The 57671-nt window shown below is 74.9% G+C and carries 46 protein-coding genes, 1 pseudogene and 1 riboswitch (1 of these 48 only partly in view); of the genes and pseudogenes, 37 read left to right on the forward strand and 10 right to left on the reverse strand.

Annotated features, from left to right (window positions below; translation table 11 throughout):
- Positions 1–964 carry the end of an ABC transporter permease gene (locus tag AC5K6T_RS17450; protein ID WP_493210067.1) on the forward strand. It extends 1505 nt beyond the left edge of the window, so only the last 964 of its 2469 coding nucleotides appear in the window; the start codon falls outside the window, past its left edge; the stop codon is at positions 962–964.
- A 93-nt stretch (positions 965–1057) separates the two neighbouring features.
- On the opposite strand, the pseudogene AC5K6T_RS17455 reads toward AC5K6T_RS17450, so the two are convergent.
- Positions 1058–1237: pseudogene (locus AC5K6T_RS17455) on the reverse strand (TetR/AcrR family transcriptional regulator C-terminal domain-containing protein); the annotation flags it as partial.
- Between the two features lie 318 nt (positions 1238–1555).
- Here AC5K6T_RS17455 and AC5K6T_RS17460 point away from each other — a divergent pair.
- Entirely contained in the window at positions 1556–1885 is a 330-nt protein-coding gene (locus AC5K6T_RS17460) for an antibiotic biosynthesis monooxygenase family protein (protein WP_493210069.1), read from the forward strand.
- A gap of 121 nt (positions 1886–2006) precedes the next feature.
- Here AC5K6T_RS17460 and AC5K6T_RS17465 read toward each other — a convergent pair whose 3' ends face one another.
- Positions 2007–4466: a collagenase gene (locus tag AC5K6T_RS17465; RefSeq protein ID WP_493210820.1), complete on the reverse strand. Its 2460-nt coding sequence runs from the start codon at positions 4464–4466 to the stop codon at positions 2007–2009.
- A 340-nt stretch (positions 4467–4806) separates the two neighbouring features.
- Between AC5K6T_RS17465 and AC5K6T_RS17470 the strand changes: the two genes are divergently transcribed.
- The 12 genes from AC5K6T_RS17470 to AC5K6T_RS17525 all read left to right on the forward strand — a co-directional run bounded on the left by AC5K6T_RS17470 (position 4807) and on the right by AC5K6T_RS17525 (position 16956).
- Entirely contained in the window at positions 4807–6183 is a 1377-nt protein-coding gene (locus tag AC5K6T_RS17470; RefSeq protein ID WP_493210071.1) for an aminopeptidase P family protein, read from the forward strand.
- An 88-nt stretch (positions 6184–6271) separates the two neighbouring features.
- Positions 6272–7417, forward strand: coding sequence for an NAD(P)/FAD-dependent oxidoreductase (locus AC5K6T_RS17475; RefSeq protein WP_493210073.1), 1146 nt, complete (start codon positions 6272–6274; stop codon positions 7415–7417).
- 218 nt (positions 7418–7635) lie between these two features.
- On the forward strand, positions 7636–7956 hold the full coding sequence (locus AC5K6T_RS17480; RefSeq protein WP_493210074.1) for a (2Fe-2S)-binding protein: 321 nt from the start codon (positions 7636–7638) through the stop codon (positions 7954–7956).
- Entirely contained in the window at positions 7937–9505 is a 1569-nt protein-coding gene (locus AC5K6T_RS17485; protein WP_493210075.1) for an FAD/NAD(P)-dependent oxidoreductase, read from the forward strand. Before AC5K6T_RS17480 ends, AC5K6T_RS17485 begins: the two co-directional genes overlap by 20 nt.
- Entirely contained in the window at positions 9502–10413 is a 912-nt protein-coding gene (locus AC5K6T_RS17490) for a dihydrodipicolinate synthase family protein (RefSeq protein WP_493210077.1), read from the forward strand. Before AC5K6T_RS17485 ends, AC5K6T_RS17490 begins: the two co-directional genes overlap by 4 nt.
- Positions 10414–10607: 194 nt before the next feature.
- A complete protein-coding gene (locus AC5K6T_RS17495; RefSeq protein WP_493210079.1) occupies positions 10608–11612 on the forward strand; it encodes a proline racemase family protein in 1005 nt (334 codons plus the stop codon).
- A gap of 134 nt (positions 11613–11746) precedes the next feature.
- Positions 11747–12496 (forward strand): GntR family transcriptional regulator, encoded by a 750-nt coding sequence (locus AC5K6T_RS17500; protein ID WP_493210821.1) that lies wholly within the window; start codon positions 11747–11749, stop codon positions 12494–12496.
- Between the two features lie 434 nt (positions 12497–12930).
- Positions 12931–13116, forward strand: a riboswitch (cobalamin riboswitch).
- A 30-nt stretch (positions 13117–13146) separates the two neighbouring features.
- On the forward strand, positions 13147–13836 hold the full coding sequence (locus AC5K6T_RS17505) for an energy-coupling factor ABC transporter permease (RefSeq protein WP_493210823.1): 690 nt from the start codon (positions 13147–13149) through the stop codon (positions 13834–13836).
- The gene (locus tag AC5K6T_RS17510) at positions 13833–14294 is read left to right on the forward strand and encodes an energy-coupling factor ABC transporter substrate-binding protein (RefSeq protein WP_493210081.1); all 462 of its coding nucleotides are present in this window, start codon (positions 13833–13835) and stop codon (positions 14292–14294) included. The genes AC5K6T_RS17505 and AC5K6T_RS17510 overlap by 4 nt, the downstream gene beginning before the upstream one ends.
- A gap of 6 nt (positions 14295–14300) precedes the next feature.
- On the forward strand, positions 14301–15050 hold the full coding sequence (gene cbiQ / locus AC5K6T_RS17515) for a cobalt ECF transporter T component CbiQ (protein ID WP_493210083.1): 750 nt from the start codon (positions 14301–14303) through the stop codon (positions 15048–15050).
- Positions 15047–15895: an energy-coupling factor ABC transporter ATP-binding protein gene (locus tag AC5K6T_RS17520; RefSeq protein ID WP_493210085.1), complete on the forward strand. Its 849-nt coding sequence runs from the start codon at positions 15047–15049 to the stop codon at positions 15893–15895. Before cbiQ ends, AC5K6T_RS17520 begins: the two co-directional genes overlap by 4 nt.
- A 164-nt stretch (positions 15896–16059) precedes the next feature.
- Positions 16060–16956, forward strand: a complete 897-nt coding sequence (locus AC5K6T_RS17525; protein ID WP_493210087.1) for a S1 family peptidase — start codon at positions 16060–16062, stop codon at positions 16954–16956.
- A gap of 299 nt (positions 16957–17255) precedes the next feature.
- Here the strand turns inward: AC5K6T_RS17525 and AC5K6T_RS17530 are convergent, their stop codons facing one another.
- Positions 17256–18236 carry a pirin family protein gene (locus AC5K6T_RS17530; protein WP_493210089.1) on the reverse strand — a complete coding sequence of 327 codons (981 nt, stop codon included), beginning with the start codon at positions 18234–18236 and terminating at the stop codon, positions 17256–17258.
- A gap of 122 nt (positions 18237–18358) precedes the next feature.
- On the opposite strand from AC5K6T_RS17530, the gene AC5K6T_RS17535 reads away from it, so the two are divergent.
- The 7 genes from AC5K6T_RS17535 (at position 18359) to AC5K6T_RS17565 (ending at position 25992) form a co-directional block, all read left to right on the forward strand.
- Complete coding sequence (locus AC5K6T_RS17535; protein WP_493210090.1) at positions 18359–18814, forward strand: carboxymuconolactone decarboxylase family protein; 456 nt, start codon at positions 18359–18361, stop codon at positions 18812–18814.
- A 321-nt stretch (positions 18815–19135) separates the two neighbouring features.
- Positions 19136–19573, forward strand: a complete 438-nt coding sequence (locus AC5K6T_RS17540; RefSeq protein ID WP_493210092.1) for a Fur family transcriptional regulator — start codon at positions 19136–19138, stop codon at positions 19571–19573.
- Positions 19574–19605: 32 nt separating this feature from the next.
- Positions 19606–21825 carry a catalase/peroxidase HPI gene (katG, locus tag AC5K6T_RS17545; protein ID WP_493210094.1) on the forward strand — a complete coding sequence of 740 codons (2220 nt, stop codon included), beginning with the start codon at positions 19606–19608 and terminating at the stop codon, positions 21823–21825.
- A gap of 416 nt (positions 21826–22241) precedes the next feature.
- Entirely contained in the window at positions 22242–23285 is a 1044-nt protein-coding gene (gene mgrA / locus AC5K6T_RS17550) for an L-glyceraldehyde 3-phosphate reductase (RefSeq protein ID WP_493210095.1), read from the forward strand.
- A gap of 230 nt (positions 23286–23515) precedes the next feature.
- Positions 23516–23881, forward strand: a complete 366-nt coding sequence (locus AC5K6T_RS17555; protein ID WP_493210825.1) for a MerR family transcriptional regulator — start codon at positions 23516–23518, stop codon at positions 23879–23881.
- A gap of 406 nt (positions 23882–24287) precedes the next feature.
- Entirely contained in the window at positions 24288–24851 is a 564-nt protein-coding gene (locus AC5K6T_RS17560) for a TetR/AcrR family transcriptional regulator (RefSeq protein WP_493210097.1), read from the forward strand.
- Positions 24852–24948: 97 nt separating this feature from the next.
- On the forward strand, positions 24949–25992 hold the full coding sequence (locus AC5K6T_RS17565; protein WP_493210099.1) for a medium chain dehydrogenase/reductase family protein: 1044 nt from the start codon (positions 24949–24951) through the stop codon (positions 25990–25992).
- 139 nt (positions 25993–26131) lie between these two features.
- On the opposite strand, the gene AC5K6T_RS17570 is transcribed toward AC5K6T_RS17565, so the two are convergent.
- Both AC5K6T_RS17570 and AC5K6T_RS17575 read right to left on the reverse strand, forming a co-directional pair.
- Positions 26132–26584: a flavodoxin family protein gene (locus AC5K6T_RS17570; RefSeq protein WP_493210101.1), complete on the reverse strand. Its 453-nt coding sequence runs from the start codon at positions 26582–26584 to the stop codon at positions 26132–26134.
- A gap of 128 nt (positions 26585–26712) precedes the next feature.
- The gene (locus AC5K6T_RS17575; protein WP_493210826.1) at positions 26713–27534 is read right to left on the reverse strand and encodes an SGNH/GDSL hydrolase family protein; all 822 of its coding nucleotides are present in this window, start codon (positions 27532–27534) and stop codon (positions 26713–26715) included.
- A gap of 304 nt (positions 27535–27838) precedes the next feature.
- On the opposite strand from AC5K6T_RS17575, the gene AC5K6T_RS17580 reads away from it, so the two are divergent.
- From AC5K6T_RS17580 to AC5K6T_RS17600, 5 genes are all read left to right on the forward strand, one after another.
- Positions 27839–28723, forward strand: coding sequence for a fructosamine kinase family protein (locus AC5K6T_RS17580; RefSeq protein ID WP_493210103.1), 885 nt, complete (start codon positions 27839–27841; stop codon positions 28721–28723).
- 177 nt (positions 28724–28900) lie between these two features.
- Positions 28901–31711, forward strand: coding sequence for a PP2C family protein-serine/threonine phosphatase (locus AC5K6T_RS17585; RefSeq protein WP_493210105.1), 2811 nt, complete (start codon positions 28901–28903; stop codon positions 31709–31711).
- Positions 31712–32320: 609 nt separating this feature from the next.
- A complete protein-coding gene (locus tag AC5K6T_RS17590) occupies positions 32321–34933 on the forward strand; it encodes a SpoIIE family protein phosphatase (RefSeq protein ID WP_493210828.1) in 2613 nt (870 codons plus the stop codon).
- Between the two features lie 213 nt (positions 34934–35146).
- Positions 35147–36373 carry a cytochrome P450 family protein gene (locus tag AC5K6T_RS17595; RefSeq protein WP_493210107.1) on the forward strand — a complete coding sequence of 409 codons (1227 nt, stop codon included), beginning with the start codon at positions 35147–35149 and terminating at the stop codon, positions 36371–36373.
- A gap of 91 nt (positions 36374–36464) precedes the next feature.
- A complete protein-coding gene (locus AC5K6T_RS17600) occupies positions 36465–37088 on the forward strand; it encodes an L-threonylcarbamoyladenylate synthase (protein ID WP_493210109.1) in 624 nt (207 codons plus the stop codon).
- A 408-nt stretch (positions 37089–37496) separates the two neighbouring features.
- Here AC5K6T_RS17600 and AC5K6T_RS17605 read toward each other — a convergent pair whose 3' ends face one another.
- Positions 37497–37964, reverse strand: coding sequence for a peroxiredoxin (locus tag AC5K6T_RS17605; RefSeq protein WP_493210111.1), 468 nt, complete (start codon positions 37962–37964; stop codon positions 37497–37499).
- A gap of 494 nt (positions 37965–38458) precedes the next feature.
- On the opposite strand from AC5K6T_RS17605, the gene ligD reads away from it, so the two are divergent.
- From ligD to AC5K6T_RS17625, 4 genes are all read left to right on the forward strand, one after another.
- Complete coding sequence (gene ligD, locus AC5K6T_RS17610; protein WP_493210113.1) at positions 38459–39439, forward strand: non-homologous end-joining DNA ligase; 981 nt, start codon at positions 38459–38461, stop codon at positions 39437–39439.
- Positions 39440–39573: 134 nt separating this feature from the next.
- Positions 39574–40350 carry an NPP1 family protein gene (locus tag AC5K6T_RS17615; RefSeq protein WP_493210115.1) on the forward strand — a complete coding sequence of 259 codons (777 nt, stop codon included), beginning with the start codon at positions 39574–39576 and terminating at the stop codon, positions 40348–40350.
- Positions 40351–40565: 215 nt separating this feature from the next.
- The gene (gene hemC, locus AC5K6T_RS17620) at positions 40566–41501 is read left to right on the forward strand and encodes a hydroxymethylbilane synthase (RefSeq protein ID WP_493210117.1); all 936 of its coding nucleotides are present in this window, start codon (positions 40566–40568) and stop codon (positions 41499–41501) included.
- A 214-nt stretch (positions 41502–41715) separates the two neighbouring features.
- On the forward strand, positions 41716–42993 hold the full coding sequence (locus tag AC5K6T_RS17625) for an ATP-binding protein (RefSeq protein ID WP_493210119.1): 1278 nt from the start codon (positions 41716–41718) through the stop codon (positions 42991–42993).
- Between the two features lie 332 nt (positions 42994–43325).
- On the opposite strand, the gene AC5K6T_RS17630 is transcribed toward AC5K6T_RS17625, so the two are convergent.
- Positions 43326–43844 (reverse strand): hypothetical protein, encoded by a 519-nt coding sequence (locus tag AC5K6T_RS17630; RefSeq protein ID WP_493210121.1) that lies wholly within the window; start codon positions 43842–43844, stop codon positions 43326–43328.
- A gap of 476 nt (positions 43845–44320) precedes the next feature.
- Here AC5K6T_RS17630 and AC5K6T_RS17635 point away from each other — a divergent pair, with 476 nt between their 5' ends.
- Positions 44321–45112 carry an RNA polymerase sigma factor SigF gene (locus tag AC5K6T_RS17635; RefSeq protein ID WP_493210123.1) on the forward strand — a complete coding sequence of 264 codons (792 nt, stop codon included), beginning with the start codon at positions 44321–44323 and terminating at the stop codon, positions 45110–45112.
- Between the two features lie 55 nt (positions 45113–45167).
- Here the strand turns inward: AC5K6T_RS17635 and AC5K6T_RS17640 are convergent, their stop codons facing one another.
- Positions 45168–45500 carry an ANTAR domain-containing protein gene (locus AC5K6T_RS17640; RefSeq protein WP_493210125.1) on the reverse strand — a complete coding sequence of 111 codons (333 nt, stop codon included), beginning with the start codon at positions 45498–45500 and terminating at the stop codon, positions 45168–45170.
- A 126-nt stretch (positions 45501–45626) separates the two neighbouring features.
- Between AC5K6T_RS17640 and AC5K6T_RS17645 the strand changes: the two genes are divergently transcribed.
- Positions 45627–46433 (forward strand): VOC family protein, encoded by an 807-nt coding sequence (locus tag AC5K6T_RS17645; RefSeq protein ID WP_493210127.1) that lies wholly within the window; start codon positions 45627–45629, stop codon positions 46431–46433.
- A gap of 104 nt (positions 46434–46537) precedes the next feature.
- Here the strand turns inward: AC5K6T_RS17645 and glgX are convergent, their stop codons facing one another.
- Positions 46538–48685, reverse strand: a complete 2148-nt coding sequence (gene glgX / locus AC5K6T_RS17650) for a glycogen debranching protein GlgX (protein WP_493210128.1) — start codon at positions 48683–48685, stop codon at positions 46538–46540.
- Entirely contained in the window at positions 48682–49194 is a 513-nt protein-coding gene (locus AC5K6T_RS17655) for a pep a2 (protein WP_493210130.1), read from the reverse strand. The genes glgX and AC5K6T_RS17655 overlap by 4 nt, the downstream gene beginning before the upstream one ends.
- A gap of 261 nt (positions 49195–49455) precedes the next feature.
- Here AC5K6T_RS17655 and AC5K6T_RS17660 point away from each other — a divergent pair, with 261 nt between their 5' ends.
- From AC5K6T_RS17660 to glgB, 5 genes are all read left to right on the forward strand, one after another.
- Positions 49456–49758 (forward strand): DUF5133 domain-containing protein, encoded by a 303-nt coding sequence (locus AC5K6T_RS17660; protein WP_493210132.1) that lies wholly within the window; start codon positions 49456–49458, stop codon positions 49756–49758.
- A 381-nt stretch (positions 49759–50139) separates the two neighbouring features.
- Positions 50140–52125, forward strand: a complete 1986-nt coding sequence (locus AC5K6T_RS17665; protein ID WP_493210133.1) for an alpha-1,4-glucan--maltose-1-phosphate maltosyltransferase — start codon at positions 50140–50142, stop codon at positions 52123–52125.
- On the forward strand, positions 52122–53840 hold the full coding sequence (gene treS / locus AC5K6T_RS17670) for a maltose alpha-D-glucosyltransferase (RefSeq protein WP_493210135.1): 1719 nt from the start codon (positions 52122–52124) through the stop codon (positions 53838–53840). The genes AC5K6T_RS17665 and treS overlap by 4 nt, the downstream gene beginning before the upstream one ends.
- A 27-nt stretch (positions 53841–53867) precedes the next feature.
- Positions 53868–55250 (forward strand): maltokinase N-terminal cap-like domain-containing protein, encoded by a 1383-nt coding sequence (locus AC5K6T_RS17675; RefSeq protein ID WP_493210137.1) that lies wholly within the window; start codon positions 53868–53870, stop codon positions 55248–55250.
- Positions 55251–55255: 5 nt separating this feature from the next.
- Positions 55256–57493 (forward strand): 1,4-alpha-glucan branching enzyme, encoded by a 2238-nt coding sequence (glgB, locus tag AC5K6T_RS17680; RefSeq protein ID WP_493210138.1) that lies wholly within the window; start codon positions 55256–55258, stop codon positions 57491–57493.
- The last annotated feature ends 178 nt before the right edge of the window (positions 57494–57671 follow it).

Below are 57671 nucleotides of genomic sequence, written 5' to 3' on the forward strand. Positions count from 1 at the left end.
GCCGGAGGAGTTCGGCCTGCCCGCCGCGCTCACCGTGCACCCGGACGGTTCCCTCGGCGAGCGGCGCACCGAGGCCCTGCTGCGGCGGGACCCGCAGGTGGCCGCCGCGTATCCGGGGGTGGAGGTGGCCGCCCTGGTGCCGGGCCAGACCCAGACCATCGCGCTGCGCGGCCTCGGCACGGGGCCGGACCCCTATCCGTACGCCCTGGCGGAGGGCCGTGCGGCCCGCGGGCCCGACGAGGCGGTGGCCGGGCAGGGCCTGCTGGACCTGCTGGACGTCCGGGTCGGCGACTGGGTGCGGATGACGGTCGGCGACCAGCCGCAGATCCTGCACATCGTCGGCCGGGGCATCGAGCCGGACAACGCGGGCCGGGTCATCTCCACCACGCTGGACACGCTGCGCGAGGACGATCCCGGCCTGCGCCCCTCCCTCTACCAGATCCGCCTGGAACCGGGGGCCGACCCGCACACGGTGGCGGGGCGGCTGGCCGAGGCGGGCGGCGGACACCTGGACGTGCACGCGGTGGCCAACCCGGCCGACGGGCTGTCCCCGCTGCGGGGCGTCGTCATGGGGCTGATCGCCGTCCTGGCGCTGATCGGGCTGGTGGAGCTGCTGACGGCGATCGGCGGCACGGTCCGCGAGTCCGAGCGCGATCTGCTCGCGCTGAAGGCCATCGGGCTGTCGCCCCGCCAGATCACCGCGATCACGGTCAGCGCGACCGGCTGCACGGCGCTCGCGGCGGTGGGTCTGGCCATGGCGCTGGGTCTGCCGCTGGCGCACTGGCTGATCGACGCGCAGGGCAGGTCCAGCGGCATCGGTGCGGGGATCGCGCAGGGGCCCTCCCCGGTCCTGTTGCTGCTCCTCGGCGGGGGCGCGGTCCTCGGCGCGGTCGCCCTCGCGGTGCTCCCGGCGGCCCGTGCGGCGCGGCGCCGCCTCGCCGACACCCTCGGCGCGGTTGCCTGAGGGGGCCGGTGCAGCCCGTCGGCGGTCGAGGGACCGGCCGGCCGGCGGGGCGGCCATCGGGCCTACGGCACCGGTCGGGTCAGCAGGCGGCGGTCAGCCGGCGGCAGGGCGCGCGGCGATACCGTCGATCACGAGTTCCAGCCCTTCGGTGAAGTGCTGGTCGCAGTCGGCGAAGATCTCGGTGCCCGCGGCCGCGGGCAGCGGGAAGTCGGCCAGGGTCCGGGCGCGTTCGGCGAGGTCGAAGCCCTCGCGGCGCTCGCCGGGCGGCGGCTCCCCCGGACGCGCGCGCCGACGCGGACGCGGCACGGGTCTACGGCGCGGGAGCGTTCCTGATCCGCCCCGACGGATACGTGGGCTGGGCGGGCGGGACCACCGGGGGCGTGGCCGCGTACCCGGCGCGGGTGGGGACGGGTGCCGCGCACCGCACCCTGTGGAAGCGCAGCCACGGACGCCCCGGAGGCGGGGGCGCTGCGCGGCCGGCGCGGCCGGAGAGCGGCCCTGACGGCACGTCGGCCGGCCGGTGTAGGAGACTGCAGTCACGTCGTCAAGGCCGGGCGCGGTGCCCGGCCCGTGCTACCCGAGAGGTGCCCCGTGCCCAGTGTGGTGAAGATCAACGTGCTGACCGTGCCGGCCGAGCAGCGCGAGACGCTGGAGCGGCGTTTCGCCTCCCGCGCCCACGCCGTGGAGAACTCCGACGGGTTCGAGTGGTTCGAGCTCCTGCGGCCCGTCGACGGCACCGACAACTACCTCGTCTACACCCGCTGGCGCGACGAGGAGTCGTTCCAGGCCTGGATGAACGGCCCCATGCAGGCCGCCCACCGGGGCGGCGGCGAGGGTGGCGAGCGCCCCGGCCCCGCGGCCTCGGGCTCGACGCTCTGGTCGTTCGACGTCGTCCAGCAGGCCGCCCCCAGGAGCGCCTGATCCGCGGGGCCGGAGCGCCGTGGACGTGTTGCGCTCCGCCGGGCCGCGCGGGCGGCCGGGTGCGCCGGGGCACGGCCGCCCGGTCCGGGACGCGACCGGACCGGGCGGCCGACGGGGCCCGTCAGGGGCGCAGCGGGCCCTCGCAGCGGAAGTCCGCGGTGCCGGCGCGGCCCGTGGACCAGACGGCCACGTCGCCGAAGGAGCAGTTCATGTCGGCGAGGTTGGTCACGCCGTCGAGGGCGCGTTCGAGGATGAAGTAGTCGACCGTGTCCGCCATGTCGGTGAACACCCGGCCCGCGTCGCCCGCGTCCGCCAGGTTCGCGGTGATCCTTCCGGTGCAGACGAACCGCGGCCGGTCGGCGGCGCCGCCGGACGAGCACGCGGGCGTCATGTAGGTGGCGGTGGCGAAGGAGGAGCGCACCTCTGCGGCGGTCGCCGGGTCCAGCTCCGGCAGCGCGACGTGCCGGGTGTCCGGCACGAACAGGTCGTCGACGTGTGCGGTCTGCTCGTCCAGGAACGCGTCGTAGCCGCGCTGGAGTGAGGTGTCCCGGCCCAGCCGGTCGCGCCAGGCGTCGAAGGCCGCGGGGTCGTCGGCGCGCAGGTGCCGGTACATCTCCCGCAGCAGGTCGGGGTGTTCGGACCACAGGAAGCTGAAGAAGGTGCCCGCGTAGGGGTAGAAGCGGAAGCCGTCGCCGTCGTAGGTGGCGTGCAGCAGCTGGTCGACGGTCATGCGGGGGCCGCCGCCCGCGGTGTCCGTGACGATGCTGCGGACCAGGGACCGGCGGACCCGCACCCCGTCGCCGCGGGTCGCGCCCGCGAAGAACTCCGCGGTGCCCTCGTCCATGGCGGTCGTGCGGTCGCCCTCGTACCAGGGGCCCTCACCGAACAGGCCGGGCACGGCCCAGCGGCCGTTGAGGTAGTGGGTGTACTCGTGGCGGAACAGTTCCTCCAGGGTGAGTGAGGAGTCCTGCGGGACGCGCCGCTGGTAGGTGTAGAAGGTGGCGCCGCGTTCGATGTAGATGCCGCCGTTGTCGGTGCCCATGCCGGTGAGCAGCGGATGGAAGACCTCGTAGTCCGCGCGTGAGGCGTACAGCACGGTGGTCAGGGTGCTGTTGGTGCCGCCGGCCAGCGGCTCCCGGGTGCCCAGCACCCGGTGGAACTGCGCCCTGACCTGTTTGCTCGCGTAGTACAGCTGGTCGACGACGGACCGGTCCAGGGCGGTGCGCACGGTGAGGGCCTCGTCGCTGCCGCCGCCGTCGTAGGCGAACGTCTCGGGGAACAGGCGGCGTTCGAGGTCGGCGCGGCACACGCGGTGGGGTGTGCAGGCGTCGAAGGTGATCAGCCAGCCCACCACCTTGGCCCAGGGGGCGCTGGGGTCGCCGAAGGTGCGGGCGGTGGTGTCCAGGAGCCCGCCGAGACCGGCGACCGTCTCGTCGCGCAGCCGGTCGATCTGGCCGAAGCGCCCGTACTCGCTGACGGCGTCGCGGGCGGCCCAGGCGTTGGGGCCGTCCTTGAGATGGGCGTGTCCGCCGAAGGCGCGGAACGCGGCGCGATAGGTGCCGTCGGCGGCCACGGCGTCGTGGAAGGCGGTGTCGCGGTTGCCCGGGTAGACGCCCAGGTAGTTGAGGACGAGCGCGGCGAGGGCGGCGCCGCCCCAGGACGCGTCCCGGGCGGTGGCGCTGCCGGGGCCCATGGTGTCCAGGACCCGCTGGACCAGCGGGAGCTGGTACTGGCGCAGGCCCGGCGCGCCGGCCGCGTAGAGGGCTTCGCGGAGGGTCTCGGCGTTGCTGCGGGTGGCGTCGAAGGTGTGGGGCGCGCCGGCGAGGGCGTCGATGCCCCGGCGCATCGCGGCGAGTGTGGGGGCGTCGGTGATGTCGATCTCGGGGCGGGAGAAGTCGTGGTAGGCCACGGCGTGCAGGTAGGTGAACAGTTCCGGCAGGTGGCTGGTGCCCCGGCCGTCGTGGGACGGGGCCAGGGCGGCGGCCCGCCGGGACACCGCCTGGACGTGCGCGTCGGACATCACGGGGGCGAGGCGGGCGTCCCAGGTCCACACCAGTGCGTTCAGGCAGCCCCCGACGGTGACGGCGGGGTCGGTGAGGAAGTCCGCGAACTCCTTGGGGGGCAGCCCCGTCACACCGTCGAGGGTGCAGGGAGCCGTGGTGGCTGCCGTGGTGGCCGCGGCGGACGTGCGGGCGCCGGAGGTGCGGGGGGCAGCCGTGGACGCGCCGGCTGCGGGGGCCGGACCGGGGACGGTCGCGGGTCCCGGGACCCGGCCGTCGGCCCGGTGACCGCCGGGGGCCGGGGTGGCCCGGGCCGCGGTCCGGCTCGGCGCCGTCGGCAGGTGCTCGGCGTGGTCGCGGTCGGCGGCCGCGCCCGGGGCCGCTCCGGCCGGTCCGCCGGCGGGAGCGGCCGGGGCGGGGCGGCCCTGCGCGGCCGCCGCGGCGGGAGCGGAGACGGCGCGGGGCGCCGCGGCGGGGGCGGCGTGGGGCGCCGCGGCGGGGGCGGCGTGGGGCGCCGCGTGGCCGCTCGGTACGCCCGTCAGGCCGACGGCGAGCGCGGTCGTGGCCGCCAGCAGGGACATGCGCCGCCAGCCGAGCGCGCGGGAGTGGTGCGGGGTTCTCGATGGGAACACCGGTGACTCCTGGGGAGTGGGGTGGATGAGGGAGAGCAAGGGGGAGCGCCGTGGCGCGGGCGCGGCGGGAGACCGCCGCAGGAACAGGCCTGCACCATGTGATGCGTAACGTAGTAATGTGAAATTGCACTGACAACCCCCGTGCACCGACCGGTCGTTGGCGCCGTTCCGTCACATCCGGACCGGACATCCGCCCGCAGACCGCCACAGTCGTCCCTAAGCGCACCGCTCCGGCGTCCGGGCACGGACCAGGACCGGCGTACGGACGCAGACCGCCGAGGAGGCCCCCGTGAACGAACCGGCAGCACCCGCCGCCCCCGCCCGCACCGTCAGCCATGACCTGTCCGTCTCCGCGGACCTGGAGAGGTTCATGGCGTCCGGCTGGGCGGCCAGTCCGCTGGGCGGCGACCTCCGCCTGTCCGCCGCCGACGTCACCCCGGCCCGCCGCGCCCGGCTGTCCGCCCGCTTCCCCGGCGAGCGGCTCCTCATCCCGGCCGGGGAGCTGCGGGTGCGCTCCAACGACTGCGACCACCGCTTCCGTCCGCACAGCGCCTACGCCTGGCTGACCGGCCTGACCGGAGAGGAGCAGGCCGGTCACGTCCTGGTCCTGGAGCCGGACGGGTCGCACGCCCACGAGCCGGTCCTGTATGTGCGCCCCCGCTCGCCCCGTACCGACCAGGGCTTCTACCGGGACCGGCGGTACGGCGAGTTCTGGGTCGGCCGGCGCCCGGACCTGGCCGAGGCCGAGCGCATGACCGGCATCCGCTGCACCCCCCTCGACGACCTCCGGCCGCTCCCGCCCGGCCGCGACGCCGCCACCGACGCCGAACTGGCTTCCGTGCTCAGTGAGTTGCGGCTGGTGAAAGACGCCTGGGAGGTCGCCGAGCTGCAGCGGGCGGTCGACCACACCGCGACCGGCTTCGAGGACGTGGTGCGCGCCCTGCCGCGCGCCCTCGCCCATCCGCGCGGAGAGCGGTGGATCGAGGGCGTGTTCGGACTGCGCGCCCGCGCCGAGGGCAACGGCACCGGGTACGAGACCATCGCGGCCTCCGGCGCCCACGCCTGCGTGCTGCACTGGATCCGCAACGACGGCCCCCTGGACGCGCGGGAGCTGCTGCTGCTGGACGCGGGGGTGGAGACCGACAGCCTCTACACGTCCGACATCACCCGCACCCTGCCGCTGTCCGGCCGCTTCACCCCCGTGCAACGCCAGGTGTACGAGCTGGTGCTGGCCGCCCAGGAGGCGGGGATCGCCGCACTGCGGCCGGGCGCGCTCTTCCGTGACTTCCACCGGGCCGCCATGCGGGTGATCGCCGAGGGCCTCACCGAGTGGGGCGTGCTGAAGAGCCCGGACGGCGAGTTCCACCGGCGCTACACCCTGTGCAGCAGCGGGCACATGCTCGGCCTCGACGTGCACGACTGCGCCCAGGCCCGTGCGGAGGCCTACCTGGACGGCGTCCTGGCGGAGGGTCAGGTGCTGACCGTCGAGCCCGGCCTGTACCTCCAGCCCGACGACGAGACCCTGCCCCCCGAACTGCGCGGCATCGGGGTACGCATCGAGGACGACCTGGTCGTCACCGCCGAGGGGGCCCGGCTGATGTCGGGAGCCCTGCCCCGCACCCCGGACGCCGTCGAGGCCTGGATGGGGGCGCTGCTGGAGGAGTGAGGGGCACGCCGGGGTCCGCACCGGGCCGCGGGTGACAGGGCCGGGCCAGTCCCTTGGCAAGCGCAGTGCAATGTGAAATATTACTGACGTGCCCACGAGACACTCCCCGGATCTCATCGTGGTCGGCGCGGGCGTGGTCGGCGCAGCCTGCGCCCACTACGCCGCCCGCGCCGGCCTGTCCGTCACCGTCGTCGACCGCGGCCCCGTCGCCGGCGGCACCACCGGAGCGGGTGAGGGAAACCTCCTGGTCTCCGACAAGGAGCCCGGCCCCGAGCTCGAACTGGCCCTGCTGTCCTGCCGGTTGTGGCGCGACCTGGCCCGCGAACTGCCCGCCGCCGTCGAGTACGAGGCCAAAGGGGGCCTGGTGGTCGCGGACAGCGAGCGGACGCTGAACGCCCTGCGGGACCTCGCCGCCCGCCAGCGCGCCGCGGGAGTCGACGCGTGCGAGGTCCCCGCCGACGGCCTCGCGGAGCGGGAACCGCACCTGGCGCCCGGACTCGCGGGCGCCGTGCACTACCCGCAGGACGCCCAGGTCCAGCCCGCCCTGGCCGCGGCACACCTGCTGCGCGCGGCCGGGGAGCGGGTGCGGCTCCGGCTCGGCGAGCCGGTCACCGCCGTCCTGACCCGCCCCGGCGGCGCGGTGCGCGGCGTACGGACCCCCGCCGGGGACCTGCTCGCGCCGCACGTGGTGAACGCGGCGGGCAGCTGGGGCGGTGAGGTCGCCGCGCTGGCCGGGGTGGACCTGCCGGTACGCCCCCGGCGGGGCTTCGTCCTGGTCACCGAGCCGCTGCCGCGCGTGGTCCGGCACAAGGTGTACGCGGCGGACTACGTCGCGGACGTGGCGAGCGACTCGGCGGCGCTGCAGACCTCCGCCGTCGTCGAGGGCACCCCGTCCGGTCCGGTGCTGATCGGCGCCAGCCGGGAGCGGGTCGGCTTCGACCGCACCCCGTCCGTACCGGCCCTCACCCGCCTCGCCGCCCAGGCGGTACGGCTGTTCCCGGTGCTCGGCACGGTACGCGCCATCCGCACCTACGCCGGGTTCCGCCCCTACCTCCCCGACCATCTGCCCGCCATCGGCACCGACCCGCGGCGGCCCGGCCTGCTGCACGCCTGCGGCCACGAGGGAGCGGGCATCGGCCTGGCCCCGGCCACCGGACAGGTGATCGCCGCACTGGCCACCGGAGGGCAACTCCCGCTGGACATCAGTGCGTTCGGTCCGGAGCGGTTCGCATGAGACCGGCCGGACCGACCACCCCGGTCCACCGGCAGCCCCCTGCGCCGGACCGGACCGGCCGACGGACCGACCGGCCCCGCCGGCCCGACCAGCCGGCCGATCCGCCGGTCCGCCCCTCCGAAGGGTCCCACCGTGCCGTCCGGACGGACCGGCCGGAACCCCACCCCGCCGGACCGAGAGCCGAACCGAGAGCCGAACCCTCCGAGAGGAGCCGCACCATGAGGCGCGACCGCAGCCCGGCCGAACGCGTCGGCGCGTCACCCGACGCCGCGTTCGAGATCACCTTCGACGGCCGCCCCCTCACCGCGCTGCCCGGCCGGTCCGTGGCCGCCGTGCTGTGGGCGGCCGGGGTGCTCGCCTGGCGGACCACCCGGCGCGAGGGCCGTCCGCGCGGCGCGTTCTGCGGCATCGGGCACTGCTTCGACTGCCTGGTGACGGTCAACGGCCGCGCCAACCGCCGCGCCTGCCTCACCCCGGCCCGCCCCGGCGACACCGTCACCAGCCAGGAAGGACACGGCCGTGCCGACCTCGCCGTCTGAGCCCGAGTGCTACGACCTGGCGGTGATCGGCGCGGGCCCCGCGGGCCTGGCCGCGGCGGTCACCGCGGCCGGACTCGGGCTGACCGTCGGCCTGCTGGACACGGCCGAGCAGACCGGGGGCCAGTACTACCGCCACCCCTCCCCCGGCCTCGGCGCCGCCCGCCCCGAGGCCCTCCACCACGGCTGGGCCTCGTACGCCCGGCTCCGCGACCGCCTCGCCGGCAGCGGGGTCACCCATCTGCCCGGACACCACGTCTGGACGGTGGCCCGCCCGGCGCGGGAGGGGGCCCCGTTCGCGGTGCACGCGGTCACGGGCGAGGAGGGCGAGCATCCGGCCACCGTGCACGCCCGCGCCGTGCTCCTCGCCACCGGCGCCCACGAGCGCCAACTTCCCTTCCCCGGCTGGACCCTGCCCGGTGTCGTCGGGGCCGGCGGGGCACAGGCCATGCTCAAGTCGGGCCTCGTGCTGCCGGGCCGGCGGATCGTCGTCGCCGGCAGCGGCCCGCTGCTGCTCGCGGTGGCCGCCTCACTCGCCGCGGCCGGCGCCCGGGTCCCGGCCCTGGTGGAGGCCGGCGGCTACCTCGCCTACGCCCGCCGCCCGGACGTCCTCGCCGCACTGCCCGGCAAACTGGCCGAGGCCGCGGTGCACGGCACCGCCCTGCTCCGCCACCGGGTGGCGGTGCACCCGCGCAGCGCGGTCACCGAGGTGCACGGTACCGACCGGGTGGAGGCCGTCACGGTGTCCCGGCTCGACCGTGACTGGCGTCCGGCCGGCCGGACGCGGCGCATCGACTGCGACGCGCTCGCCGTGGGCCACGGCCTGGTCCCGCACATCGACCTGGCGACCGCGCTGGGCTGCGCCGTCCGGCGCGCCCCGGACGGCACCCACGCCCTGGTCCTCGACGACCTCCAGCGCACCAGTGTCCCCGGCCTGTTCGCGGCCGGCGAGACGGGCGGCGTGGGCGGGGTCCGACTGGCCCTGCTGGAGGGCGAGGTCGCCGGACACGCGGTGGCCGCCCGGCTGGCCGGGCGCACCCCGCCCGCGGCCCGGCTGCGGCGGCTGCGGCGTGGCCGCGCCCGGCTGCGCGCCTTCGCCGCACTGATGGCCCGCGTCCACGCGCCGGGCCCCGGCTGGACCGCGTGGCTCGACGACACGACGGACGTCTGCCGCTGCGAGGAGGTCAGCGCCGGCCGGATCCGCGAGGCCGTGACGGCGTACGGCGCCACCGACGCCCGCACGGTCAAACTGCTGACCCGTGCGGGCATGGGCTGGTGCCAGGGCCGGATGTGCGGCGCGGCGGTGACCTGCCTGGCCGCCGCACCCTGGCCCGGCACGGCTCGGACACCCGGCCGCACCCCGGCATCCGTCCCGCCCGGCCGCCACCCGGGCCCCGGCCCCACGCCGACCGCACCCGCCGCGCAGAGCGGCCCGCCACCCACCGCACCGGAGCGCCGCCCGCTGGCGGTCCCGGTACCGCTCGCCGCGCTCGCCGAGACGGCCGGCCCGGACGAGCAGACCCCTCCCATCACAGAAGGGCTTCCCCGATGAGCACCACCGGCTCCTGGCACCCCGACCGGCCCTGGCGCGGGATCATGGTCGCCACGGCACTGCCGCTGCGCGACGACCTGTCCGTCGACCACGACGCCTACGCCGGGCACGTGCGCCGGCTGCTCGCGAGCGGCTGCGACGGCGTCGTGCCCAACGGCTCGCTCGGCGAGTACCAGACCCTCACCGCCAGCGAGCGCGCCCGGGTGGTCCGTACGGCCGTGGAGGCGGCGGGCGACGGGGCCCGGGTGATGCCCGGTGTCTCCGCGTACGGCAGCGCGGAGGCGCTGCGCTGGGCGGAGCAGGCCGCCGAGGCGGGCTGCGGCAGCGTGCTGCTGCTCCCGCCGAACGCCTACCGGGCCGACGAGCGCGCGGTCCTCGCCCACTACGCCGAGGTCGCCCGCGCCGGGCTGCCCGTGGTCGCCTACAACAACCCGGTCGACACCAAGGTCGACCTCACACCCGAGCTGCTGGCCCGGCTGCACACCGAGACCGGCATCGCGGCCGTGAAGGAGTTCTCCGGCGATGTGCGCCGGGCCTACCGGATCGCCGAACTCGCCCCCGAACTGGACCTGCTGGCCGGCGCGGACGACGTGCTGCTGGAGCTGGCCGTGGCCGGCGCGGTCGGCTGGATCGCCGGCTATCCCAACGCGTTCCCCGAGGCCTGCGCCCAGCTGTACGACGCGGCCGTCGCCCGCGACCTCGCCACCGCGCTGCCGCTGTACCGGGCCCTGCACCCGCTGCTGCGCTGGGACTCCCGCACCGAGTTCGTGCAGGCCATCAAGCTGTCCATGGACGTGGTGGGGGTGCGCGGCGGGCCCTGCCGTCCCCCGCGTGCGGCACTGAGCGGCGCGCAGGAGGCCGAGATCCGCGCCGCCACCGAGAAGGCCGTCGCCGACGGGCACCGCTGACCGGCGGCCCGGCCCACCCGGGCGGGCGGCCGCCCGCAGACCGCTCCGCAAGGCCGCTCCGCAAGGCCGCCCCGCAAGGCCGCTGGGCACGACGGCCCCGGACCGTCGTCCCGGACCGTCGTCCCGGGCGGCCGCTCCGGACGGCCGGTACCCGCCACCGCACACGACAGGAACACCTAACGAAAGGGACGTCCGTGCGCACTCGTCGCGTCCTGCACGCCGTGGACTCGCACACCGAGGGCATGCCCACCCGGGTCGTCACCGGCGGCGTCGGAGTCGTGCCCGGGGCCACCATGGCCGAGCGGCGCCGCCACTTCGCCGAGCACCTGGACCACCTCCGCACCCTGCTGATGTACGAGCCGCGCGGCCACGCCGCGATGAGCGGCGCGATCCTCCAGCCGCCCACCCGCCCCGACGCCGACCACGGGGTGCTGTTCGTCGAGGTCTCCGGGCTGCTGCCGATGTGCGGCCACGGCACCATCGGCGTCGCCACCGTCCTGGTGGAGACCGGCATGGTGCCGGTGACCGAGCCGGTCACCACCGTCCGCCTCGACACCCCGGCGGGGCTGGTCGTGGCCGACGTGACGGTGGCGGACGGCGCGGCCAAGCGGGTCACCCTGACCAATGTGCCGTCCTTCTGCGCCGCGCTCGACCGCACCGTGGACGTACCCGGCCTCGGCACGGTCGTCTACGACCTGGCCTACGGCGGCAACTTCTACGCCTTCGTCGAACTCGACGCCCTGGGACTGCCGTTCGACCGGGACCGCAAGGACGAGCTGCTCGCCGCAGGGCTGGCGGTCATGGACGCGGTGAACGCCTCGCCCGACCGGCCGGTGCACCCCGAGCAGCCGGAGATCTCCGGGCTGAAGCACGTGTACCTCATCGCCCCCGGCTCCGACGCCCACCGCTCGCGGCACGCGATGGCCATCCACCCGGGCTGGTTCGACCGCTCACCGTGCGGCACCGGCACCTCGGCGCGGATGGCGCAGCTCCACGCCCGCAAGGAGCTCGGCCTGCACCAGGACTTCGTCAACGAATCGTTCATCGGCACCGAGTTCACCGGCCGGCTGCTGGCGGAGACCGAGGTCGGCGGAGTGCCGGCGGTGGTGCCCCGGGTCACCGGCCGGGCCTGGATCACGGGCACCGCCCAGTACTTCCTCGACCCGGACGACCCGTTCCCCGCGGGGTTCCTGCTGTGAGCCCGCGCCCCCGCGCGCGCTGAACGGCGACCGGCCGTGAACGCGGTGCGCGGATGCGGCAACTTCCCTGCGGCGCCGAAGGAAACAACGTGACATTGTACTCTGGTGCTCCGCAGCGGCACGAAGGGAAGACCATGGGCCACCTCAAGCAGCGCACCCTCGTCACCGCGCGCGAGCGGCTGCGCGACCAGGTCGCCCACGCGCTGCGTGCCGCACTGATCTCGGGCGAACTCGAGCCGGGCGAGGTGTACTCGGCTCCCGGCCTCGCGGAGGACTTCGGCATCTCCGCGACACCCGTGCGCGAGGCCATGCTCGACCTGGCCCGGGAGGGCCTCGTCGAGCCGGTCCGCAACAAGGGCTTCCGGGTGACCGAGGTCGACGAGCGCGACCTCGACCAGTACAGCGAGATCCGCATGCTGATCGAGGTCCCGACCGTCGGCCGGATCACCCGCGGCGCGCCCCGGGAGGAACTGGAGGCGCTGCGGCCGGTCGCCCAGGAGATCGTGGCCGCCGCCCGGGCCCACGACCTCATCGGCTATCTGGAGGCCGACCGGCGCTTCCACCTGTCCCTGCTGGCGCTGGCCGGCAACGACCGGCTCGTCGAGACGGTCGGCGACCTGCGCAAGCGGTCCCGGCTGTACGGTCTGACCGCGCTGGACGAGCGCGACCGGCTGATCCCGTCGGCCGAGGAGCACCTCGAACTGCTCGACCTGATGATCGCCGGGGACGCCGAGGGCGCGGAGGCCTGCATCGGCCGCCACCTCGGGCACGTCCGGTCGCTGTGGGCGAGGAACGTCCCGGAGGGGCGGGCTCAGGACGCGGCGGCGAGGCAGGGGCACGGTCCGGACCGCGGACCCGGCGGACGGCTGGGCGCGGTGTCCTGAGCGGCGGGCCGGCGCACCGGCCCCCTGTCACCCGGGACGTACCGGGACCACCCGCGGCGGACGGTGCCGGCCCGCACGGCACACGCCCGCCGGCCCGGCCCCGCGCCCACCGTCCCGGGCCCGCCGTCCCGGGCCCGCCGTCCCGGGCCCGCCGTCCCGGGCCCACCGTCCCGGGCCCACCGTCCCGGGCCCACCGTCCCGGGCCCGCCCTTTTGCCTGTGCGGACCCCCTGCACCCGGTTCTCTGTGCGGACCCCCTGTACCCGGCGACCGGCCGCACCGGCACACCCGGCCCGACGAGCAGCCCGGACGGGGGCGCGGGAAGGGTGGCGTCGGGGCGCGCACCGGCACGCATGCGGCCCCCGCACGGTTCGAGCGCCCCCCAGTCCTCCGTCTCGGAGGACGAGCCCGCTTGTCACCGCCTACCACCGCGGACTAGGGTCGCCACGCCTTGGTGAACGGGAAATCCGGTGTGGAACCGGTGCGGCCCTCGCCACTGTGATCGGGAAGTCCGGCTCCGGCCCGCAAGGGCAGCCACTGGGTCCCTCAAGGACCCGGGAAGGCGGAGACCGGGCGGTGTCACCCGTCAGCCAGGAGACCGGCCAGGGCGCGTCAACCATCCACGAGGTGCTGGAGAGGGTTCGCTCAAGCATGCACATAGCCGAGGGATTTCTGCCTCCGGCGCACGCGATCGCCTGGGGCGTCGCGTCCGCGCCGTTCGTCGTCCACGGAGTCCGCTCCCTGACCCGGGAGGTCAGGGAGCATCCCGACAGCACACTGCTCCTCGGTGCGTCGGGGGCCTTCACCTTCGTCCTGTCCGCGCTCAAACTCCCCTCCGTCACCGGAAGCTGCTCCCACCCCACCGGAACCGGGCTGGGCGCCATCCTGTTCCGGCCGCCCATCATGGCCGTGCTGGGCACCATCACCCTGCTGTTCCAGGCCCTGCTGCTGGCGCACGGCGGACTCACCACCCTCGGCGCCAACGTGTTCTCCATGGCCGTCGCCGGCCCCTGGGTCGGCTACGCCGCCTACCGGCTGCTGCGCCGCTACGACGCGCCGCTGATGGTCGCCGTGTTCCTCGGAGCGTTCCTCGCCGACCTGGCCACGTACTGCGTGACCAGTGTGCAGCTCGCGCTCGCCTTCCCCGACCCGAGCAGCGGATTCCTGGGCGCGCTGGGGAAGTTCGGCTCCATCTTCGCCGTGACGCAGATCCCGCTCGCGGTGAGCGAGGGCCTGCTCACGGTGCTGGTGATGCGGCTCCTCGCCCAGTCCAGCAGGAGCGAACTGACCCGGCTCGGCGTGCTGGCGGCCGCCCCCAAGCCCGAGGCGGTGGCCCGGTGAAGCGCGCCACGAGGATCAACCTGCTGCTGCTGGCGCTGGTCGCGGCGCTCGCCGTCCTGCCGCTGGCGCTCGGTCTCGGCGACCACAAGGAGGAGCCGTTCACGGGCGCCGACGGCGAGGCGGAGACCGCGATCACGGAGCTGGAACCGGACTACGAGCCGTGGTTCACCCCGCTGTACGAACCGCCGTCCGGGGAGATCGAGTCGGCGCTGTTCTCGCTCCAGGCGGCGCTCGGCGCGGGTGTCCTCGCCTACTACTTCGGGCTGCGTCGCGGCCGGAGGCAGGGCGAGCGGCGGGCCGCGGCAGCCGGAGGCGACCATCCGTCGGACACGGCCGGCGCGGCCCACCCGTCGGACACGGCCGGCGCGGCGGGCACGGCCCACCGGACGGACGCGGCCGTCCCGTCCCCGGCTGCGGAGCCCGCCGCGGACGGCCGGGCCGCCTCCGGACGGGGCTGAGTCCGCGTGCTGCCCATCGACGCGGCGGCGCACGGCAGCCGCTGGCGCCGCCGCCACCCCGTGGACAAGGCGGTGCTGGGGCTGGGGCTGACCGTGCTGGCGGTCTCCCTGCCGCCCTGGCCGGGCGCCGCCCTCGTCCTGGTCACCGCCCTGGCCGTGCTGCTGGGCCCGGCGCGGGTGTCCGGCCGCCGGCTGTGGCGGGCCTACCGGGTGCCGCTCGGGTTCTGCGCGACCGGCGCGGTCACGCTGCTGGTGCAGGTCGGCGGGCCCGGCGGGCCGGTGTCGCTCGCGGAGGGGGGCGCCGTACGGGCCGGGGAACTGATGCTGCGCACCTCCGCCGCCTCGCTCGGCGTGCTGCTGTTCGCGTTCACCACACCGCTGTCCGACCTGCTGCCGCGCCTGGTGCGGGCCGGGGTGCCCGCACCGGTCGTGGACGTGGCGCTGGTGACGTACCGCATGAGCTTCCTGCTGCTGGACTCGGTGCGCCGGGTCCGCGAGGCGCAGGCGGCAAGGCTCGGGCACACCTCCCGTGCGGCGGCCTGGCGTTCGCTGGCCGGGCTCGGCGCCACCGCCTTCGTCCGGGCCTTCGACCGTGCGGCCCGGCTGCAGTCCGGGCTCGCCGGCCGCGGCTACGACGGCACCCTGCGCGTGCTGGTGCCCGAGTCCCGCGTCTCCGCCCCCTTCACGGCCGCCGCGCTGGCGCTGCTCACGGCCGTGACCGCACTGACCCTGGTCCTGGAAAGGCTGCTGCCGTGACCGAACCCGCCGTCGTCGCCCTGCACGGGGCGTCCTTCGCCTACGAGGACGGCCCGGACGTCCTCGACGGGCTGGACTTCGCCGTACGGGAGGGCCGCGCGCTGGCGCTGCTCGGCCGCAACGGCAGCGGCAAGACGACCCTGATGCGGCTGCTGAGCGGCGGACTGCGGCCGCACTCGGGGCGGTTGACCGTCGACGGGGAGCCCGTGACGTACGGACGGGCCGGGCTGACCCGGCTGCGGACGACGGTGCAGCTGGTGGTGCAGGACCCCGACGACCAGCTGTTCGCCGCGTCCGTGGCCCAGGACGTCTCCTTCGGGCCGCTCAACCTCGGCCTGCCCGACGCCCAGGTGCGGGCACGGGTCTCCGAGGCGCTGGCCGCACTGGGCATCACCGCGCTGGCCGACCGGCCCACCCATCTGCTGTCGTACGGGCAGCGCAAGCGCACCGCGATCGCCGGGGCGGTCGCGATGCGGCCGCGGGTGCTGGTGCTCGACGAGCCGACCGCGGGACTCGACCCCGACGGTCAGGAGCGGCTGCTGGCCACCCTGGACGCGCTGCGCGCGGGCGGCACCACGGTCGTCATGGCCACCCATGACGTCGACCTCGCCCTGCGCTGGGCCGACGACGTCGCGCTGCTGACCCCCGAGGGTGTGCGGACCGGCGCGGCGGCCGGACTGCTGTCCCGCACCGACCTGCTCGCCGGCGCGGGGCTGCGGCTGCCGTGGGGCATAGCCGCCGCCGAACTCCTGCGCGCCCAGGGCCTGCTGGCGGCGGCCGGGGCGGGGCCCCGTACGGCCGAGGAGCTGGCGGCGCTCACACGGCGGTCGGCCACCGGGAGTTGATCCGGCCGGCCGGGGGCGGCGGTGAGTGAACCTGCGCGGTGCGGATCCCGTCTGGCAGGGCGACCTGCCACACGGCGGCCCGACTGCCCCGGCCCCGGGCTCGGTTGCGGCGCCGGGGCGGTTGGCCGCCCAGTGGCTCCCACCGAGATCGGAGAAGACCCCTCATGCGTCTGTCCACCCCCCACGGACCGGCGGCGCGGCGGTTCACCGCCGTCACGGCCGCGTGCGGTGCGGCCCTCGCCCTCACCGCGGCCTCGGCCGCGTCCGCCCACGCGGCCGGCGCTCCGGCACAACACGGGCGTCCCGTCGCACACATCATCGGCGGCGTCCAGCAGCCGGACGGCAGGCACCCGTTCATGGCGGCGCTGCTGTCCACCGGCCGCGGCAAGCCCGTCGACCGGCAGTTCTGCGGCGGCAGCCTGCTGGCGCCCACCCTCGTCATGACGGCCGCGCACTGCGTGACCGGCACCGAACCCAAGGAGATCGAGACAGCCGTCGGCCGGACGGTGCTGAGCAACACCCGGCAGGGCCAGCTGCGCAAGGTCACCGACATCGTGGTCCACCCCCGCTACACGCGGGGTCAGGAGGCGTACGACATCGCTTTCCTGGTCCTCGGCAAACCCGTCAAGGGCATCGCTCCGGTGCATCTGCCGACCGTCGGCACGGACGCGCTGATCCGCCCCGGGGCCAGGGCCACCGTGGCCGGCTGGGGCAATGTGAACACCGAGGTGCCGTCCTACCCGAACCGGCTGCGCGCCGTGGACGTGCCGATCGTGTCCCACATCGAGTGCAAGGCCTCGTACCCGGACTACGACAGGAAGGTCAACGTCTGCGCCGGCGTCGAGGGCCGGGACTCCTGCCAGGGCGACAGCGGCGGGCCGCTCTTCCGCAAGCTGAAGGGCCGTCAGGGCGTGTACCAGATAGGCGTCGTGTCGTACGGCGACGGCTGTGCCGAGCAGGGTGCCCCGGGCGTCTACACCTACACCGGGTCCGAGCGGCTGTGGGACACGCTGGGTGAGTCGGCGAAGGGCAAGCGCGTGAAGCGGATGCTCGGCCGCTGAGCCTCGGGGCGCCCGGGCCGGGCGGGGCGCGACGCCCGGTCCGGCCCGGGCGCCGGTACGGCGGTGACGGCCGGTCGGGCCGTCACCGCCGCACCGCGCGGGGCGGAGGCCGGGCGGGGGCACCGCCCGCCGGCGCGGCGGGCGTCGCCGCGGACGTGCCGCCCGCCCGCCGGCGCGGCGCGGGGCGGCGCGGGGCGGCGCGGGGCGGCGCGGGGCGGCGCGGGGCGGCGCGGGGCGGCGCGGGGCGGCGCGGGGCGGCGCGGCGCGGGGCGGCGCGGCGCGGGCGCCGGGCCCGGCGGTCAGCTCGGGTTGCGCCGGGTCCTCAGCGGGGTCGTGGGGAGTTCCGGGGCGGGCAGGCGGTCGCCCGGGTAGCCGGAGACCTCACCGAAGCGGTCGCCGCTCACCCAGTCCTCGCGGGCCCGGCGGATCTCCTCGTCCGTGCGGGCGACGAAGTTCCACCACATGATGATCTCCTCTCCGAACGGGGGCCCGCCGAGCAGCACGATCCGGGCGGGGACGCCGTCCTCGGCGGACAGCGTCAGCGCGGTGCAGCCGGGGTGGACGTAGCCCAGTCCGGCCCGCTCCAGCACGGTTCCGGCGGCGCGCACGCGGCCCCGGTCGACCAGGACGCCGTGCTCGAAGGAGCTGTCCACGTCGAGGGTGAGCGAGGCGCCGGGGGCGAGGACGATCTCGGCGCCGAGCAGGGGGGTGAAGGTGGGCACCGGCGACACGGAGCCCGCGAGGCCGCCGAGGAAGACCCGGATCTCCGCCCCGCCGACCGTCACGGGCTCGGGCACGTAGTGCCGGAAGTCGCGGGCGGCGTCGCGGTGTTCGAGCGGCAGCGCCACCCAGAGCTGCACGCCGTGCAGGACCGTGGTGCGGTCGGTGGAGACCTCGGAATGGGCGATGCCGTGGCCCCCGGTCATCAGGTTGAGCTCGCCGGGGCGTACGCGGGCATGGCTGCCGAGGCTGTCCCGGTGCTCGATCTCTCCGGCGAACAGCCAGCTGACGGTCTGCAGCCCGGTGTGCGGATGCGGCGGCACCACCATGCCGCCGGTGGCCGTGACGTCGTCGGGGCCGTAGTGGTCGGCGAAGCACCAGGCCCCGATCAGCGTGCGGGCCCGCTGCGGCAGCGTCCGCCGCACCGTCATGGCGCGCGGCCCGCCGAGGGGCACGTCCCGCGCGGTGAGGACGTCGACCCGCGGCCGGTCGGCCGTCGTCGCGACCACCGGGTCCGTCCCGCAACGCACCTTGTCCGGTCCGGTTTCGGTGTTGCTCATCGAACTCCTCCACACCACGATATTTTACTTTTCAACAATACCGTTCCCCCACGATACGCGCTCGCGCCGCACGCCACGACCCGGACCGGGCGGCACCGAGGACGACCCCCGAGGAGCCCGGCGTGAACGGCACTCCCCCGCCCGAGGCGGACCGGCGGATCCACATCGACATCGACATCGACATCGACAAGGAGACACCGCAGGCCCACCGGGCGCTGCCGCGGACCGCCGAGGCCGGGCGGGCGGCCGCCGCGGAGGCCGGGCTCGACCGCAGGCCGACGGGGCTCGTGAACCTCCGGGTGCCGCAGATCGACAGCTGCGCGTACCGCCTGCACGTCCACGCCCGGGCGGCGCCGCGCGCGGGCGAGACCACCCAGCGCCCGGGCGTGCTCGCGGCCCGTTCGGCCGGGGCGACGACCGCGGCGTCCGACGCCGCGGCGCGGGAGCGCACGTACACGACGGTGCGGCAGGCGCTCACCGACCGCCAGATCTCCGCGGTGATCCGGGGGGCGATCACCATCGACGCCTTCAACCGGGTCCCGGCCATGAGCGGACACCCCGTACGGCCCGAACACTGACGATCCGGGCGCAGATCCGGGCAGCGTCCCGGGCACCGCCCCAGCCTCGCACGGCCGCACCCCGCCGACACCCCCGACACGGGCGGATCCGGTGCGCGGCCCCGCACCCCGGGTGCGCGCACGGGCGCCCCACGGGTCCCGCCACGGGCCGGCCCGGAATCCGCGGCGCTCCGGGGGTCGCCTGCCACAGCGGGCGAAGTAGCATATTCAGGACAACAAATCAAGATGTGCGACAGCAAAGATCTCTCGACGGCGACACGAACAGACTTGCCTGGTTCGTTTCCTTGAATCATTCGTGTTTATGAGGGTAGGTTCGGACCCATGACCGCACCGGGGAATCCGACCGCCGCCGAGGACCTGCGCGGTGCCGGACTGCGGGTGACCGCGGCCCGAGTGGCACTGCTGGAGACCGTCCGAAACGGCGACCACCTGGGAGTCGACGCGATCGCGGCGGGCGTCCGCGACCGCGTGGGCCACATATCCCTCCAGGCCGTCTACGAAGCCCTCCACGCGCTCACCTCGGCGGGACTCGTCCGCCGGATCGAGCCGGCCGGCAGCCCGGCCCGGTTCGAGGGGCGGGTCGGGGACAACCACCACCACGTCGTCTGCCGGTCGTGCGGCGCCGTCGCCGACGTCGACTGCGCGGTCCACGAGACCCCCTGCCTCACCGCCTCCGACGACCGCGGCTTCCTCATCGACGAGGCCGAGGTCATCTACTGGGGCCTGTGCCCCGCCTGCTCCTCCACCCGCAGTTCCTGAGCACGTGATCCGCCTGATCCGGAAGGATTGCCATGTCCGAGAACCACGACGCGAACGTCACCGACGCAAAGACCGAGACCAGCGGCGGCGGCTGCCCCGTCGCGCACGAGCGTGCCCCGCACCCGACCCAGGGCGGCGGCAACCGCCAGTGGTGGCCGGAGCGGCTGAACGTCCGGATCCTCGCCAAGAACCCCGCCGTGTCCAACCCGCTCGGCGAGGAGTTCGACTACGCCGAGGCGTTCTCGCGCCTCGACCTCGCGGCCGTGAAACGCGACATCGCCGAGGTGCTGACCGACTCCAAGGACTGGTGGCCGGCCGACTTCGGCAACTACGGCCCGCTGATGATCCGGATGGCCTGGCACAGCGCCGGCACCTACCGCATCAGCGACGGCCGCGGCGGCGCCGGCGCCGGCCAGCAGCGCTTCGCCCCGCTGAACAGCTGGCCGGACAACGTGAGCCTCGACAAGGCTCGCCGCCTGCTGTGGCCGGTGAAGAAGAAGTACGGCCAGTCCCTCTCCTGGGCCGACCTCATGATCCTCACCGGCAACGTTGCGCTGGAGACGATGGGCTTCGAGACCTTCGGCTTCGGCGGCGGCCGCGAGGACGTCTGGGAGGCCGAGGAGGACGTGTACTGGGGCCCCGAGACCACCTGGCTCGACGACCGGCGCTACACCGGCGACCGTGAGCTGGAGAACCCGCTCGGCGCGGTCCAGATGGGTCTGATCTACGTCAACCCGGAGGGCCCCAACGGCAACCCGGACCCGATCGCCGCGGCCCGCGACATCCGTGAGACCTTCCGCCGGATGGCGATGAACGACGAGGAGACCGTCGCCCTGATCGCCGGCGGCCACACCTTCGGCAAGACCCACGGCGCCGGCCCCGCGGACAGCGTGGGCGCCGACCCCGAGGCCGCACCGATGGAGCAGCAGGGGCTCGGCTGGCGGAGCACCCACGGCACGGGCGTGGGCAAGGACGCCATCACCTCCGGCCTGGAGGTCACCTGGACCACCACCCCGACCCGATGGGGCAGCGGGTTCTTCAAGAACCTCTTCGAGTACGACTACGAGCTGACGCAGAGCCCGGCCGGAGCCCACCAGTGGGTGGCGAAGGACGCCCCGGAGATCGTCCCGGACGCCTTCGACTCCGGCAGGAAGCACCGCCCGACGATGCTCACCACGGACCTCTCGCTGCGCTTCGACCCGATCTACGAGCCGATCGCCCGCCGGTTCTACGAGAACCCGGCGGAGTTCGCCGACGCCTTCGCCCGCGCCTGGTACAAGCTGACCCACCGCGACATGGGCCCGAAGTCGCTGTACCTCGGCCCCGAGGTCCCGGCCGAGACGCTGCTGTGGCAGGACCCGCTGCCGGAGGCCGAGGGCGCGGCCCTCGACGCCGCCGACGTCGCCGCGCTCAAGGCCAAGCTGCTCGGCTCGGGCCTGACCGTCGCCCAGCTGGTCTCCACGGCGTGGGCCTCGGCGTCGACGTTCCGCGGCAGCGACAAGCGCGGCGGCGCCAACGGCGCCCGGATCCGCCTGGAGCCGCAGCGCGGCTGGGAGGCCAACGACCCCGACCGGCTCGCCCAGGTCCTGCGCGTCCTCGAGGGCGTCCAGCAGGAGTTCAACTCCGGCGCCAAGAAGGTCTCGCTGGCCGACCTGATCGTGCTCGGCGGCACCGCGGCGGTGGAGAAGGCCGCCGGGGACGCCGGCGTGGCCGTCGAGGTGCCCTTCACCCCGGGGCGCGTCGACGCGACCGACGCGCACACGGACGCCGAGTCCTTCGCCGCCCTGGAGCCCACCGCGGACGGCTTCCGCAACTACCTCGGCAAGGGCAACCGTCTGCCGGCCGAGTACCTGCTGCTGGACCGGGCCAACCTGCTGACCCTGAGCGCCCCCGAGATGACCGTCCTGGTCGGCGGGCTGCGCGTACTGGGGGCGAACCACCAGGGCACCTCGCTGGGCGTGTTCACCGACACCCCCGGCGTCCTCACCAACGACTTCTTCGCCAACCTGCTCGACCTGGGCATCACGTGGAAGTCGACCTCCGAGGACCAGACCACCTTCGAGGGCCGCGACGCGGCCACCGGCGAGGTCCGGTGGACGGGCACCCGCGCCGACCTCGTGTTCGGCTCGAACTCCGAACTGCGCGCCCTCGCCGAGGTGTACGCGAGCGACGACGCCCAGGAGAAGTTCGTGAAGGACTTCGTCGCCGCCTGGGTCAAGGTGATGGAGCTCGACCGGTTCGACCTCGTCTGACGCAGGTCCCCGCGTGCGGGCCGGCCCTCGACCGGGCCGGCCCGCACGTGCGTCCGGCGGGGCTCTGCCGCCCGGACTCCCCCACGGCCCCGCCCGGTACCGCTCCTTGCCCCGAGCGCCGCCGCCCTGCCCGTCGTGGCCCTGCCCACTACCCCCCGGCCGCCGTGACCGCACCGACCACTCCCTCCCCGGGACCCGGGACCTGACCCGGCCCGGGGACGGCGCCGGCACGCCGGTGCGGGCGAGCGCCACCGCCGCAGGTGCCCGACGGATGGCGGGTGCCCGCCGTATTCAGAAGCCGCGCCGCTGAATACGATGGGCGGCATCGGTTGGACTTCACGATCACACGGAGGCAGGGTGGGGAGGTCCCCGAGTTCGGCGGGACCACCCCCATCGCACCATCCGGAGAGCACCCGATGACCCACGTCGCGGACCCCGAGCGCTACCACGGCACGATGCGCTACCGGCGCACCGGACGCTCAGGACTGGACCTGCCGCTGCTGTCGCTCGGCTACTGGCACAACTTCGGCGACGACGTGCCGTTCGAGACACAGCGTGCGATCGCCCTGCGCGCCTTCGACCTCGGCATCACCCATCACGACCTGGCGAACAACTACGGCCCGCCCTACGGCGCCGCCGAGCTCAACTTCGGCCGCCTGCTGCGCGAGGACCTCAGGCCCTACCGGGACGAGCTGGTGATCTCCACCAAGGCCGGCTGGGACATGTGGCCGGGCCCGTACGGGCAGGGCGGCGGCTCCCGCAAGTACCTGCTGGCCTCCCTCGACCAGTCGCTGCGCCGGACCGGCCTGGACTACGTGGACATCTTCTACTCCCACCGGCTGGACGCGAGCACGCCGCTGGAGGAGACGATGGGCGCCCTCGACACGGCCGTCCGCCAGGGCAAGGCGCTGTACGTGGGAATCTCCTCCTACGACGCCGAGCGCACCCGGGAGGCCGCCCGCATCCTGCGGGAGCTGGGCACTCCGCTGCTGATCCACCAGCCGTCGTACAGCATGCTGAACCGCTGGATCGAGGCGGACGGCCTGCTGGACACCGCCCGGGAGGAGGGGTTCGGCGTCATCGGCTTCACCGCTCTCGCGCAGGGACTGCTGACCGGCCGCTACCTCGACGGCGTACCGGCCGACTCGCGGGCCGCGCAGGACAAGTCGTTCGACACCGGCTGGCTCACGGACGACATGCTGCGGCGGCTGCGTGCCCTGAACGACGTCGCGGCCCGCCGCGGTCAGACGCTGGCCCAGCTGGCGCTCGCCTGGGCGCTGCGCGACGAGCGGGTCACGTCCCTCGTGGTCGGCGCCTCCCGGGTCGAGCAGCTGGAGCAGAACGTGGCCGCGCTGGAGAACCTCGACTTCAGCGTCGGCGAACTCGCCGAGATCGACGCGCTCGCCACCGACGGCGGCGTCGACCTGTGGCAGGACGCCCGCCTGGGCAACCTGGGCTGACCGGCCCGCCCCGGCCGCCCCGGCCCGCCGTCCCGCGTGCCTCCCCGGCCGCCGGGCGGGCCGCGGCGGGCACCGACGGCGCTGCCGTCCCCCTGCCCGCCCGCGAAGCCGCAGGCAGCGGGCCCGGCCGGGCCCGCGGGCGGGCCCGGGTGCGCGGGCACGGCCGCGCCCACCGCCTCCCGGTGGAGTACTGTCCACCGGATCACATCCACACGGGGGGTGAAGTGAGCTTGCGTATCGGCGAGTTGGCCGCACGGACCGGCCTGAGCAAGGACGCCATCCGCTTCTACGAGCGGCTCGGACTGCTCATCGGCAATCGGCTGGGCAACGGCTACCGGGACTTTCCCGAGGAGGCGGTCACCTGGCTGTACTACGTCCGCACGGCTCAGGCACTGGGGTTCAGCCTGGCCGAGATACGCCGGCACGGCGACGCACTGCGCGCCGCGCCGGACTCCGCCGAGGCGCTCTCCGCGCTGTTCCGGGACAAGATCCGGGTCATCGACTCCCGGATGGCGGAACTGGCGGCGTTACGGGACGACCTGGCCGGGAGGCTGGGCCCGGCCCGCCCGCTCGGGGCCGGGACAGGGGCTGAGTGACCGCATCACCCGCGACGGCCGCGGGCCGTCCCACCGGGCCCGGGCGGCGGTGCCCGGCCGACGGAGGCCGGGCAGCGCGGAGGCCGGGCAGCGCGGAGGCCGGGCAGCGCGGAGGCCGGACAGCGGGGCCGTGCGCGGGCCACCGGGTGTCCGGCCGCGCCGCCGACGCGTCGGCCGTCGCGGGGTGTCTGCCGGGCAGGGCCGCGCCCTGCCCGGCCGGGGCGCCCGCCCAGCGCCCCTCGCAGCCCAGCAGTGCGGCGAGGGTGTCGCAGGCGGCGAGCAGCGCGGTGCCGCCGGCCGGGCGGCCCGGCGGGTGCGGGGCCGGCGCCCTCCACCGGTCCGCGATGTGCACCCCCATCACAAGAGAGTGGTTGACTACTCACAGGCGGAGTGGTTGAGTGGTCCCATGACCACGGAAGCACGGAGACTGTCCACCGCCGAGGAGCGCCGGGAGACGGTGCTGCGCACCGCCATCGGGGCGTTCGCCGCCCGCGGCTACTTCGGGACCACCACGAACGAGGTGGCGAAGGCGGCCGGCATCTCCCAGGCGTACGTGTACCGCCTCTTCCCCAACAAGGAGGTGCTGTTCACCGCGGTCGTCGAGCACTGCTTCGTGCGGGTGCGCGCGGCCCTGGAGCGCGGCGCCGCCGAGGCCCAGGGCAGCGACCCGGAGACGATCCTGGACGCGATGGGGGATGCGTACGCGCGCCTGATCAGTGACAACGACCTGATGCTCGTGCAGTTGCACGCACAGGCCGCCGCGGTCTCCGAACCCGCCGTACGCGCCACGGTGCGCGCCGGATACGCGCGCACCGTGGAGTACGTGCGCGGCGCGTCCGGGGGCGACGAGGATCAGGTCCAGCGGTTCTTCGCCGTCGGCATGCTGTGCCACCTGCTCGTCTCGGTCGGCGCCGAGTCCGTCGACGCACCCTGGACGCGCACCCTCACACGCGGCATCACCCACGTCTGATCCCCGGGCGGCACCCGGTTCCGCGCGGATCCAGGGCCGCCCATCCTTCGCTCACACCAGTGAGTGGTCAATCACACTCTTTCATCAGGGAGCTGTCATGCGAGCCACCGAGATCGTCCTCCCCGCCGTGGGCGAGCCCGAGTCCCTCCAGGTCCGGATCCGCGACCTGCCCCGGCCGGGACAGGGCCAGGCCCTGCTGCGGGTCGAGGCCAGCGGCGTCTCCTTCGCCGAACAGCAGATGCGGCGCGGCAAGTACTACGACATGCCCGCCTTCCCCTTCGTGCCCGGCTACGACCTCGTGGGCGTCGTCCTGGAGCTGGGCCCGGCCGGACCGGACCGGTTCCCGCCGGCCGTCGGGCAGCGCGTCGCGGCCCTCACGAAGACCGGCGGCTGGGCCGACCACGTCCTGCTGGACACGGCCGATCTGGTGCCGGTACCCGACGGCGTGACGGCCGCCGAGGCGGAGACCCTGGTCACGAACGGCGCGACCGCCTGGCGCATGCTGCACCGCACGGCCCGCGTCCAGTCCGGCGACACGGTCGTCGTGCACGGCGCGAACGGCGGAGTCGGCAGCGTCCTGGTCCAACTGGCGCGCGCGTCGGGCGCCACCGTCATCGGCACCGCCTCCGCCCGCAACCAGGACGCCGTGGCCGCGCTCGGCGCGCTGCCCGTCGACTACCGCGACGACGTCCCGCGACGCGTGCGCGAGCTGGCCCCCGACGGGGTGGCCGCCGTGTTCGACCACGTCGGCGGCAAGGGCATCCGGGCCTCCTGGCGGATGCTCGCCCCGGGCGGCACCCTCGTCTCCTACGGCAGCGCCGCCACCCGCGACCAGACGGGCAACGGCATGGTCACGGTCCTCCGGCTGCTGGCCCGGCTCGCCCTGTGGAACGCCCTGCCCAACGGGCGCCGCGCCCACTTCTTCAACCTCTGGGCCGGCAAGACCCGCGACCCGCGGCGCTACCGCGCCGAACTGCGCGAGGATCTGGCCCGGGTCTTCGCGCTGCTGCGCTCGGGGACCGTCGAGGCCACGATCGACAGCGCCTACCCGCTCAGCCGGGCGGCGGACGCCCTGCGGCACGCCGAGTCCGGCACGGCCGTCGGCAAGGTGGTGATCGTGCCCGACGCCGCCGGCGCCTGACGGACCGCGGCCGGCTCCGGCCCCCGGCCGGCGCGCAACGGCCAGGGGCCGGGACGCCGCTCGGTGCACGACACCGGGCGGGCCCGGGTGCCGGCGCCTCCACGCCCCGCACACGAACCCGCCGCAGGGCCGCGGCGGCTCAGTCCATCAGGCCCGCGGCGAGCACGGCGCCCAGCTCCCAGCAGGCCTGGAGGTCGGTCTTGGAGGGCGTGCCGGTCACCGTCACCGGGTCCGCTCCGCGGCGCCAGCCGAGTCCCGTGGTGATGGACTCGACGGCCCGCACGGCGCCGGTGACATCACTCCCGCCGTGGACGTAGTAGCCGAACGGACGGCCCTTCGCCTCGTCGAGGCAGGGATAGTAGATCTGGTCGAAGAAGTGCTTGAGGGCGCCGGAGACGTACCCCAGGTTGGCCGGGGTGCCGAGCAGGAACCCGTCGGCGGCGAGCACGTCGGAGGCCGTCGCGCAGAGCGCGGCGCGGCGCACCACCCGCACGTTCTCGATCTCCGGGGCGGTCGCGCCGGAGACGACGGCCTCGAACATCGCCTGGCAGTTCGGCGAGGGCGTGTGATGGACGATCAGCAGGGTGGCCACGCCCGAACCCTGCCCCGGGCACCCCGCCGCACGCAACCGCTACACCACCGGCCCGCGGGCGGCGGCCGGCCGACACCGATGGCCGGTGCCGGAGCCGGAGCCGGAGCCGGAGCCGGAGCCGGAGCCGGTCAGGGCGTGCCCGCCGCCACGGGCAGCAGTTCGGGGCGCTTGGCGCCGCGCCCGTCGCCCGAGGAGCGGCCGCGCAGCCGCCGGCCCAGCCAGGGGCCGAGGAACGAGGCGGTCCAGCGCACCTCGCCGAGGAGCGCCCGCCACACCGGCGGGTCCGGGACGGACGGCAGGGGACGGGTCCAGGAGGCGTCGCTGCCGGGCAGGCCCAGGGCATGGGCCATGGCCGCGGCGATGCGGTCATGGCCGAGGGGGCCGGCGTGCAGGCGGTCGGGGCTCCACAGCCGCGGATCGCTCACCACCGGCTCGTCGGCCGTCTCGGCGACGGTGACGCCGTGGCGGCGGGCCGCCTCGCGGACCCGGTCGTTCAGTGCCACCACCCGCGGCGCGAGCCGGGCGGCGAGCGGGGTGATGCGGGAGGGGTCCGGGAACGTCAGCGTCGCGACCCTGGCCCCCCGGGCCGTGAACTCCGCGAACATCGCTTCCAGATGGCCGGCCACCGCATCCGCGTCGAACCGCGGGCGCAGCAGGTCGTTCACCCCCGCCACGACCGTCACGAGGTCGGGGCGCAGGGCGAGGGCGGGGGCGAGCTGCTCGGCACGGACCTGGCCGGCGAGCCGGCCGCGGACGGCGAGATTGGCGTAGTGCAGGCCCGGACTGTGGGGGGCGAGCCGCTCGGCCAGCCGGTCGGCCCAGCCGCGCAGCCCGGAGCTGTCGTCACCGTCGCCCACGCCCTCCGTCTGGCTGTCTCCCAGCGCGACGAAGCGCGTGTACAGGGCGTTCACGGGGGTCGCCTTCCGGGCCGGCGTGGGGTCAGGACCCATGATACTCACCTAATTGACTATATCCAGAGGTGACTACGGACAGGTGAACGCCGGGGCGGCACGGCGGGGGTGGACCGCGGGCCGGGGCAGGCCGGGCCCGCGCATCGCCGTCGGGGACCGGACACCGCGGGCCCCGCGGTCCACGGCCGGACGAACGGGCGGCCGCCGGACGGACGACGGTGAGGCCGCCGCCGGACGGACAGACGGTGCCGGGCGGCGCCCCGGCAGGCGGCCGGTCCCCCGGAACGGCGCCGCGCTCCCCGGGCCGGGCAGGGCGGTGGGCGGCGGCCCTACCCTGGTCGGCATGCCACGTCGAGCCGGCCGGACCGGCGCCCCCGGGAGCCCCGGGGCGGCCGCGGCCCGGCTCACCGGGCGGGAGGCGGTCCGGGCGCGGCGCGTGTCCGGGACGCTGACGGAGGTCGTGCTCACCGGCGGGCGCGTCGTGATGGTCAAGCGGGGTGAGGGCCCGGACGCGGCCCGGGCGGAGGCGGCCGGGCTGCGGTGGCTGGCCGAGGCCGAGGCCGTACGGGTCCCCGAGGTGCTCGGCGAGGATCACGACTGGCTGGTCACCGAGCGCGTCCCGACCGGCCCGGCCACCCGGGAGGCCGCCACCCGCCTCGGGCGCGGTCTGGCCGCGCTGCACGCCGCGGGCGCGCCCGCGTTCGGCGCCCCGCCGCCCGGCGGGCCGCGGGAGGCCCGCATCGGCCGGGCCCCGATGCGCAACGCGCCGCGGGCCGACTGGCCGGGCTGGTACGCCGAGCAGCGTGTGCTGCCCTACCTGCGCCGGGCCGTCGACGCCGGCACGGTCCGGCCCGCCGAGGCGCGGCTGGTGGAGGCGGTGTGCGAGCGACTGCCCGGGCTGGCCGGGCCGCCGGAGCCGCCCGCCCGGCTGCACGGAGACCTGTGGAACGGCAACGTGCTGTGGAGTACCGGCCGGGACGCCTGGGTCATCGACCCCGCCGCGCACGGCGGCCACCGCGAGACGGACCTGGCCATGCTGCGCCTGTTCGGCTGCCCCTGCCTGGACGACGTGCTGGACGGCTACCGGCGGGCCGCCCCGCTCGCACCCGGCTGGGCCGACCGCGTCGCGCTGCACCAGTTGTTCCCTCTGCTCGTGCACACGGTGCTGTTCGGCCGCGGATACGCCGAGCGGGCCCTGGACGCGGCCCGCACGGCCCTCCGGCGGTAGGCGACGCCCACCGGGAGCGCGGGCCGGCCGGCGGAGGCCACCTGGGCGGGATCCGTGCAGGGCTTCCCAGGTGCGCCGCGGCGCGGTCCTGGCGCATTCTGGCTGTGTCCCCTGCGCGGCAGGGAACCGATGAGGTAAGGGCCGATGACTGGGAGCGCCGAGAGCGGGAGCAGCAGGATGCCGAGACCCCTGGCCGCCCTGCTCGCCGAGGTGACGACCGAGGCGATCAGCGCGGTCCGCGGGACGGTCGCGGGCGTGTACCTGCGCTCGGGGGCGCCGGGGGTGCTGCGGCTCGCCGTGCTGGCGGGGCTGCCGGGTCCGCTGTTCCGGCCCTGGTGGCGGCTGCACGTGGAGCGCCACTTCCCGGTCGCCGACGCCTTCCGTTCCGGTGTGCAGGTCGTGCTGCCGAACGCGACGGAGACGATGCGCCGCTACCCGCAGCTCGCGGCCGCGCTGCCGCTGCCGCTCGGCTCGGTCACCCTGCCGGTCACCGCCGGCGGGTCGGTGCTCGGCGTGCTGACGACACTGCGGCCGGCCGTCGCCGACATCACCGAGATGCTGCCCGAACGCGACCGGCTGACCGGCCTCGCCGACGCGCTCGGCCAGCGGATGGAGACGCTGGTGCGTCTGGGCACCCCGGCCGTGTGGGAGCAGGATCCGCTGTGCCTGCGCCCCCCTTCGGCCCGGCTCGGCACCGCCCGGGTCGGCCGCTTCACCTGGGATCCGGCCGCCGACCTGGTCACTGCGGACGAGGGAGCGCGGGCGCTGCTGGAACTGGCGCCCCAGGACCTGCCGGGCCCGGTCGACGCGCTCGGGCGCTCCCTGGACCAGGGGGACGCACTGCGGCTGCTGGCCCGGATGCGGGAGACCGCCCGGGGCCGTACGTCCGCTCGCCCGCTGCCCGTGCGGATCACGCACGGCGCGATGCGCATGGTGGACCTGCGGCCCTCGTCGGGCGCGCGCCTGGTGGCCGGCGTGGTGCTGGAGGCGGACCCGATGACCGACGCGGCGGCCGAGCACCTGCCGCAGGGGGTGTTCTGCCTGGACCGGCTGGGGGTCGTCGTCTACGCCAACCCGCAGGCCGCCCGGCTGCTGGGCTCCGCGCGCGACCGGCTCGTCGGGCGGGCCCTGTGGGAGGCCGTGCCGTGGCTCCAGCAGCCGGTGTGCGAGGACCATCTGCGCGCCGCGCTCCTGGCCCGGGAGTCGGTGCACTTCCATGTGCGGCGGCCCGCGCAGTCCGGCGCGCAGCCGTACGAGGGTGACTGGCTGGCACTGTCCATCCGGCCCGGTCCGGACCTTCTGACCTGCACCGCCGTGTCGGCCAGCCGGATGGCGGAGGCGCCCGCCCCGCCCACGGAGGCGGCGCCCCTGGCCACCCACGCCCCGGGACCGGTGCCCCCGGCGGCGTTCGGCCCGGGGCCGCTGTCCCGCTCGGCCGCGGAGGCGGTCCACGCGGTGGAGGCGGCGACCGAGGGCACCGAGGCGGCCGGGGACCGGGAGGACGCGCGGCGCGAGCCGGCCGGGCCGGCCCACGCGCCGGACGCGGAGCCGACTCTTCCGCTGCTGCCCGCCCGCAAGCCCTCGCCCGAACCGGCCGCTTCGGCGCAGCCCCAGCCGCCCACGCCGCACTACCGTCCCATCGCCCTGGCCATCGCCCTGACCGAGGCCGTCACCGCCCGCCAGGTCTCCTCGGTGGTCATGCAGGAGCTGCTGCCCGCCTTCGGCGGCCGGCGTCTGGCCATCTACCTGCTCCAGGACCGGCATCTGTACCTGGCCTGGGAGACGGGCTTCCCGGAAGGCTTCCTGGCTCCGTACGAGGGGGTGGGCCTCGACGAGCACCTGCCCGGGGTGGAGACGCTCACCACGGGGCAGCCGCTGTTCTTCGACTCGATGCAGCAGATCGCCGCCGCCTATCCGGGCATCGCGCTGGACGCCTCCGAGGGAGCCCGCGCCTTCCTCCCGCTGATCGCCTCGGGCCGCCCGGTCGGCTCGTGCATCCTCGGCTTCGACCGGCCGCGCAGCTTCTCCCCGGAGGAGCGCACCGTACTCACCGCGCTCGCCGGCCTGATCGCGCACGCCATGGAGAAGGCCCAGCGCTACGACAGCGAGGCCGCGCTCGCCCGCGGCCTGCAGCGGGCCCTGCTGCCGCGCCGGCTGTCCGCCCATCCGCGGCTGGAGACGGCGGGGCGCTATCTGCCGGGCACGGCGGGGATGGACGTGGGCGGGGACTGGTACGACGTCGTCGAGGCGGGCGACGGGGTGGCGCTGGTCATCGGCGACGTACAGGGGCACGGTGTGCAGGCGGCGGCGACGATGGGCCAGCTGCGCAGCGCGGTGCGCGCGTTCGCGCTCGACGACCGGCCTCCCGAGCAGGTGCTCAGCGGCACCAACCGGCTGCTCATCGACCTGGACCCCGGTCAGTTCGCGAGCTGCTGCTACGTCCGGCTGGACCCGGCGACCGGCCTGACCCGGATCGCCCGGGCCGGACACCCGCCGCCCCTGCTGCGCCGCCCGGACGGCCGCACGGAGGTGGTGGAGACGCCGGTCGGGGTCGTGCTGGGCGTCGTCACCCACGCGAGCTATCCGGTGGTGGAGTTGCAACTGGAGCCCGGCGCGATCCTCGCGCTGTACACCGACGGACTCGTGGAGCGGCCCGGACACGACATCGACGAGGGGATCGGCGCCCTGCGGGTGGCGCTGGCGCGGGCCGGCACGCCCGCGGCGCGGCCCGAGGCGCGGTTCCTGGCGTCCGTCGCGGACCGGCTGACCGCCACGATGCGCCACGCCGTGGACCGGCCCGACGACATCGCCCTGCTGCTCGCCGCCCGCCGCGGCGGGGACACGCCGGAGCCCGATGCGGCGGGGCACGCGGGGTACGCGGGCGGGGCGAGGAGCACCAGCGGGCCCGGCAGAACCGGCGGGACGAGCGGGCCGGACGGGCCGCTGCCGGAGGAGGGCCGGGGGCCGGGGCGAGGAGGTGAGCGATGAGCACCCGCGACACCCCGATCGAGGGCGCCTCGCCGCGAGGCAGCCGGATGCGAGGCTGCCGGATGCGGGGCAGCCCGGCCCGGGGCGGCCCGCCGCGGGGCACGCTGTCGGGCGACGGCCGTCCGCACCGCGTCCCGGCGCGCCGAGGCGTGCCGGCGGGCACCCGCCCGTACGACGCCGCACCCGTGGGCGGACCGCCGTACGGCGCGGCACCACCGGGCACGGCACCCTGTGGCCCGACGCCGGACGGCTCGCCCCGCGGTGGTCCGCGGCCGGGGACGGCCGGACGGACGGGAGGGGCGCCCGGGCCGGGGGCGGGCACCCGGGCCGGACCGGGCCGGCCCTCCGGCAGGCCGCCGCCGTGCACGGCACCGTCCGCCGTCGCCCTTCCCAGCGGCCCTCGCCTCAAGTGGCTAGGGAGTGTAGACATGGCTCATGGTCCGGCTAGTGGGGCGGTCCGGCACGCGTCCGGCCCGTCGGCTCCGGGGCCGGCCCGCACCCGTCCCGGCACGCGCGATGGCTGAGCGACGCGCGCGGCACGCGGGGCGCCCGTCCGGGCGCCGGACCGCGGCCGGGCGGACGACGACGGGCACGCTCGCGGGGCTGCGGATGAGGCTCGGCGGCCGGAGCGTGGCCGGACAGGTCTTCGTGCTGCAGTTCGTCATCGTGCTGCTGCTCGTGGTCGCCGCGGTGGCGGCGCTGGTGCTGCAGGGCCGGGTGGACACGAGCAACGAGGCCCGCAACCGCTCCCTCGCCGTGGCCGAGACGTTCGCCAACGCGCCGGGCACCCGGGCGGCGCTGGCCGCGCCCGACCCCTCGGCGATCCTCCAGCCGAGCGCGGAGGCCGCCCGCAAGGCGACCGGCGTCGACTTCATCGTGGTCACGGACACCGAGGGCATCCGCTTCAGCCATCCCAAACCGGACCGCATCGGCAAGAAGTTCGTCGGGAACATCGCGCCCGCCCTGGCCGGCGGCACGGTCCTCGAGGAGATCGACGGCACGATCGGGCGCCTGGTGCAGGCCGTCGTCCCGATCAAGGAGGACGACGGCACCGTGGTGGGCCTGGTGTCCGCGGGCATCACCACCGCGCACGTCGGCGGCCGGGCCAACGAGCAGCTGCCGCTGGTGCTGTCCGCCGCGGCCGCCGCCCTGGCCCTGGCGCTGGCCGGGACCGCGCTGGTGAGCAGACGCCTGCTGCGGCAGACCCACGGTCTCGGCCCGGACGAGATGGCCCGGATGTACGAGCACCACGACGCCGTGCTGCACTCGGTGCGCGAGGGCGTGATGATCGTCGGCGGGGACGGCGAGCTGCTGCTGGCCAACGACGAGGCGCACCGGCTGCTGGACCTGCCCGCCGACGCCGAGGGCCGGCAGGTGCGCGACCTCGGCCTGGCCCCGGAGACCGCGGAGCTGCTGGCCTCCGCGCGGGTCGCCACGGACGAGGTGCACCGGGCGGGCGAGCGCCTGCTGGCGGTCAACCAGCGGCCGACCGACCTGGAGGGCGGCCCGGCGGGCAGTGTGGCCACGCTGCGCGACTCCACCGAGCTGCGCGCCCTGTCCGGTCGGGCGGAGCTCGCCCGGGAGCGCCTGGACCTGCTGTACGACGCGGGGGTGCGGCTCGGCGGCAGCCTGGACGTGTCCCGTACGGCCGAGGAACTGGCCGACCTGACCGTGCCGCGGCTCGCGGACCACGTCACGGTGGACCTGTTCGACGAGGTCCTCGAAGGCGATCCGCCTCAGGCCGGGACGGAGCTGCGCCGCACGGCGTCCAGCGGTGTGCGCGCGGACGCACCGCTGTACCCGGTGGGCGAGCGGATCCGGTTCGTGGCGTCCTCCCCGCAGGCCCGCGCGCTGGACTCGGGCGAGTCCGTCGTCGAACCCCGGCTCGGCGACGCGCACGGCTGGCTCCGGCAGGACGTCGAGCGGACCGGGCGGGTGGTGGAGTACGGCATCCACTCGCTGATCACGATCCCGCTGCGCGCCGGTTCACTGGTGCTGGGCCTGGTCACGCTGTGGCGCTCGGAGCGGCCCGAGCCGTTCGACGAGGAGGACCGGGCGCTGGCCGAGGAGCTGGCCACCCGGGCGGCGGTCGCCATCGACAACGCCCGCCGCTACACCCGCGAGCACACGATGGCGGTGACCCTGCAGCGCAGCCTGCTGCCGCGCACGCTGCCCGAGCAGTCCGCTCTGGAGATCGCCTACCGGTATCTGCCGGCGCAGGCGGGGGTCGGCGGGGACTGGTTCGACGTGCTGCCGCTGTCCGGGTCGCGGGTGGCGCTGGTGGTGGGCGACGTGGTGGGCCACGGACTGCACGCGGCGGCCACGATGGGCCGGCTGCGGACGGCGGTGCACAACTTCTCGTCCCTGGACCTGCCTCCGGACGAACTGCTCGGGCTGCTGGACGAGCTGGTGGCCCGGCTGCAGGACGAGGCCGCCGAGGGAGGCGACGCCCTGGTGACGGGCGCGACCTGCCTGTACGCCGTCTACGACCCGGTCACCCGGCGGTGCGCCCTCGCGCGGGCGGGGCATCCGCCGCCCGCGGTGGTACGGCCGGACGGCACGGTGGAGTTCCTGGACGTGTCGGTGGGCCCGCCGCTCGGGCTGGGCGGGCTGCCGTTCGAGACGGCCGAGGTGGAACTGCCGGAGGGCAGCCGGCTGGTGCTCTACACCGACGGGCTGGTGGAGGACCGGGGCCGGGACATCGACGTCGGGCTGGAGCTGCTGCGGGAGACGCTGGAGCGGGCGGGGCCCTCGCCGGAGGAGACGTGCCGGGCGGTGGTCGACGCCCGGCTGCCGGCCCGGCCGGGCGACGACATCGCTCTGATCGTGGCCCGCACCCGGGCGCTGGCGGCGGACCGGATCGCCGAGTGGGAGGTGGCCGCCGATCCGGCGGAGGTCGCCGGGGCCCGGGCGGCGGTCACCCGGCAGCTCGCCGACTGGGGGCTGGAGGAGCTGGTGTTCACCACGGAGCTGATCCTCAGCGAGCTGGTGACCAACGCGATCCGCCACGGCGTGTCGCCGATCCGGGTGCGGATGCTGTTCGACCGCACCCTGATCTGCGAGGTGTTCGACAGCAGCAACACCGCCCCGCACCTGCGGAACGCGGCGATGACCGACGAGGGCGGGCGCGGGCTGTTCCTGGTCGCCCAGCTCGCCGACCGGTGGGGCACCCGCTACGTGCCCCGGGGCAAGGTGATCTGGGCGGAGCAGGCGCTGCCCTGACCTCCGGCGGACCGTCCCGGCCCGCGGCGGGCTCCCCTCCCGGCACCCGGCTCCGCCACGGTCCGGGAGCCCGCCGGCGCGAGCGTCCCGCCCTCCGGGGTCTCCGGCCGAATGCCTTCGTTCCGCGGCCTGACATGCGTACTGGTGGTCCCCCCGCCGGGCTGCCTACGGTGCTGTGGGGCGCCCCTGCCCCTCCCCACCGCTGGAGACCCCGTGACCGTGCCCGACCGCTTCCCCCTCGACCCGCTGGGCTCCGACGTGCCCGGTGAGAGCGCCCGGCTGCGCGCGCTGGGACCGCTCGTGCCCGTCGAACTCCCCGGCGGGATCCCCGCCTGGGCCCCCACCCGCCACGCCGTGCTCCGGAGGCTGATCCTCGACCCCCGGGTCAGCAAGGACGCCCGGCGGCACTGGAGCGCGTGGCCCGAGGCGACCCGGCACCCGTCCTGGAGCTGGGTGCTGAGCTGGGTGGGGGTCGTCAACATGCTCTCCACGTACGGCGCGGACCACGCCCGGCTGCGCAGGCTCGTCGCGCCCAGCTTCACCCACCGGCGCACCGAGGCGCTGCGGCCACGGGTCGAGGCGGTCACCGCGGAACTGCTCGACGACCTGGCGGAGGCCGGGGGCGGCGGAGCCGTGGTGGACGTGCGGGCGGGCCTCGCGCACCCCCTGCCCCTGCGCATCATCTGCGAACTGGCCGGTGTCCCGGACACGTTGCGGGACGGTACGCGCGACCTCGTCGCCGCGATCATGGACACCTCCGACCAGAGCCCGGAGCTGGCGGCCTCGGTGCAGGAGAGGATCGGCACGGTGCTCGGCGCGCTGATCGAACACCGCCGCGCGCACCCCGGCGACGACATGACCTCCGAGCTGATCCGGGTGCGCGACGAGGACGGCGGCAGGCTGAGCGACGAGGAACTGCTGCACACGCTGCTGCTGGTGATCGGCGCGGGCTTCGAGACGACGGTCAACCTCATCGGCAACGCCGTGGTGGCACTGCTGCGCCGTCCCGAGCAGCTCGCGGCCGTCCGCGCGGGCGGCATCGGCTGGGACGCGGTCGTCGACGAGACGCTGCGGGTGTATCCGTCGATCGCCGCGCTGCCGCTGCGGTTCGCCGTCGAGGACGTCACCGTCGAGGGGGTCACCGTTCCGGCCGGTGACGCCATCGTCACGACGTACGCCGCCGCGGGGCTCGACCCGGCACGGCACGGCCCGGACGCGGGGGTGTTCGACGCCCGGCGCGGGTCGGACGACCACCTGGCGTTCGGTGTCGGCGTGCACCGCTGCGTGGGGGCTCCGCTGGCCCGTCTGGAGGCCCTCACGGCGCTGCCCGCGCTGTTCGGCCGTTTCCCGTCGATCCGGCCGGCCGAGGAGGACCTGCGACAGGTGCCGTCCTTCGTGGCCTACGGCTGGCAGGAGGTGCCGGTCCGGCTGGAGGGGTGACACGGGGCGGGGCGGGCGGGCCGGACGCGGCAGGGGCGGTCGGACTGCCCGGTTGCGCGGGCGCCGCCCGCGCCGGGCATAGGCTCGGGCAATGGCGAAGTACTACGACGTGCACCCCGACAACCCGCAGCCGCGCACCATCGCGCAGGTCGCCGACAGCGTCCGCGCGGGCGCGCTCATCGCGTACCCGACGGACTCCTGTTACGCCCTGGGCTGCCGGATCGGCAGCCGTGACGGCATCGACCGGATCCGTGCCATCCGCAAGCTGGACGACCGGCACCACTTCACCCTGGTGTGCCAGGACTTCGCGCAGCTCGGCCAGTTCGTGCGGGTGGACAAGGACGTGTTCCGGGCGATCAAGGCGTCCACGCCCGGCAGTTACACGTTCATCCTGCCGGCGACGAAGGAGGTGCCGCGCATGCTCCAGCACCCCAGGAAGAAGACGGTCGGCGTGCGCATCCCCGACCACGTCGTCACCCAGGCGCTGCTGGCCGAGCTCGGTGAGCCGCTGCTGTCCAGCACACTGCTGCTGCCCGACGAGGACGAGCCGATGACGCAGGGCTGGGAGATCAAGGACCGGCTGGACCATGTGGTGGACGGGGTGGTCGACTCCGGAGACTGCGGCACCGAACCGACCACGGTGATCGACTTCTCGGCGGGCGAGGCCGTGATCGTCCGCGAGGGCGCGGGCGACGTCACCCGTTTCGAGCAGTAGGCCGGGGACCGCGCCGCGGCACTCAACTGCCCGCCGGGCGCGGCGGGCGCAGCGGGCGCGACGGGCGCGACGGGCGTTCACCGGCCGCCCGCCTCGGTGCCCGTCACCGGTTCGGCCGGCCTGCCGTCCGCGCCCGCCGGTCCTCCCCACGAGCGGCGGCGGCCCCGCCGCTGTTCCCGGTGGAGGCGGCCGTGGGCTCGGGGGCGGCCCGCCCGCTCCGGAGGCGTGTCCGGGATCGCGGCGCTCCCCGGGCGGGAGAGTCCGTCGGTCCGGTCCGCGTCCTGACGTGCGCCGCAGGAGGGACGCCCGGGGCCTCCGTCGCGCGCCGTCCGCCGTGCACGCCGTGCGAGACCGGTGCGCCCGGCGTCCGCGCCGGGGCGGCCGCCCGCCGCCCGCGCCGCCCGCGCCTCAGCCGGTCTGTCCGCGCAGGGCGGCAAGGGCCCGGTCGGCATGGGCGCTCATGCGCAACTCGCTGCGCACGACCTCCAGCACGGTCCGGTTGCGGCCGATGACGAAGGTGACCCGCTTGGTCGGGGCCAGGCTGAACCCCCGCTTCACACCGAACAGGGCCCGCACCGAACCGTCCGCGTCGGACAGCAGCGGCATCCCGAGCCCGTGCGCCCCCGCGAACTGCGCCTGCTTGTCGACGGCGTCGCCGCTGACGCCCACGGGCTGCGCACCGACGGCCGCGAACTCGGCGGCCAGGTCGCGGAAGTGACAGGCCTCCGCGGTGCAGCCCGGCGTCATCGCGGCCGGGTAGAAGAACAGCACTACGGGCCCGTCCGCCAGCAGCCCGGACAGCTTGCGCGTCGCGCCCGTCTCGTCCGGCAGCGCGAAGTCCTCGACGACATCGCCGACTTGGGGATGTCCAGCCATGCTTCCTCCTCCGGTGGTCTGCCGCGCGATCGTACTGGACGGTAGGTTCCGGCGGTACGGGCCGCGCCCACATCCGGCCGGTGCGGCCGAGACCCGCGCCGGCCCGTCGGTTCCGGGGGACCGGAACCGGGCGGCGGCCGCACCGGGGCGGCACAGGCGGCCGTCACGGGACAGCACGGGACAGCACGGGATCCCACCGCGAAACGACACGGGACGGCACGGGACGGCACGGGAGCCGGCCGCGAAACGGCACGGGACCGGGTCCGCCCGGAACGGCCGCCCCGGGGCGGACCGCGCCCGGCCACCCGCCCGCCCCTTCCTCGGGCCGGACCGCCCCGCGGGGCGGTCCGGCCCGAGCAGCACCCGCGGCCACCCGGCCGGCGCGCCCGCTGCCCCCGCACGGCCCCGCCCCACCCCCGCCCCGAGGGCGCCGATCAGGCGAAACCGTCGCAGGATGCGAATGCCGGGACCGGTACGCGTCGACACCATTACCCGTGACCCTGCCGCTGATCGCCCCCATGCTCGCCACGCCCGGCACCCTGCCGTCCGCCGCTCAGGACGCGCAGTGGGCCTACGAGACCAAACAGGACGGGCAGCGCGCGATGGTCTACCTCGCCGGGGACGGCGGCGTCGCGCTGCGGGCCCGTTCCGGTGAGGAGATCACCGGTGCCTACCCCGAGCTGCGCGCCCTCGGCGAGGCGCTGGGCGGCACGGCCGCGGTCCTGGACGGCGAGGTGCTGGCCCTGGACGAGGACGGCCGCTCCGACTTCCAGGCACTCCAGTCGCGGATGGGGCTCGCCCACGCCCCGGCCCGGGCGGCCCGCAGGGCGGCCGAGACGCCGGTGCACCTGGCCCTGTTCGACGTGGTGCACCTCGACGGGCACCCGCTGCTGCGCCAGCCCTACCGGAGGCGCCGCACCCTGCTGGAGCGGCTCGCCCTCCAGGGCCCGTACTGGTCGACACCCGCCGCACTGGTCGGCCACGGCGCCGAAGCCCTGCACGCCACCCGGGAGCACGGCCTGGAGGGCCTCGTCTGCAAGCGGCTGGACTCGGTGTACGAGCCGGGGGTGCGCTCCCGCTCCTGGATCAAGATCCGCAACCTGCGGGCGGTGGACGTGATCGTCGGGGGATGGCTGCCCGGCAAGGGCCGGCTCACCGGGCTGCCGGGCGCGCTGCTGCTGGGCCAGCGGGCGGCGGGCCGGCTGCGCTACGTCGGCTCGGTGGGCACCGGGTGGAGCGAGGCCGAACGCGCCGACCTGGCCGCGCTGCTGGCCGCCGCGGCCACCGACGCGTGCCCGTTCGACCCGGATCCGCGGGTGCCCGGCGCCCGCTGGGTGCTGCCCCGGCTGGTCGGCGAGGTCCGCTACAGCACCCGGACCCGCTCCGGGCTGCTGCGCCAGCCGTCGTGGCTCCGGCTGCGGCCCGACCTCGCCCCCGAGCAGTCGGCCGCCGACGTGCCGGACGGCACCGTGTGACACGGCGTGGCGTGTCACACGGCCCTTCACCGTGCGGACGGCCACCGGCCCTTGGCGTGGGCGGCGAACAGCGGCAAGCTGAACTGCGTTTCCCCCCACAGCCGTTCGGCTGGAACACGTCAGGAGGACACGCAGTGTCGTCACAGAGGTCCAAGAGGAACCGCGGAAGACTGCTCGTCTGCGCGGCCGGTGCCGCAGCCCTCGTCGTCGCCTTCCCCGGCACCGCTCTGGCCGCGCCGCCGCCCGCGCTGCCCGGCAACGCCGACAGCCTGGACCGTACGTTCCAGCCCGCCTTCGACTACGACACCGACGGCTGCTACTCCTCGCCCGCCATCGGCCCCGACGGCACCGTCAACGGCGGCCTCAGGCCGAGCGGCGCCCTGAACGGCTCGTGCCGCGACTCCTGGGACCTGGACAACACCAACGGGTACTCGCGCGCCAAGTGCAACCACGGCTGGTGCGCCGTCCTCTACGCCCTGTACTTCGAGAAGGACCAGGCGCTGCCCCTCATCGGCCTGGGCGGCCACCGCCACGACTGGGAGCATGTCGCGGTGTGGGTGCAGGACGACCGGGTGAAGTACGTCTCCACGTCCAACCACGGCTCGTTCACCGTGCACAACGCCTCGCAGATCCGCTTCGAGGGCACCCACGCGAAGGTCGTCTACCACAAGGACGGCATCGGCACCCACTGCTTCCGCGCGGCCGGCTCCGGCGACGAACCGCCGGAGAACCACCGGCACACCTGGCAGTACCCGGCGCTGGTCGGCTGGAACGGCTACCCCGCCGGCCTCCGCGACAAGCTCGTCGCCCACGACTTCGGCAGCGCCCACTTCGGTCTGAAGGACTCCGCATTCGCCTCCCACCTGGCCGGGGCGAAGCCGTCGGGCATCCCCTTCGACCCGTACGCCTGAGCCGCGGGACCCGGTGTCCGGGTCCGCGAGGGGCCGCGGACTCCGGTGCACCCTTACCCCGCGGATACCCCGCGGATACACGCGGATACACGCGGATACACGCGGATACCCCGCGGATAGCACGCGGAGCGTGGACCGCACCGGGAAACCGGACGGAACGCGGCGGGACGGGGAAGTGCGCGTGGGGGCCCGCGCGGGGCACTATCGTGTGCGGCATGTCCGTTCCCGCTGTGATCCGGATCGTCTCCCGTGACTCGCCCATGGCACTGGCCCAGGTGGAGCGGGTGCGCGCCGGTCTGGCCGCCCGGTACCCCGGTGTGCGCACCGAGGTGGTGCCCGTGCGGACCACCGGCGACAAGTGGCTCGGCGACCTGTCACGGGTCGAGGGCAAGGGCGCGTTCACCAAGGAGGTGGACGCGGCACTGCTGGCCGGGGAGGCCGACCTGGCGGTGCACTGTGTCAAGGACGTGCCCGCCGACCGGCCGCTGCCCGCCGGGACGGTCTTCGCCGCGTTCCTCGAACGTGACGACATCCGCGACGCGCTCGTCCATCCGGGCGGGCTCACCCTGGACGAACTGCCCGCCGGGACCCGGATCGGCACCTCGTCCGTCCGCCGGTCGGCCCAACTGGCCGCCACCCACCCGGAACTGGAGTGCGTACCGTTCCGCGGCAACGCCAACCGGCGGCTGGAGAAGCTCGCCGCGGGCGAGGCCGACGCGCTGCTGCTCGCGGTGTCCGGCCTGGAGCGGATCGACCGGCGGGACGTGATCAGCGAGGTGCTGCCGCCGGAGACGATGATGCCGCCGATCGGTGCGGGCATCCTCGCCCTGCAGTGCCGCGAGGGGGACACGGAGCTGATCGACGCGGTGAGCGCCCTCGGTGATCCGGCCACCCACCGGGAGGCCACCGCCGAGCGGATGTTCCTGCACGTCCTGCAGGGTCACTGCAACAGCCCGATCGCCGGCTTCGCCCAGGTCGACCGCACCGGCGAACTCTCCCTGCGTGCCTGCGTGTTCACCCCGGACGGCAAGACCCGCCTGAACGCCCACGAATGGGCGGGCCCGCTCGACCCGGCCACCCTCGGCACCTCGGTCGCCGTGGCCCTCCTCCGCCAGGGCGCCCGCGAACTCATCGACGGCATCCCCCACTGACCGGCCCACGGTCCCCGGCGGAGAGGAGCTCGCCGGGCGTCCCGGCGGAGGACGGACCCGCCCGTGCCGCCGTCCGCGCGCTGGGCAGGTGAGCGCCCGGGTCGTACCGGTCCCGGCGGAGCCGGGGAGCCGCCGGGCTCCGCGGGAGTCCCGTGCGGCGGGTTCGCGGGATCGACGGGACAATGGGAGGTCCGCGCCGTGTGAGGTGGTGAGGATGCCCGCTTGGCAGCTGCGTGACTACCACGACGACGATCTCGACCAGGCCATCCAGATCTGGGACCAGAGCCGCCGCGCCGACGAGGACCGCGTCTTCCCGGTCTCCGAGGTCGTGACGGCGGCGAAGGCCGGGCAGCCGGCCGTCGTCGCCGTGGTCGGCGACGAACTGGTCGGTATGGCCGTGGCACAGGCCGGCGGGAAACGGGGGTGGATCCTCCTGGTGGCGCTCGCCGCGCGGTGGCGGGAGAGAGGCATCGGCAGCGCTCTCCTCGGAGAGCTGGAGCGCCGCCTGCGGGCACGGGGGGTGCGCCACATCAGCGCGCTGCTGCCCTCCGGCGCGGCCGGGACCAAGGCCCTGGAGAACTCCGGCTACGGCTTCCGCGACGACCTGACCTACTACGAGAAGCTCGAACCCCACGGGACCGCCGACGCGGAGGTGCTCGCGGCCCTGGGAGGGCGCATGCTGCCCGAGGGCCTGTGGAGCACCATGGCCGGGATGGAGCGGGAGAAGGAGGTCGTGGAGCGGCGGGTGGTGCTCCCGCTGACCGAACCGGCCCTCGCCGACCGCTACGGTGTCGCCCCGCCCAAGGCGGTCATCCTGTTCGGCCCGCCGGGCACCGGGAAGACGAGCTTCGCCAAGGCCGTCGCCTCCCGGCTGGGCTGGCCCTTCGTGGAGCTGTTCCCCTCCCGCCTCGCGGCCGACACCAGCGAGGGCCTGTCGGCGGCGCTGCGGGAGGCCTTCGCGGACCTGGCGGAGCTGGACTCGGTGCTGCTCTTCATCGACGAGGTGGAGGAGATCGCCGGGGCCCGCTCCGGCAAGGCGGTCGACCCCGGACACGGAGTGACCAACGAACTCCTCAAGCTCATCCCCGTCTTCCGGGAGCACGACGCCCGGCTGCTGGCCTGCGCCACCAACTCGGTCCGCTCCCTCGACGCGGCGTTCCTGCGGCCCGGCCGCTTCGACTACGTCATCCCCATCGGCCCGCCCGACGCGTCCGCCCGCGCAGCGATCTGGACCCGCTACCTCCGGACGTCCGCCGCTTCGGTGGACACCGCACGGCTGGTGCGGGCGAGTGAGCTGTTCACGCCGGCCGACATCGAGTTCGCCGCCCGCAAGGGCGCCCAGGCCGCCTTCGAGCGGGAGGTCACCCGGCGCGAGGGCCGGCCGGCGACGACCGAGGACTATCTCGCCGCCATCGCCGACACCCGCCCCACCCTCACGGCCCAGGCGGTCGAGGAGTTCGCGGAGGACATCGACACCTACAGCCGGCTCTGAGCGCGCCCAGGAGGCGGACCGGCCCGAGGCCGCCCTCCGGCCGGGGCGGCGTGGCGGACCGCCCGTACCGGCAGGGCTCGACGTGATCGTTTCCGACGCCGGCCCTCGGAGGCGGGGAGAGCGTCGTCCCGGCCGCCGCGGCGCGGGCGGTGGCCGCGGCCGTCCCCGGGGCCGTGTCGAGGATCCTGGGGGAGCGTTCCCGCCACCTCGCGGCCGGGGAGAACCCCGGCGCGTTCACCCGGACGGTCCGGGACTTCCCCACGTCACCCGCCCCCGCCGGGCCGGCTTCCGCCGCCGGCTGACGCCGCGACCCGCGGCAGGCGCGCACGCGGTCAGGCGGTGCCCTCTTCGGCCTGGTCCCGGAGGAAGTCGCTGACCTGGTGGGCCACGCCGCAGTCGGTGCCGCAGGGCGCGGTGAGGAGGTTCTCGTCCAGGCCGAGGCCGCCGGTCCACAGGCGGCGGTCGGTCCAGTCGTCGTCGACGCGGAGCTGGATCTGGACGTCCACCCGGCCGAGGGCCGCCTCGTCGCCGGCGACGAACAGGACGGCGGTCGCCCGGCGCAGCGGATAGACCTCGTAGCCCTCGACGAACTGGGAGTTGCGCCAGTCGAGGAAGGCGCTCTCGCCGTCGGCGCCGATGCGGACGTCGATCTGACCGTCCTCCAGGTGCACGCAGAAGCGGCCGGTGCCGCGGTTCTCGACCGTCACGCGGACGCTGAAGTAGGTCAGCCCCTCCGCCGCGTCGTCACGGCCCCGCGGCGGCTCCGCCCGCTCCAGGCGGTGGACGGTGAGGCGCAGACCGGCATGCTCGTCGTACTCCTGCCAGTCCCCGACCACGTTCGGCTCGCACACAATGCACCCCTCGACTCCCGAAGATGCTTCCTATCCGTGCGCCGATCGCACTGTCAAATGAGCAGAATGCCCCGTGGCCAGGGACTTCCGCACTCTGACCGGCGATCAAGCGCTGCCCAGGAAGAACGCGCCGGCGCGGTCCGCGGCAGGCGGTGCGGGGTGCCGTACGTCACGTCGTCCGGCGGGGCCGGTCGGTCACCGGCCGGGGCCCGGCATGCGCGGACTCCGGGTGCCTCGGGGTGTCCCAGGGTGCCTCAGGGTGTCCCAGGGACGTGCCGGCACGTGCGCAGGAAGCCTCGGGGAATCACCAGGAAACGTTTCAGCCGGTCTGTGGCGGGAAAGCGACGGGTGTGCTTCGGACCGGAGGCACATCCGCGGGATGCCGGCGACGGCCCACGGGTGCCTCCGTCGGGGCCCGGTCCGCGCCTCCCGCGGTGGCTCCTTTTCGGCACCACCCGCCCGGGGAGGTGCGCATCGTGCGTATCACCGCCAAGACGAAGCAGCACTCGCATGACGACGCCCCCGACACCGCCGAGGCCTTCGACCGGCTGCGGCGGCTGCCCGAGAGCCCGGAGCGCGCGGCGCTCCGCGACGAACTGGTCAGGGCCTGGCTGCCCATGTCCGAGCGCATCGCCGTCCGCTTCCGCGGCCGCGGCGAGGCCCTGGAGGATCTCTACCAGGTGGCCGCCCTCGGACTGGTCAAGGCCGTCGACCACTACGACACCCGGCGCGGCCACGCCTTCGAGGCGTACGCCGTGCCGACCATCACCGGCGAGCTGAAGCGGCACTTCCGCGACCACATGTGGACGCTGCACGTGCCGCGCCGCGTGCAGGAGCTGCGCAACCGGGTCCGCCGGGCCGGCAAGGAGCTCTCCCAGACGCTCCCCGGCCGGGCCCCGACCGTGGCGGAGCTCGCCGAGCAGGCCGGTCTCACCGAGGACGAGGTCAGGACCGGGCTGGAGGCCCTGGAGTGCTTCTCCGCGCTGTCCCTGGACGCCGAGCTGCCCGGCACCGACGGCTACGCCCTCGGCGACGCGCTCGGCGGCCCGGACCCAGGCCTGGACAAGGTCGTGGACCGGGTGGCGGTCCGGCCCTGCCTGGAGGCCCTTCCCGAGCGTGAGCGGGTCATCCTCTACCTGCGGTTCTTCCGGGGCATGACCCAGAGCTCCATCGCCGACCAGCTCGGCATCTCGCAGATGCACGTCTCCCGGCTGCTCAGCGGCTGCTTCGCCCAGCTGCGCGAGGAACTCCTCGTGGAGGCCGGCTGAGCATCCGCCGCACACCGGCCGGGCACCCGCCGCGTCAACCCGGGCACCGGTCCCGTCACTCCGACGGGCTACCCGGGATCTGGGTCGGGCCGTGCCGGTCCAGAGCGGCCTCCAGCTCCGCCTGGATCTCCGACGGGATCCGCCCCGTGCGCCCCCACAGCAGGACCAGCTCGGCGACCTGGCGCAGCTTGATGTTCGTGTGCTGCGAGACCTCCCGGAGCACGGTCCAGCCCTGGTCAGGGGCGATCCGGCCGAGCGCGACCATCATCCCGATGGCCTGGTCCACGACGGCGTGCGAGGTCACCGCCTCCTTGAGCTGCCGGACCTCCTGCTGCAGCTCGCTGATGCGGTCCGTCTCGTCGGCCGGTCCACCCGATGCCTGCGTCACGCGTACATCGTGCGCCCGTCCGGCCCCCCGTGCCAGTGGATGCTCGGCAGGCGCCCGGGCCGGATCACGCCGGACACTGGGGAGGAGACCGCGGGCCGTCGGCCCACGACACCAGGACGAGTGCTCATGAACCACCAGCCGACTCCCTCCGCGCCGGAGGTCGTCACCACCGAGTCCGTGTTCGGCGCGCCCTGCTGGGTGAGCCTGACCAGCCGGGACCTGCCGGTCGCCGAGGCCTTCTACTCCGCCGTGCTGGGCTGGCGGTGGCGGTCGGCCCGGCTCGGCGACCGGTTCCGGATCGCGATCGTCGGCGGCACGCCCGTCGCGGGGATCGCGGGCGTCGCCACGATGTGGCAGATGGCCGTCGCGTGGACCCCGTACTTCGCGGTGACGAACGCCAACGAGGCCGCGGCCCGCGCGCAGGAGCGCGGCGGCACCGCGGCCGTCGGCCCGCTCTCCCTGCCGCCCGGCCGGGCGGCGCTGCTCGCCGACCGCGACGGGGCCACGTTCGGCATCTGGGAGGGCGAGCTCTTCACCGACTGGGAGACCTGGCGGCGTGCGGCGCCCGCGTTCATCCGGCTGCACACCCGGGACGCCTTCGACGCGGCGATCTTCTACGGGGAGGTCCTGGAGTGGGCGTCGGCCCGGCCCGGCTGCTGCGAGGTGCACTACGAGGGGGAGGAGGTGGTGCTGCGCAGCAAGGGGGACGTCGTGGCCCGGATCGAGTCGGGGGCGCTGGAGGCGGCTCCCGATCCCACCGTCCGGCCGCACTGGCAGGTCCACTTCGCCGTGGCCGACGTCGAGGCCTGCATCCGGGCCGCCGAGCTCAACGGCGGCAGCGTCCTGAGCAAGAACGACGGGAGCAACGGGGACGCCGTGCTGCGCGACCCCGACGGCGCCCAGTTCACGGTGACCTCGCACCGGGAGCACTGAGCCGCCCCCGCCCCCGGATGCCGCCCGCGCCGGCCCCGCCCCACGGGCCCGGGAGCCTCCGGTACCGGCTGCCCAAGGCCCCGGGCGCAGGACGCGGTCCGGGCTCAGCCGGCTCCGCGTGAGGGCCGGGACAGCACCACCAGGCTCCGGGCGCCGACCCGCACCACCGTGCCCGCCTTGTGCTCCCGCTCATCGGGGAGGCCCTCCGGGTCGGCGGTGTCGATCAGCGCCGACCAGCGTCCGCCGTGGGCGGCGTCGGGCAGCGTGAAGTCGACCGGCTCCCAGAAACTGTTGAGCAGCAGCAGGAACGAGTCGTCGACCACGGGCCCGCCCCGCGGGTCGGGCTCGGCGATCGCGTCGCCGTTGAGGAACACGGCGACGGAGTGGGCGTCGGAGCGCTGCCAGTCCCGCTCCGTCATCTCCCGGGCGTCCGGCGCCAGCCACACCAGGTCGGGCAGCGGCTGCCCGGCGTGCGTGACGGTCTCGCCGCGGAAGAACCGGCGGCGGCGCAGCACCGGGTGGTCGAGCCGCAGCCGGATCAGCCGCCGGGTGTAGTCGAGGAGTTCGCGCTGCTCGTCCGTCAGCCGCCAGTCCACCCAGGACAGTTCGTTGTCCTGGCAGTAGGCGTTGTTGTTGCCGCGCTGGGTGCGGCCGAGTTCGTCGCCGTGGCAGAGCATCGGGATGCCCTGCGACAGCAGCAGCGTGGCGAGCAGGTTGCGCTGCATCCGCCCGCGCAGCTCCAGCACCGACGGGTCGTCGGTGTCGCCCTCGGCGCCGCAGTTCCAGGAGCGGTTGGCGGACTCGCCGTCGTGGTTGCCCTCGCCGTTCGCCTCGTTGTGCTTGTCGTTGTACGACACGAGGTCGCGCAGGGTGAAGCCGTCGTGCGCGGTGACGAAGTTGACGCTGGCGCGCGGCCGGCGGCGGCTGTGCTGGTACAGGTCGGACGAGCCGGTCAGCCGGGAGGCGAACTCGCCGAGGGTGTTGCGGCCGGTGCGCCAGAAGTCGCGCACGGTGTCGCGGTAGCGGCCGTTCCACTCCGACCACAGCGGGGGGAAGTTCCCGACCTGGTAGCCGCCCTCGCCGACGTCCCACGGCTCGGCGATCAGCTTGACCCGGCTGATGACCGGATCCTGCTGGATCAGGTCGAAGAACGCCGACAGCCGGTCCACCTCGTGGAACTGGCGGGCCAGGGTCGCGGCGAGGTCGAAGCGGAAGCCGTCGACGTGCATCTCGGTGACCCAGTACCGCAGCGAGTCCATGATCAGCTGGAGGACGTGGGGGTGGCGCATCAGCAGGCTGTTGCCGGTGCCGGTGGTGTCGTAGTAGTGGCCCCAGTCGCCGTCCACCAGCCGGTAGTAGGAGGCGTTGTCGATGCCGCGGAAGGAGAGGGTGGGCCCCTTCTCGTTGCCCTCCGCGGTGTGGTTGTAGACGACGTCGAGGATCACTTCCAGGCCTGCCGCGTGCAGCGCCTTCACCATCGTCTTGAACTCGGCGACCTGCTCGCCGCGGGTGCCGCGGGCCGCGTAGGCGTTGTGCGGGGCGAAGTAGCCGATCGTGTTGTAGCCCCAGTAGTTGGCGAGCCCCCGGTCGCGCAGCACCCCGTCCTGCACGAACTGGTGGACGGGCATCAGCTCGACGGCCGTCACGCCGAGCGAGACGAGGTGCTCGACGACCGCGGGGTGGGCGAGGCCGGCGTAGGTGCCGCGCAGTCCGGGCGGCACCTCGGGATGGGTGCGGGTCAGGCCCTTGACGTGCGCCTCGTAGATCACCGTGTCGGCGTAGGGGCGCCCGGGCGGGCGGTCCTCGCCCCAGTGGAACCGGGGGTCGGTGACCACGCCGAGCATGGTGTGCCCGGCGCTGTCGGCCGGGTCGGGCCCCGACGCGGCCCGCTCGTACAGCGAGGGGTGGTTGTCGGTCTGCCCGTCGACGGCCCTGGCGTAGGGGTCGAGCAGCAGCTTGGCCGGGTTGCAGCGCTGGCCGGCGGCCGGGTGCCAGGGGCCGTGCACCCGGTATCCGTAGCGCCGGCCGGGGCCGACGCCGGGCAGGTAGCCGTGCCAGACGAACCCGTCGGTCTCGGTGAGGGGCACACTGCGGTGACGGCCGTCGTCGTCGACGAGGACCAGGTCCACGCGTTCGGCGACCTCGCTGAAGAGGGCGAAGTTGGTGCCGCCGCCGTCGTGGGAGGCACCCAACGGGTAGGGGTGCCCGCTCCACACGGGCACCCCTTCGGGCCGGTTCGGCCTGCGGGTCACCGAGCCCCCTCCAGCACGCCGGCGGCCTGCCGTTCGCGGTGGGCCGGCCCGGCGGCGAGCACGGCCCGGGGCACCTGGAGCACCTCGCGCAGGCTCGGCGCGGGCGCGGTCGGCACCAGCGGGACACCTTCGCCGGCCCGCGCCCGCTGCGAGAACCAGATCACCGTGCTGCCGGTGTCGGTGGCGCAGCAGCCCCAGCCGTCACTGGTCCGGGCCAGGTGCACCAGGCAGGCGCGCAGGTCCTGGTCCGGCCGCAGGTCGCAGTCGCGTTCCCCGATGGCGGTGATCAGATGCTGGCCGGTCCACCACATCTCCACGGAGATGCGCTTGTCGGTGGCGTGCTCGTCGATCGCCGCGAGCAGCAGTTCGGCACCGCCGCGGACGGGCTGTACGAGTGTCTGAAGGTCCCAGTGGCGCAGATGGGCCGCGAGGATGCGGCCGACCTGCGGGATCCGTTCCGGGCTGACGTCCACGTCGAGGTGGTAGTAGCAGGGCACTGCGGTCTTCATGGTGGTTTGCTCCTCACCGGCCAGGCTCTCGCCCTCGCCGGCCCGCACAGGCCGGCCCCGAGCACGAAGCGTGAGCACCGATCGCTTCTGAGTCACCACCACAGTGGGGGCGCTAGTCCATTCGTGCAACACGAGCACCTCCGAGGTCGTTGAAGATCCAACAAGACGCTGGGTCGTGCTCCATGCACCATGAGTGAAGGCCTCGATCGCCCCCGACGGTCGGGACGGCGTGGTTCGCGGCCCCGGAAGGTGAACCCCGCCATGCTGCTACCCGCCGAAGCCGAAGTCGCCCGGCAGCTGCGGCGGTACCGGGCCTGGGAGCGTCTGATGCTCGCCGCCCCGGCCGACCGCACGGTGCGCGCCACTTTCGAGGACTCGGGTTACACACTGTGCGTGCTGATGGGCAAGCGGTGCGCACGGGAGGCCGCGGACGCCGCCGAACGCTATCTGCGGCACGGTCCGCTCGCGTTCCAGGGCGAGCAGAGCGGGCGGCCCCGGCCGGCGCGGCGGCTGCGACGGGCCACGCCGGTGACGGCCGCGGGCCCGACCGCCGCGGGGCGCTAGCGCCGTGGCGGTGCCGGGTGCACCGGCGGGTGCACCCGGCACGGCGCCCGGCCGCGGTCGGCGTCGGCCCGGCGCCGGCTCAGGGGCTCCCCGGGACGTACCCCGCCCCGCGGCCGGCCCCGCCCGGCTCCGGCGGGCCCGGCCGCGCGGTTCCCCGCGCCCCGTTCCCGGCTCCGGCCGGCGGGGCCGGGGCACGGGACCGGCCCGGACCGGTCGGGCGCGGCGGGACGTCCGGGGCCGGCAGCCGACCCTCGCGGGGCGCCCGGGTTCCGGGCGTCCCGCCCGCGACACGACCGACACCCCACAGCGGGAAGGGCGTCCTTCCCGCGCAGCTCCGCCGCCGGCCGCGGCCGGCGGCGACCACCGCGGAGGAGACAGACCATGAACGCGCCCGAGACCGTCGGCCGCATCCCGGTACGCGACGTCCACCCGGCGGTGGCGGGCGGCCGGCGGCCGGCGAAGGCCGTGCCGGGCGAGACGTTCGAGGTCTCGGCCACGGTGTTCCGGGAGGGCCATGACGCCGTGGCGGCGAACGTGGTGCTGACCGACCCGAAGGGCCGGCCGGGCCCGTTCACCCGGATGCGTGAACTGGCGCCCGGCGCCGACCGCTTCGGCGCCACGGTCAGCGCGGACCGGCCCGGCCACTGGACCTACCACGTGGAGGCATGGGGCGACCCGGTCGCCACCTGGCGGCACCACGCGGGGATCAAGATCCCGGCGGGGATCGACACCGGACTGGTCCTGGAGGAGGGCGCCGACCTCCACGAGCGCGCCGCCGGGGGCGTGCCGCGCGGGCCCGGGCGTACGGCCCTTCTGCGCGCGGCGAGGACGCTGCGCGACGACCGGCTGCCGGTGGCGTCGCGGCTGGCGGCGGCGCTGACGCCGGAGGTGGACCGGGTGCTGGCGGCGCATCCGCTGCGGGACCTGGTCACCGCCTCACCGGCGATGCCGCTGCTGGTGGAACGCGAACGCGCCCTGTACGGCTCCTGGTACGAGTTCTTCCCCCGCTCCGAAGGCACCCCCGAACAGCCCCACGGCACCTTCCGCACCGCCGAACGCCGCCTGCCCGCCATCGCCGCCATGGGCTTCGACGTCGTCTACCTCCCCCCCGTCCACCCCATCGGCACCACCCACCGCAAGGGCCGCAACAACACCCTCACCCCCGCCCCCGACGACGTCGGCGTGCCCTGGGCGATCGGCTCCCCCGAAGGCGGCCACGACGCCGTCCACCCCGCACTGGGCACCGAGGACGACTTCGCCCGCTTCGTCGCCCGCGCCGCGGAACTCGGCCTGGAGACGGCCCTCGACCTCGCCCTGCAGTGCTCCCCCGACCACCCCTGGGTCGGCAAACACCCCGAGTGGTTCCACCACCGCCCCGACGGCTCCATCGCCCACGCCGAGAACCCCCCCAAGAAGTACCAGGACATCTACCCCCTGGCCTTCGACACCGACTTCGACGGACTGCTCGCCGAGACCCTGCGCGTCCTGCGCCACTGGATGCGCCTGGGCGTGCGGATCTTCCGCGTCGACAACCCCCACACCAAACCGCTCGTCTTCTGGGAACGGCTCCTCGCCGACATCGGCCGCACCGACCCCGACGTGATCTTCCTGGCCGAGGCCTTCACCCGCCCCGCCATGATGCACGCCCTCGCCCAGGCCGGCTTCCAGCAGTCCTACACCTACTTCACCTGGCGCAACACCAGACAGGAACTCACCGAGTACCTCACCGAGCTGACCGGCGAGGCCGCCTCCTACATGCGCCCGAACCTGTTCGTGAACACCCCCGACATCCTGCACGCCTACCTCCAGCACGGCGGCCGCCCCGCCTTCGAGGTCCGCGCCGTGCTCGCCGCGACCCTCTCCCCCGCCTGGGGCGTCTACTCCGGCTACGAACTGTGCGAGAACACCCCCCTGCGCGAGGGCAGCGAGGAGTACCTCGACTCCGAGAAGTACCAACTGCGCCCCCGCGACTGGGACACCGCCGAACGCGAGGGCCGCACCATCACCCCGCTGATCACCCGCCTCAACGCCCTGCGCCGCAAGCACCCCGCCCTGCGACGCCTGCGCAACCTGCACTTCCACCGCACGGACAACGACGCCGTCCTCGCGTACAGCAAGCGCCACGACTCCAATACGGTGATCGTGGTGGCGAACCTCGACCCGCACCACACCCAGGAGGCCACGGTCTCGTTGGACATGCCGCACCTTGGTCTGGACCGGGAAGCATCCATGTCCGTGCGCGACGAGCTGACCGGTGAGACCCACCACTGGGGCAGCTCGAACTACGTGCGCCTGGAGCCCGGCCGGTCCCCGGCCCATGTGCTCCACGTCCAGCCGTCGACACCTGGAGGGCCGAGCGCGTCATGACCGTGAACTCGCCTGTCCCCGACACCTTCGAGGACACCCCCGCCAAGGACCGGGACCCGCAGTGGTTCAAGCGGGCGGTCTTCTACGAAGTCCTGGTGCGCTCCTTCCAGGACAGCAACGGCGACGGTGTCGGCGACCTGAAGGGCCTGACCGCCAGACTCGACTACCTGCAGTGGCTGGGCGTCGACTGCCTCTGGCTGCCGCCGTTCTTCCGGTCCCCGCTCCGCGACGGCGGCTACGACGTCTCCGACTACACCGCCGTACTGCCCGAGTTCGGCGACCTCGCCGACTTCGTCGAGTTCGTCGACGCCGCCCACCAGCGCGGCATGCGCGTCATCATCGACTTCGTCATGAACCACACCAGCGACCAGCACCCGTGGTTCCAGGAGTCCCGCAAGGACCCCGACGGCCCCTACGGCGACTACTACATGTGGGCCGACGACGACAAGCAGTACGACGACGCCCGGATCATCTTCGTCGACACCGAGGCCTCCAACTGGACCTTCGACCCGGTACGCAAGCAGTACTTCTTCCACCGGTTCTTCTCCCACCAGCCCGACCTCAACTACGAGAACCCGGTGGTGCAGGAGGAGGTCCTCGCCGCCCTTCGGTTCTGGCTGGACCTCGGCATCGACGGCTTCCGCCTGGACGCGGTGCCCTACCTCTACGCCGAGGAGGACACCAACTGCGAGAACCTGCCCGCCACGCACGCCTTCCTCAAACGGGTCCGCCGCGAGATCGACGCGATGTACCCGGACACGGTGCTGCTGGCGGAGGCCAACCAGTGGCCGGAGGACGTCGTCGACTACTTCGGCGAGTTCCGCGGCGGCGGCGACGAGTGCCACATGGCCTTCCACTTCCCGGTCATGCCGCGCATCTTCATGGCGGTGCGCCGCGAGTCCCGCCACCCGGTCTCCGAGATCCTCGCCAAGACGCCCGCCATCCCCTCGGGCTGCCAGTGGGGCATCTTCCTGCGCAACCACGACGAGCTGACCCTGGAGATGGTCACCGACGAGGAGCGCGACTACATGTACGCCGAGTACGCCAAGGACCCGCGCATGCGGGCCAACATCGGCATCCGCCGCCGCCTCGCACCCCTGCTGGACAACGACCGCAACCAGATCGAGCTGTTCACCGCCCTGCTGCTGTCCCTGCCCGGCTCACCGATCCTCTACTACGGCGACGAGATCGGCATGGGCGACAACATCTGGCTCGGCGACCGCGACGCCGTACGCACCCCCATGCAGTGGACACCCGACCGCAACGCCGGCTTCTCCACCGCCGACCCCGGCCGCCTCTGCCTTCCGGCCATCATGGACCCGGTCTACGGCTACCAGGTCACCAACGTCGAGGCGTCCATGTCGTCGCCCTCCTCGCTGCTGCACTGGACCCGCCGCATGATCGAGATCCGCAAGCAGAACCCCGCCTTCGGCCTCGGCAGCTACACCGAACTGCAGTCCTCGAACCCGGCCGTACTGGCCTTCCTGCGCGAGTACGAGGACGACCTGGTGCTGTGTGTGGGCAACTTCTCCCGCTTCGCCCAGCCGACCGAGCTGGACCTGCGCAGGTTCGCCGGGCGACACCCGGTGGAGCTGTTCGGCGGGGTGCGCTTCCCCGCCATCGGCGAACTGCCGTACCTGCTCACCCTGGCGGGCCACGGCTTCTACTGGTTCCGGCTCACCCGGGTGGCTTCCCGCATCGGCCGACGACTGTGAGCGTGCTGCGAGAAAGGACGCGACGTCATGCCGAAGACCGCATCCCTGCACCGGGACAGCACCGGACCGGTCCGGCCCATGGCCTCGCTGGACGGCCTGCTGCGCGAGTGGCTCCCGCGGCAGCGCTGGTTCGCGGGCAAGGACCGGCCGGTCACCGAACTGCGCCTGCTGTCACTGACCGAGCTGTTCCCGGGCTGCCTCCATCTGCTGGTGCACGCGGACCACGCCTCCGGCCCGTCCGGCCACGGCGGGGTACCCGCCCCGGGTGCCGCCACCCCTCCGGGTGACTGCTACCAGCTCGTCCTCGGTGTCCAGGAGCACCTCTCCCCCCGGCTCGGCCGGGCCCTGATCGGCAGGGCGCAGGAGGGCCCGCTGGCGGGGATGGCGGTGTACGACGCGCTGCGCGACCCGCGCTCGGCCCAGCTGCTGCTGGAGCGGCTGCGCCGCCCCGGCGGGCTGGGGCCGCTGCGCTTCGAGGGGGCGCCGGACGCGGCCGTGCCGTCGGGGCTGCCGCCTCGGCTGATGGACGCCGAGCAGTCCAACACCTCACTGGTGTACGGGGACGCGTACATCCTCAAGGTGTTCCGGCGGATCCAGCCGGGCGTCAACCCCGACCTGGAGGTGACGGGCGCGCTCGCGGCGCAGGGCTGCGCGCGGGTGCCCGCGCCGATGGCGTGGTTCCGCACCACACAGCCGTACGAGGCGACCCTGGGGGTGCTCCAGCCGTTTCTGCCCGGCGCGTCCGACGGCTGGACCCTCGCCCTGCACGCCCTGTCCACCGGCGACGACTTCACCGCCGAGGCGCACGCCCTGGGCCGGGCCACCGCCGAGGTGCATCTGGCGCTGGCGGCGGCCTTCCCCGGCGGCCCGCCCGCCGAGAACGGGCGGACGGCGGCGGCGATGGCCGAGCGGCTGGACGCGGCCGCGCACGGCGTGCCCGCACTGCGGCCGTACGTGCCGGGGCTGCGCGGGGCGTTCGGCACGCTCGTCACCTGCGACCCGGGGCCCGCCGCCCAGCGCATCCACGGCGACCTGCACCTCGGGCAGGTGCTGTGGGCGGGGCGGGAGTGGTTCGTGATCGACTTCGAGGGCGAGCCGAACCGGCCGCTCGCCGAGCGGTGCACCCCGCAGTCCCCTGTGCGGGACATCGCCGGGATGCTGCGCTCGTTCGACTACGCCGCCCGCCAGCGCCGCCCGTGGCGGCCGCAGTGGGCGCGCCGCTGCCGGGAGGCGTACTGCGCCGGGTACGCGGAGCGGGCGGGCTGGGACCCGCGCAAGAAGCACGCGCTGCTGCGTGCCTACGAGACCGACCGTGCCGTGTACGAAGTCGTGTACGAGGCCCGGCATCGTCCGGACTGGCTCGCCGTCCCGATGGCGGCGATCGAGCGTCTGGCCGTGAGAGGAGACTGAGAGCCGTGGCCCTGCGTGACACCTCCCTTCCCGAACCGTCCGGTCCACCGGCCGTGGACCGGGCCGCGCCGCCGCTCGACGGCGCGGAGCGGGCCCGCCTGCTCGCGGGCGCCCACCACGATCCGCACGCCCTCCTCGGCGCGCACCCGGTGCCCGGCGGTGTCGCGGTGCGGGTGCTGCGTCCGTTCGCCCGCGCGGTGCACGTGCTGGCGGACGGCGGGCGGTATCCGCTGCGCTCCGAGGGAGACGGCCTGTTCACGGGTGTGCTGCCGCAGACGGAGGTCTGCTCCTACACCCTGTCGGTGGCGTACGACGACGGTCCCGGACAGGAGGTGGAGGACCCCTACCGGTTCCTGCCCGCGCTCGGCGACCTGGATCTGCACCTCATCCGGGAGGGCCGCCACGAGCAGCTGTGGAAGGCGCTCGGCGCGGAGCCGATGACCCATCAGGGCGTGGCCGGGACGCGGTTCTCGGTGTGGGCGCCCAACGCCCGGGGTGTCCGGGTGACCGGGGACTTCAGCTGCTGGGACGGCACGGCCTTCCCGATGCGTTCGCTGGGCTCGTCCGGTGTGTGGGAGCTGTTCCTGCCGGGCATCGGCGAGGGTGCCCGCTACAAGTTCGAGATCACCTCCCGGCACGGTGAGCGCTTCCTGAAGGCCGATCCGATGGCACGCCGCGCGGAGGCCGCGCCCGACACGGCGTCGGTCGTGCACGTCTCGCGCCACGAGTGGGGCGACGCCGAGTGGCTGGCCCGCCGGGGCGCGGTGCCGGTGCACGAGGCGCCGTTCTCGGTGTACGAGGTGCATCTGCCGTCCTGGCGCCCGGGGCTGACCTATCGTCAGCTGGCGGAGGAGCTGCCCGGCTATGTGAAGGACCTCGGGTTCACGCATGTGGAGTTCATGCCGGTCGCGCACCACCCGTTCGCCGGCTCCTGGGGCTACCAGATCACCGGCTTCTACGCCCCCACGGCCAGGCTGGGTTCGCCCGACGACCTCAAGTTCCTGATCGACGCGCTGCACCGGGCGGGTGTCGGCGTGATCCTGGACTGGGTGCCGGCGCACTTCCCGAAGGACGACTGGGCGCTGGCCCGGTTCGACGGGGAGCCGCTGTACGAGCCGGGCGACACGCGGCGGGCCGAGCACCCGGACTGGGGCACGCTGGAGTTCGACTACGGCCGCACCGAGGTGCGCAACTTCCTGGTGGCGAACGCCGTCTACTGGTGCGAGGAGTTCCACGTCGACGGCCTGCGGGTGGACGCGGTCGCCTCGATGCTCTACCTGGACTACTCGCGGGACTCCGGGCAGTGGGCGCCCAACGTGTTCGGCGGCAACGAGGACCTGGACGCCAAGGCGTTCCTGCAGGAGATGAACGCGACCGTGTACCGGCGGGTGCCGGGGGTCGTGACGATCGCCGAGGAGTCCACCGCGTGGGGCGGGGTGACCCGGCCGACCGACGGCGGCGGTCTGGGGTTCGGGCTGAAGTGGAACATGGGCTGGATGCACGACTCGCTGCAGTACATGCAGCACGAGCCGGTGCACCGCAAGTACCACCACCACGAGATGACCTTCTCGATGATCTACGCCTACAGCGAGAACTACGTGCTGCCGGTCTCCCACGACGAGGTCGTGCACGGCAAACGGGCGCTGGTCTCCAAGATGCCCGGCGACTGGTGGCAGCAGCGCGCCGACCACCGCGCCTACCTCGCCTTCATGTGGGCCCACCCCGGCAAACAACTCCTCTTCATGGGACAGGAGTTCGCCCAGGGCGCGGAGTGGTCGGAGCCGGACGGCCCGGACTGGTGGCTGCTCGACCCCGCCTACGGCGCCGAACCCGACCACCGCGGCGTGCGCGACCTCGTCCGCGACCTCAACACCGTCTACCGCTCGGTGCCCGCGCTGTGGCAGCGCGACACCGACCCGGCCGGCTTCCAGTGGATCACCGCCGACGCCGCCGACGACAACGTCTTCGCGTTCCTGCGGCTGGACGCCGCCGGCACCCCGCTGCTGTCGGTCAGCAACTTCTCCCCCGTCGTCCGCCACGACTACCCCCTCGGCGTCCCCGCCGGCGTCCCCGCCTGGCAGGAGGTCCTCAACACCGACGCCGCCCGCTACGGCGGCTCCGGCGTCACCACGGCACCCGGCCCCGTCACACCCGGGCCCCGCCCCGCACACGGCCGCCCGGCCGGCATCCGGCTGACCCTCCCCCCGCTGGCCACCGTCTGGCTCCGCCCGCACCACAAGTGACGAACCGTCAGGTGCCTGGGGCGGTCGCGGGCCGCACCAGGCACCGGCAGCGGGCGGGAGGGCGGGGCGACGGGACGGGGACGGGTCATCGGAGCCGAAAAGTTACCCGGTTCCCGGCACGGTGTTCCCACTCCTGGGCTACATTCGACCACCGTCGATAACAGTGCTCGTCGGCGAC

Source organism: Streptomyces sp. B8-7, assembly GCF_058833805.1.

Excerpts from the sequence above, each read along its gene's own strand:
- AC5K6T_RS17465 (WP_493210820.1), bottom strand. The coding sequence starts at position 4,466 with ATGTCCCTGCTGGCGGCCACGACCGCGCTCGCCGTCGGCCTGACGGGC.
- AC5K6T_RS17480 (WP_493210074.1), top strand. The coding sequence starts at position 7,636 with ATGAGGCGCGACCGCAGCCCGGCCGAACGCGTCGGCGCGTCACCCGAC.
- AC5K6T_RS17490 (WP_493210077.1), top strand. The coding sequence starts at position 9,502 with ATGAGCACCACCGGCTCCTGGCACCCCGACCGGCCCTGGCGCGGGATC.
- AC5K6T_RS17500 (WP_493210821.1), top strand. The coding sequence starts at position 11,747 with ATGGGCCACCTCAAGCAGCGCACCCTCGTCACCGCGCGCGAGCGGCTG.
- AC5K6T_RS17505 (WP_493210823.1), top strand. The coding sequence starts at position 13,147 with ATGCACATAGCCGAGGGATTTCTGCCTCCGGCGCACGCGATCGCCTGG.
- AC5K6T_RS17525 (WP_493210087.1), top strand. The coding sequence starts at position 16,060 with ATGCGTCTGTCCACCCCCCACGGACCGGCGGCGCGGCGGTTCACCGCC.
- AC5K6T_RS17530 (WP_493210089.1), bottom strand. The coding sequence starts at position 18,236 with ATGAGCAACACCGAAACCGGACCGGACAAGGTGCGTTGCGGGACGGAC.
- AC5K6T_RS17540 (WP_493210092.1), top strand. The coding sequence starts at position 19,136 with ATGACCGCACCGGGGAATCCGACCGCCGCCGAGGACCTGCGCGGTGCC.
- katG (WP_493210094.1), top strand. The coding sequence starts at position 19,606 with ATGTCCGAGAACCACGACGCGAACGTCACCGACGCAAAGACCGAGACC.
- mgrA (WP_493210095.1), top strand. The coding sequence starts at position 22,242 with ATGACCCACGTCGCGGACCCCGAGCGCTACCACGGCACGATGCGCTAC.
- AC5K6T_RS17560 (WP_493210097.1), top strand. The coding sequence starts at position 24,288 with ATGACCACGGAAGCACGGAGACTGTCCACCGCCGAGGAGCGCCGGGAG.
- AC5K6T_RS17565 (WP_493210099.1), top strand. The coding sequence starts at position 24,949 with ATGCGAGCCACCGAGATCGTCCTCCCCGCCGTGGGCGAGCCCGAGTCC.
- AC5K6T_RS17575 (WP_493210826.1), bottom strand. The coding sequence starts at position 27,534 with ATGGGTCCTGACCCCACGCCGGCCCGGAAGGCGACCCCCGTGAACGCC.
- AC5K6T_RS17580 (WP_493210103.1), top strand. The coding sequence starts at position 27,839 with ATGCCACGTCGAGCCGGCCGGACCGGCGCCCCCGGGAGCCCCGGGGCG.
- AC5K6T_RS17585 (WP_493210105.1), top strand. The coding sequence starts at position 28,901 with ATGCCGAGACCCCTGGCCGCCCTGCTCGCCGAGGTGACGACCGAGGCG.
- AC5K6T_RS17590 (WP_493210828.1), top strand. The coding sequence starts at position 32,321 with ATGAGGCTCGGCGGCCGGAGCGTGGCCGGACAGGTCTTCGTGCTGCAG.
- AC5K6T_RS17600 (WP_493210109.1), top strand. The coding sequence starts at position 36,465 with ATGGCGAAGTACTACGACGTGCACCCCGACAACCCGCAGCCGCGCACC.
- AC5K6T_RS17605 (WP_493210111.1), bottom strand. The coding sequence starts at position 37,964 with ATGGCTGGACATCCCCAAGTCGGCGATGTCGTCGAGGACTTCGCGCTG.
- hemC (WP_493210117.1), top strand. The coding sequence starts at position 40,566 with ATGTCCGTTCCCGCTGTGATCCGGATCGTCTCCCGTGACTCGCCCATG.
- AC5K6T_RS17625 (WP_493210119.1), top strand. The coding sequence starts at position 41,716 with ATGCCCGCTTGGCAGCTGCGTGACTACCACGACGACGATCTCGACCAG.
- AC5K6T_RS17645 (WP_493210127.1), top strand. The coding sequence starts at position 45,627 with ATGAACCACCAGCCGACTCCCTCCGCGCCGGAGGTCGTCACCACCGAG.
- AC5K6T_RS17655 (WP_493210130.1), bottom strand. The coding sequence starts at position 49,194 with ATGAAGACCGCAGTGCCCTGCTACTACCACCTCGACGTGGACGTCAGC.
- AC5K6T_RS17660 (WP_493210132.1), top strand. The coding sequence starts at position 49,456 with ATGCTGCTACCCGCCGAAGCCGAAGTCGCCCGGCAGCTGCGGCGGTAC.
- AC5K6T_RS17665 (WP_493210133.1), top strand. The coding sequence starts at position 50,140 with ATGAACGCGCCCGAGACCGTCGGCCGCATCCCGGTACGCGACGTCCAC.
- treS (WP_493210135.1), top strand. The coding sequence starts at position 52,122 with ATGACCGTGAACTCGCCTGTCCCCGACACCTTCGAGGACACCCCCGCC.
- AC5K6T_RS17675 (WP_493210137.1), top strand. The coding sequence starts at position 53,868 with ATGCCGAAGACCGCATCCCTGCACCGGGACAGCACCGGACCGGTCCGG.